This window comes from Streptomyces sp. NPDC104371 (genome assembly GCF_055583785.1).
This window is the reverse complement of sequence record NZ_JBVJNF010000018.1, coordinates 1-52,731: the sequence shown is the minus strand read 5'-3', so window position 1 is coordinate 52,731 and position 52,731 is coordinate 1. Positions and strand designations below refer to the sequence as shown.

66 protein-coding genes are annotated in these 52,731 nt (G+C 71.5%); 23 read left to right on the top strand and 43 right to left on the bottom strand.

Annotation, left to right across the window (positions count from 1 at the left end; all coding sequences use genetic code 11):
- Positions 1-699 precede the first annotated feature (699 nt).
- From ACZ60T_RS33080 to ACZ60T_RS33070, 3 genes are read left to right on the top strand one after another with little or no spacing between them, the layout of a single operon-like run.
- The gene (locus ACZ60T_RS33080; RefSeq protein WP_469669325.1) at positions 700-3,219 is read left to right on the top strand and encodes a helicase associated domain-containing protein; all 2,520 of its coding nucleotides are present in this window, start codon (positions 700-702) and stop codon (positions 3,217-3,219) included.
- Positions 3,219-3,515 (top strand): hypothetical protein, encoded by a 297-nt coding sequence (locus ACZ60T_RS33075; RefSeq protein ID WP_469669324.1) that lies wholly within the window; start codon positions 3,219-3,221, stop codon positions 3,513-3,515. Before ACZ60T_RS33080 ends, ACZ60T_RS33075 begins: the two co-directional genes overlap by 1 nt.
- Positions 3,512-4,321 carry a hypothetical protein gene (locus ACZ60T_RS33070; protein ID WP_469669323.1) on the top strand — a complete coding sequence of 270 codons (810 nt, stop codon included), beginning with the start codon at positions 3,512-3,514 and terminating at the stop codon, positions 4,319-4,321. The genes ACZ60T_RS33075 and ACZ60T_RS33070 overlap by 4 nt, the downstream gene beginning before the upstream one ends.
- A 122-nt stretch (positions 4,322-4,443) precedes the next feature.
- On the opposite strand, the gene ACZ60T_RS33065 is transcribed toward ACZ60T_RS33070, so the two are convergent.
- Entirely contained in the window at positions 4,444-6,072 is a 1,629-nt protein-coding gene (locus ACZ60T_RS33065; protein WP_469669322.1) for a replication-relaxation family protein, read from the bottom strand.
- 676 nt (positions 6,073-6,748) lie between these two features.
- On the opposite strand from ACZ60T_RS33065, the gene ACZ60T_RS33060 reads away from it, so the two are divergent.
- Positions 6,749-7,183, top strand: a complete 435-nt coding sequence (locus tag ACZ60T_RS33060) for a hypothetical protein (RefSeq protein WP_469669321.1) — start codon at positions 6,749-6,751, stop codon at positions 7,181-7,183.
- A 361-nt stretch (positions 7,184-7,544) separates the two neighbouring features.
- On the opposite strand, the gene mobF is transcribed toward ACZ60T_RS33060, so the two are convergent.
- On the bottom strand, positions 7,545-9,509 hold the full coding sequence (gene mobF, locus ACZ60T_RS33055; RefSeq protein ID WP_469669320.1) for a MobF family relaxase: 1,965 nt from the start codon (positions 9,507-9,509) through the stop codon (positions 7,545-7,547).
- Between the two features lie 281 nt (positions 9,510-9,790).
- Between mobF and ACZ60T_RS33050 the strand changes: the two genes are divergently transcribed.
- Complete coding sequence (locus tag ACZ60T_RS33050) at positions 9,791-10,132, top strand: hypothetical protein (RefSeq protein ID WP_469669319.1); 342 nt, start codon at positions 9,791-9,793, stop codon at positions 10,130-10,132.
- Positions 10,133-10,161: 29 nt separating this feature from the next.
- The gene (locus ACZ60T_RS33045; protein WP_469669318.1) at positions 10,162-10,383 is read left to right on the top strand and encodes a hypothetical protein; all 222 of its coding nucleotides are present in this window, start codon (positions 10,162-10,164) and stop codon (positions 10,381-10,383) included.
- A gap of 93 nt (positions 10,384-10,476) precedes the next feature.
- On the opposite strand, the gene ACZ60T_RS33040 is transcribed toward ACZ60T_RS33045, so the two are convergent.
- From ACZ60T_RS33040 to ACZ60T_RS32895, 30 genes are all read right to left on the bottom strand, one after another.
- Complete coding sequence (locus ACZ60T_RS33040) at positions 10,477-11,331, bottom strand: hypothetical protein (protein ID WP_469669317.1); 855 nt, start codon at positions 11,329-11,331, stop codon at positions 10,477-10,479.
- The gene (locus ACZ60T_RS33035) at positions 11,328-12,104 is read right to left on the bottom strand and encodes a ParA family protein (protein WP_469669316.1); all 777 of its coding nucleotides are present in this window, start codon (positions 12,102-12,104) and stop codon (positions 11,328-11,330) included. The genes ACZ60T_RS33040 and ACZ60T_RS33035 overlap by 4 nt, the downstream gene beginning before the upstream one ends.
- Positions 12,105-12,336: 232 nt before the next feature.
- Positions 12,337-12,705 (bottom strand): hypothetical protein, encoded by a 369-nt coding sequence (locus tag ACZ60T_RS33030; protein WP_469669315.1) that lies wholly within the window; start codon positions 12,703-12,705, stop codon positions 12,337-12,339.
- Positions 12,702-13,109: a hypothetical protein gene (locus ACZ60T_RS33025; RefSeq protein WP_469669314.1), complete on the bottom strand. Its 408-nt coding sequence runs from the start codon at positions 13,107-13,109 to the stop codon at positions 12,702-12,704. Before ACZ60T_RS33025 ends, ACZ60T_RS33030 begins: the two co-directional genes overlap by 4 nt.
- Complete coding sequence (locus tag ACZ60T_RS33020; protein WP_469669313.1) at positions 13,106-13,702, bottom strand: hypothetical protein; 597 nt, start codon at positions 13,700-13,702, stop codon at positions 13,106-13,108. The genes ACZ60T_RS33025 and ACZ60T_RS33020 overlap by 4 nt, the downstream gene beginning before the upstream one ends.
- 63 nt (positions 13,703-13,765) lie before the next feature.
- A complete protein-coding gene (locus ACZ60T_RS33015) occupies positions 13,766-14,482 on the bottom strand; it encodes a hypothetical protein (RefSeq protein WP_469669312.1) in 717 nt (238 codons plus the stop codon).
- Positions 14,483-14,492: 10 nt separating this feature from the next.
- Positions 14,493-14,987 (bottom strand): hypothetical protein, encoded by a 495-nt coding sequence (locus ACZ60T_RS33010; protein WP_469669311.1) that lies wholly within the window; start codon positions 14,985-14,987, stop codon positions 14,493-14,495.
- Positions 14,988-14,990: 3 nt separating this feature from the next.
- The gene (locus ACZ60T_RS33005; protein ID WP_469669310.1) at positions 14,991-15,839 is read right to left on the bottom strand and encodes an Lsr2 family DNA-binding protein; all 849 of its coding nucleotides are present in this window, start codon (positions 15,837-15,839) and stop codon (positions 14,991-14,993) included.
- Positions 15,839-16,399 (bottom strand): WhiB family transcriptional regulator, encoded by a 561-nt coding sequence (locus ACZ60T_RS33000; protein ID WP_469669309.1) that lies wholly within the window; start codon positions 16,397-16,399, stop codon positions 15,839-15,841. The genes ACZ60T_RS33005 and ACZ60T_RS33000 overlap by 1 nt, the downstream gene beginning before the upstream one ends.
- On the bottom strand, positions 16,396-16,851 hold the full coding sequence (locus ACZ60T_RS32995; protein ID WP_469669308.1) for an ASCH domain-containing protein: 456 nt from the start codon (positions 16,849-16,851) through the stop codon (positions 16,396-16,398). Before ACZ60T_RS32995 ends, ACZ60T_RS33000 begins: the two co-directional genes overlap by 4 nt.
- On the bottom strand, positions 16,848-17,528 hold the full coding sequence (locus ACZ60T_RS32990) for a GGDEF domain-containing protein (protein WP_469669307.1): 681 nt from the start codon (positions 17,526-17,528) through the stop codon (positions 16,848-16,850). Before ACZ60T_RS32990 ends, ACZ60T_RS32995 begins: the two co-directional genes overlap by 4 nt.
- 88 nt (positions 17,529-17,616) lie before the next feature.
- Complete coding sequence (locus ACZ60T_RS32985; RefSeq protein WP_469669306.1) at positions 17,617-17,916, bottom strand: hypothetical protein; 300 nt, start codon at positions 17,914-17,916, stop codon at positions 17,617-17,619.
- Between the two features lie 105 nt (positions 17,917-18,021).
- A complete protein-coding gene (locus ACZ60T_RS32980) occupies positions 18,022-18,438 on the bottom strand; it encodes an NUDIX domain-containing protein (protein ID WP_469669305.1) in 417 nt (138 codons plus the stop codon).
- 74 nt (positions 18,439-18,512) lie between these two features.
- Positions 18,513-19,316, bottom strand: coding sequence for a hypothetical protein (locus ACZ60T_RS32975; protein WP_469669304.1), 804 nt, complete (start codon positions 19,314-19,316; stop codon positions 18,513-18,515).
- A 92-nt stretch (positions 19,317-19,408) separates the two neighbouring features.
- The gene (locus ACZ60T_RS32970) at positions 19,409-19,978 is read right to left on the bottom strand and encodes a hypothetical protein (protein WP_469669303.1); all 570 of its coding nucleotides are present in this window, start codon (positions 19,976-19,978) and stop codon (positions 19,409-19,411) included.
- 97 nt (positions 19,979-20,075) lie between these two features.
- On the bottom strand, positions 20,076-20,777 hold the full coding sequence (locus ACZ60T_RS32965; protein WP_469669302.1) for a hypothetical protein: 702 nt from the start codon (positions 20,775-20,777) through the stop codon (positions 20,076-20,078).
- 95 nt (positions 20,778-20,872) lie between these two features.
- Positions 20,873-21,253 (bottom strand): hypothetical protein, encoded by a 381-nt coding sequence (locus tag ACZ60T_RS32960; RefSeq protein WP_469669301.1) that lies wholly within the window; start codon positions 21,251-21,253, stop codon positions 20,873-20,875.
- 109 nt (positions 21,254-21,362) lie between these two features.
- On the bottom strand, positions 21,363-21,935 hold the full coding sequence (locus ACZ60T_RS32955; protein WP_469669300.1) for a hypothetical protein: 573 nt from the start codon (positions 21,933-21,935) through the stop codon (positions 21,363-21,365).
- A gap of 3 nt (positions 21,936-21,938) precedes the next feature.
- Entirely contained in the window at positions 21,939-22,070 is a 132-nt protein-coding gene (locus ACZ60T_RS32950) for a hypothetical protein (protein WP_260421819.1), read from the bottom strand.
- Positions 22,067-22,537 carry a Pycsar system effector family protein gene (locus ACZ60T_RS32945; protein WP_469669299.1) on the bottom strand — a complete coding sequence of 157 codons (471 nt, stop codon included), beginning with the start codon at positions 22,535-22,537 and terminating at the stop codon, positions 22,067-22,069. Before ACZ60T_RS32945 ends, ACZ60T_RS32950 begins: the two co-directional genes overlap by 4 nt.
- A gap of 88 nt (positions 22,538-22,625) precedes the next feature.
- Positions 22,626-23,222, bottom strand: a complete 597-nt coding sequence (locus tag ACZ60T_RS32940; RefSeq protein WP_469669298.1) for a hypothetical protein — start codon at positions 23,220-23,222, stop codon at positions 22,626-22,628.
- A 132-nt stretch (positions 23,223-23,354) separates the two neighbouring features.
- Positions 23,355-23,795: an RRQRL motif-containing zinc-binding protein gene (locus tag ACZ60T_RS32935; RefSeq protein ID WP_469669297.1), complete on the bottom strand. Its 441-nt coding sequence runs from the start codon at positions 23,793-23,795 to the stop codon at positions 23,355-23,357.
- A complete protein-coding gene (locus ACZ60T_RS32930) occupies positions 23,779-24,273 on the bottom strand; it encodes a hypothetical protein (protein ID WP_469669296.1) in 495 nt (164 codons plus the stop codon). Before ACZ60T_RS32930 ends, ACZ60T_RS32935 begins: the two co-directional genes overlap by 17 nt.
- A gap of 149 nt (positions 24,274-24,422) precedes the next feature.
- On the bottom strand, positions 24,423-24,605 hold the full coding sequence (locus ACZ60T_RS32925; protein WP_331737956.1) for a hypothetical protein: 183 nt from the start codon (positions 24,603-24,605) through the stop codon (positions 24,423-24,425).
- The gene (locus ACZ60T_RS32920) at positions 24,602-26,104 is read right to left on the bottom strand and encodes a hypothetical protein (RefSeq protein ID WP_469669295.1); all 1,503 of its coding nucleotides are present in this window, start codon (positions 26,102-26,104) and stop codon (positions 24,602-24,604) included. Before ACZ60T_RS32920 ends, ACZ60T_RS32925 begins: the two co-directional genes overlap by 4 nt.
- Positions 26,105-26,272: 168 nt before the next feature.
- Entirely contained in the window at positions 26,273-28,414 is a 2,142-nt protein-coding gene (locus tag ACZ60T_RS32915; protein ID WP_469669294.1) for a hypothetical protein, read from the bottom strand.
- Positions 28,414-28,875 carry a hypothetical protein gene (locus ACZ60T_RS32910; protein ID WP_037663175.1) on the bottom strand — a complete coding sequence of 154 codons (462 nt, stop codon included), beginning with the start codon at positions 28,873-28,875 and terminating at the stop codon, positions 28,414-28,416. Before ACZ60T_RS32910 ends, ACZ60T_RS32915 begins: the two co-directional genes overlap by 1 nt.
- 109 nt (positions 28,876-28,984) lie before the next feature.
- Positions 28,985-29,323, bottom strand: coding sequence for a hypothetical protein (locus ACZ60T_RS32905; protein WP_469669293.1), 339 nt, complete (start codon positions 29,321-29,323; stop codon positions 28,985-28,987).
- A gap of 121 nt (positions 29,324-29,444) precedes the next feature.
- On the bottom strand, positions 29,445-29,699 hold the full coding sequence (locus ACZ60T_RS32900) for a WhiB family transcriptional regulator (RefSeq protein WP_469669292.1): 255 nt from the start codon (positions 29,697-29,699) through the stop codon (positions 29,445-29,447).
- 723 nt (positions 29,700-30,422) lie between these two features.
- Complete coding sequence (locus ACZ60T_RS32895; protein WP_469669291.1) at positions 30,423-30,803, bottom strand: hypothetical protein; 381 nt, start codon at positions 30,801-30,803, stop codon at positions 30,423-30,425.
- Between the two features lie 186 nt (positions 30,804-30,989).
- On the opposite strand from ACZ60T_RS32895, the gene ACZ60T_RS32890 reads away from it, so the two are divergent.
- The 8 genes from ACZ60T_RS32890 (at position 30,990) to ACZ60T_RS32855 (ending at position 38,360) form a co-directional block, all read left to right on the top strand.
- Positions 30,990-31,322: a GntR family transcriptional regulator gene (locus tag ACZ60T_RS32890; RefSeq protein ID WP_469669290.1), complete on the top strand. Its 333-nt coding sequence runs from the start codon at positions 30,990-30,992 to the stop codon at positions 31,320-31,322.
- Positions 31,323-31,475: 153 nt separating this feature from the next.
- Positions 31,476-32,903 carry a helix-turn-helix domain-containing protein gene (locus ACZ60T_RS32885; protein ID WP_469669289.1) on the top strand — a complete coding sequence of 476 codons (1,428 nt, stop codon included), beginning with the start codon at positions 31,476-31,478 and terminating at the stop codon, positions 32,901-32,903.
- 21 nt (positions 32,904-32,924) lie between these two features.
- A complete protein-coding gene (locus ACZ60T_RS32880) occupies positions 32,925-33,605 on the top strand; it encodes a RibD family protein (protein WP_469669288.1) in 681 nt (226 codons plus the stop codon).
- Positions 33,605-34,072 (top strand): dCMP deaminase, encoded by a 468-nt coding sequence (locus tag ACZ60T_RS32875; protein ID WP_469669287.1) that lies wholly within the window; start codon positions 33,605-33,607, stop codon positions 34,070-34,072. The genes ACZ60T_RS32880 and ACZ60T_RS32875 overlap by 1 nt, the downstream gene beginning before the upstream one ends.
- 80 nt (positions 34,073-34,152) lie before the next feature.
- Positions 34,153-34,461 (top strand): helix-turn-helix transcriptional regulator, encoded by a 309-nt coding sequence (locus ACZ60T_RS32870; protein WP_469669286.1) that lies wholly within the window; start codon positions 34,153-34,155, stop codon positions 34,459-34,461.
- A gap of 926 nt (positions 34,462-35,387) precedes the next feature.
- Positions 35,388-36,827, top strand: coding sequence for a helix-turn-helix domain-containing protein (locus tag ACZ60T_RS32865; protein WP_469669285.1), 1,440 nt, complete (start codon positions 35,388-35,390; stop codon positions 36,825-36,827).
- A gap of 9 nt (positions 36,828-36,836) precedes the next feature.
- Positions 36,837-37,706 (top strand): DciA family protein, encoded by an 870-nt coding sequence (locus ACZ60T_RS32860; protein ID WP_469669284.1) that lies wholly within the window; start codon positions 36,837-36,839, stop codon positions 37,704-37,706.
- 384 nt (positions 37,707-38,090) lie between these two features.
- Positions 38,091-38,360: a hypothetical protein gene (locus tag ACZ60T_RS32855; protein WP_469669283.1), complete on the top strand. Its 270-nt coding sequence runs from the start codon at positions 38,091-38,093 to the stop codon at positions 38,358-38,360.
- Positions 38,361-38,367: 7 nt separating this feature from the next.
- Here the strand turns inward: ACZ60T_RS32855 and ACZ60T_RS32850 are convergent, their stop codons facing one another.
- Both ACZ60T_RS32850 and ACZ60T_RS32845 read right to left on the bottom strand, forming a co-directional pair.
- Positions 38,368-39,273 (bottom strand): DUF4231 domain-containing protein, encoded by a 906-nt coding sequence (locus ACZ60T_RS32850; protein ID WP_469669282.1) that lies wholly within the window; start codon positions 39,271-39,273, stop codon positions 38,368-38,370.
- A 4-nt stretch (positions 39,274-39,277) separates the two neighbouring features.
- Positions 39,278-39,838 (bottom strand): hypothetical protein, encoded by a 561-nt coding sequence (locus tag ACZ60T_RS32845; protein WP_469669281.1) that lies wholly within the window; start codon positions 39,836-39,838, stop codon positions 39,278-39,280.
- A gap of 244 nt (positions 39,839-40,082) precedes the next feature.
- On the opposite strand from ACZ60T_RS32845, the gene ACZ60T_RS32840 reads away from it, so the two are divergent.
- Positions 40,083-40,292 (top strand): hypothetical protein, encoded by a 210-nt coding sequence (locus ACZ60T_RS32840; protein WP_469669280.1) that lies wholly within the window; start codon positions 40,083-40,085, stop codon positions 40,290-40,292.
- A gap of 76 nt (positions 40,293-40,368) precedes the next feature.
- Positions 40,369-41,058: a restriction endonuclease gene (locus tag ACZ60T_RS32835; RefSeq protein ID WP_469669279.1), complete on the top strand. Its 690-nt coding sequence runs from the start codon at positions 40,369-40,371 to the stop codon at positions 41,056-41,058.
- Between the two features lie 28 nt (positions 41,059-41,086).
- On the opposite strand, the gene ACZ60T_RS32830 is transcribed toward ACZ60T_RS32835, so the two are convergent.
- The gene (locus ACZ60T_RS32830; RefSeq protein WP_469669278.1) at positions 41,087-41,431 is read right to left on the bottom strand and encodes a hypothetical protein; all 345 of its coding nucleotides are present in this window, start codon (positions 41,429-41,431) and stop codon (positions 41,087-41,089) included.
- Between the two features lie 281 nt (positions 41,432-41,712).
- Here ACZ60T_RS32830 and tap point away from each other — a divergent pair, with 281 nt between their 5' ends.
- Entirely contained in the window at positions 41,713-43,923 is a 2,211-nt protein-coding gene (gene tap, locus ACZ60T_RS32825; RefSeq protein WP_469669277.1) for a telomere-associated protein Tap, read from the top strand.
- A 3-nt stretch (positions 43,924-43,926) separates the two neighbouring features.
- On the top strand, positions 43,927-44,484 hold the full coding sequence (gene tpg, locus ACZ60T_RS32820) for a telomere-protecting terminal protein Tpg (protein ID WP_107475080.1): 558 nt from the start codon (positions 43,927-43,929) through the stop codon (positions 44,482-44,484).
- 70 nt (positions 44,485-44,554) lie between these two features.
- On the opposite strand, the gene ACZ60T_RS32815 is transcribed toward tpg (ACZ60T_RS32820), so the two are convergent.
- Together ACZ60T_RS32815 and ACZ60T_RS32810 are read right to left on the bottom strand one after the other, a co-directional pair.
- Positions 44,555-45,049 (bottom strand): hypothetical protein, encoded by a 495-nt coding sequence (locus ACZ60T_RS32815; RefSeq protein WP_469669276.1) that lies wholly within the window; start codon positions 45,047-45,049, stop codon positions 44,555-44,557.
- A 72-nt stretch (positions 45,050-45,121) separates the two neighbouring features.
- Positions 45,122-45,607 (bottom strand): hypothetical protein, encoded by a 486-nt coding sequence (locus ACZ60T_RS32810; RefSeq protein ID WP_469669275.1) that lies wholly within the window; start codon positions 45,605-45,607, stop codon positions 45,122-45,124.
- Between the two features lie 154 nt (positions 45,608-45,761).
- On the opposite strand from ACZ60T_RS32810, the gene tpg (ACZ60T_RS32805) reads away from it, so the two are divergent.
- The 5 genes from tpg (ACZ60T_RS32805) to ACZ60T_RS32785 all read left to right on the top strand — a co-directional run bounded on the left by tpg (ACZ60T_RS32805) (position 45,762) and on the right by ACZ60T_RS32785 (position 48,327).
- Positions 45,762-46,349 (top strand): telomere-protecting terminal protein Tpg, encoded by a 588-nt coding sequence (gene tpg / locus ACZ60T_RS32805; RefSeq protein WP_469669274.1) that lies wholly within the window; start codon positions 45,762-45,764, stop codon positions 46,347-46,349.
- Positions 46,350-46,452: 103 nt separating this feature from the next.
- The gene (locus tag ACZ60T_RS32800) at positions 46,453-47,226 is read left to right on the top strand and encodes a hypothetical protein (protein ID WP_469669273.1); all 774 of its coding nucleotides are present in this window, start codon (positions 46,453-46,455) and stop codon (positions 47,224-47,226) included.
- Positions 47,223-47,492 (top strand): hypothetical protein, encoded by a 270-nt coding sequence (locus ACZ60T_RS32795; protein WP_469669272.1) that lies wholly within the window; start codon positions 47,223-47,225, stop codon positions 47,490-47,492. Before ACZ60T_RS32800 ends, ACZ60T_RS32795 begins: the two co-directional genes overlap by 4 nt.
- 357 nt (positions 47,493-47,849) lie before the next feature.
- A complete protein-coding gene (locus ACZ60T_RS32790) occupies positions 47,850-48,080 on the top strand; it encodes a hypothetical protein (RefSeq protein ID WP_469669271.1) in 231 nt (76 codons plus the stop codon).
- The gene (locus ACZ60T_RS32785) at positions 48,070-48,327 is read left to right on the top strand and encodes a hypothetical protein (RefSeq protein ID WP_469669270.1); all 258 of its coding nucleotides are present in this window, start codon (positions 48,070-48,072) and stop codon (positions 48,325-48,327) included. Before ACZ60T_RS32790 ends, ACZ60T_RS32785 begins: the two co-directional genes overlap by 11 nt.
- A 192-nt stretch (positions 48,328-48,519) precedes the next feature.
- On the opposite strand, the gene ACZ60T_RS32780 is transcribed toward ACZ60T_RS32785, so the two are convergent.
- From ACZ60T_RS32780 to ACZ60T_RS32755, 6 genes are all read right to left on the bottom strand, one after another.
- A complete protein-coding gene (locus tag ACZ60T_RS32780; RefSeq protein WP_469669269.1) occupies positions 48,520-48,906 on the bottom strand; it encodes a hypothetical protein in 387 nt (128 codons plus the stop codon).
- Between the two features lie 37 nt (positions 48,907-48,943).
- Positions 48,944-49,384, bottom strand: coding sequence for a RapZ C-terminal domain-containing protein (locus ACZ60T_RS32775; protein ID WP_469669268.1), 441 nt, complete (start codon positions 49,382-49,384; stop codon positions 48,944-48,946).
- 40 nt (positions 49,385-49,424) lie between these two features.
- Positions 49,425-49,772, bottom strand: a complete 348-nt coding sequence (locus ACZ60T_RS32770; protein ID WP_469669267.1) for a hypothetical protein — start codon at positions 49,770-49,772, stop codon at positions 49,425-49,427.
- Between the two features lie 117 nt (positions 49,773-49,889).
- Positions 49,890-50,372: a hypothetical protein gene (locus tag ACZ60T_RS32765; RefSeq protein ID WP_469669266.1), complete on the bottom strand. Its 483-nt coding sequence runs from the start codon at positions 50,370-50,372 to the stop codon at positions 49,890-49,892.
- A gap of 218 nt (positions 50,373-50,590) precedes the next feature.
- The gene (locus ACZ60T_RS32760; protein WP_401379573.1) at positions 50,591-50,986 is read right to left on the bottom strand and encodes a hypothetical protein; all 396 of its coding nucleotides are present in this window, start codon (positions 50,984-50,986) and stop codon (positions 50,591-50,593) included.
- The gene (locus tag ACZ60T_RS32755; RefSeq protein WP_161228428.1) at positions 50,980-51,597 is read right to left on the bottom strand and encodes a replication/maintenance protein RepL; all 618 of its coding nucleotides are present in this window, start codon (positions 51,595-51,597) and stop codon (positions 50,980-50,982) included. Before ACZ60T_RS32755 ends, ACZ60T_RS32760 begins: the two co-directional genes overlap by 7 nt.
- Positions 51,598-52,731: the final 1,134 nt, after the last annotated feature.

Genomic DNA, 52,731 nt, shown 5'->3' with positions numbered 1-52,731 from the left:
TCCGCACTCCCGCGGAGCGGGTCCCTCCGGGCTGCGCCCGTCACAGCGAGCCGGGTCGCTGCGCTCCCCGGCCGCTCCCGCTCCGCGTGAGCGGAGGCGGCACGCTCCGCTCACCGCCGGGCGGCACGCGCTCCGCGCCCGCCACCCAACCGCAGGGCAGGCGGCCCGCGTTGCGGGCCGGGGCCGGCCTCCGGCCGACCCGTGGCCTCCGCTGCGCTCCAGCCACCCCGGGCGCGCCCCCAACTCCCGTGCGGGCCAGGCGTGCCACGCTCCGCGCGGCCCACCCAACGGGGCTCACGCCACAAGCAGCAGCAACAGGGAGGGGAGGTGACGGGTGGTCGGGAAAGTGACGGGCCAGCCACTCGAAGAAGGGGAGCGGACTGAGGGGGCGTCAAGGCTCCGGATTGGGCTTGCGATAAGGCAAGGCTAACAGCTTTCGGCCACGTTAGAGGGAATCCCTGGATTCTTGGTGCTTCATTTTTGAGACCGAGATAAGCTATGGACTCAGAGCACGCCACCCCGGACCCCTCCGGAGGGATATCAAGATCCATCCCACGGCCTTGCCGGTGCTCCGGTGAGGCAGAGCAACCAGCCGATCGCGTCAGTCCAACCGTAGCCCTTGTGGCTCCCCTACGTGCAGGTTTCCCGTTTCCCGCCGCTCGAATCAACCGGACGGCACCCAGGATAAGGCAGGCGAATATGTCGAGCACAGACCGCGCTGACCAGCGCGAGGCAGCCCAGCGAGAAGCCATTGACGCGGTCGTGCGCGCCCTCGAATTGCCTGCAAGATCACTTGTGCCCGAACGAGGGCTTCGAACACAGGTGATCATGGCGACCGGGTCCGGGAAGACCCGGGTGGCGGTCCGCAGCGCGGAGGAGCTCCACGCGGGCCGTGTGCTGGTGCTCGTGCCCTCGCTGGACCTCCTGGCGCAGACCGAGGCCGCGTGGCGCGAGGGCGGCCGCCGGGGCCCGATGATCGGGGTCTCCTCCCTGCGGGGCGAGGAGGTGTCCTTCCCCAACACCACGGACGTGGACGAGCTGGTGGAGTGGACGCGGGGCCTGGACAAGGTGACCGTGTACGCCACGTACGCCAGCCTCGGCCTGGGCACGCTGGAGCGGGCACACGCTGCGGGTTTGGCGGCTTGGGACCTGATCGTCGTGGACGAGGCCCACCGCGTTTCGGGCCGGATCGGCAAGCCCTGGGCGGTCGTCCACGACAACCAGAAGATCCCCTCCCTGCGCCGCCTCTACATGACGGCCACGCCCCGGCTGTGGCAGCTCGGAGACGAGGACGAGGCCGGCGCACCCGGCGAGCTGGTCGCGAGCATGGAAGACGACCCCGACGGGCCCTTCGGCAGCAGGGCGTTCACCCTGACCCTCTCGGAAGCCATCGACCGGGGCATCTGTGCCCCCTACCAGGTCGTATGCGTGGACGTCACCGACACCGCGCTCCAGGCCGCGCAGCTCCTGGGCGCGGAGGGCCGCTCGGCAGAGGTGCGCGGGGCCCGGCTCGCCGCTCTGCAGACCGCGCTGGTGAAGGCGTCGGCCGAGGAGGGCTTCCGTCGCACGCTGGTCTTCCACCATCAGATCCGCGAGGCCGAAGCCTTCGCGGCCGGCCTCCCCGACGTCGCCGCGCAGCTGCACGCCGCCGACCCGGAGCTGTACCCCAAGGCGATCTGGGCGGACTGGCTCTGCGGCGACCACAAGCCGCTCCACCGGCGGCGTCTGCTGGGCGAGTTCGCCGACGGGATCGCCACGGACGGCACGGTCGTGGAGAAGTGCTTCCTGTGCTCGGTGAAGGTCCTGGGCGAGGGTGTCGACACCAAGCACTGCGACTCCGTCTATTGGGCGGATGTGCGCGGCTCGATGCCGGACCTGGTCCAGGCGGTGGGGCGGGCGCTGCGGATGCAGCCGGGCGAGGGCAAGGTGGCCTCGCTCGTGGTGCCCGTGCTGCTCGGGCCGGGCGAGACGGCGGACAACATGCTCACGTCCCGGGCGTTCGGCGGGTTGGCCAAGCTCTTGGAGGCGCTGCGGGCGCACGACGCGCGGATCGTGGAGACCCTCGCGGAGCAGCAGGCCCCGAGCCGCTACAAGCCCGTCCGCAAGGACGAGCGCGGGAAGGGCACTGGCGGGAGCGGTGAGGGCTCCGGGGGCGTCAGTGCCCCGGCCAAGGCCCTGTTGAAGTTCTCCACGCCGCGCGACCCGGCCGCCCTGGCGGCGTTCATCAACCTGCGCGTCCTCAACCCTGAGCATGAGCACTGGCGGCGGGGGGTGGAGGCCGCGGTCATCTTCGCCCGTGTGCACGGCGACCTGCGGGTGCCGTTCACGTACCGCGTGCCGGAGGGCGAGGAGGCCGAGGGGGTCGGGTGGCCGGCCTCGCTGGCGAATTTCCCGCTGGGGCAGTGGACCGCCGACGCGCGCCGGTTCTACGCCCGCGGCGACATGGACGAGGACCGCATCGCGCAGCTGGAGAAGTTGGGCATGGTCTGGAGCCATTTCGACGTCGCGTGGGAGGAGGGCCTGAGCGCCGCCCGCGGGTGGGCCGTCGAACACGGGCACCTCCTGGCCCCGCTGGACGCCGCCCACCAGGGCTACAAGGTCGGCATCTGGCTGAAGAACGCCCGCGCCGCCGCCCGGCGTGCCCAGGAGCTCGAACAGCGCCAGGCCGAAGGACTCCCCGTCGACTCGTGGGCCGGCGCCCTGTCGCCGGAACGGCGCGAGCAACTGGAGGACATCGACCCGTCCTGGTGCCCGACCTGGCCGGTGGAGTGGCAGCGGGCTTTCCACCTCACACGGCAGCACCTGGAAGAGATCGGCGGCGAACTGCCTACCGAACCCGGCGTCGTCATGCACCGCGGCGAAGACCTCGGGCGATGGGTCAAGGCGCAGCGGCTGGGCTGGGAGAAGCTGACGACGGTGCAGCAGTGGATGTGCGAACAGGTCCTCGGGATCACACCCGCGAGTGAGGACGAGAAGCCGAAGCCGCGCCCTACGCAGGCCGACAAGTGGACCGCCAACCTCGCGGCCGCCCGGCAGTTCTTCGAGCGCGAGGGCCATCTGAAGGTGCCTCGAAAGCATGTCGAGACCGTGCTCTCCGAGGACGGCTGGGAGCTCCAGTTCCGTCTGGGGGCATGGGTCAGCAACCAGCGGAGCAGGGCCGCCACGCTGTCCCCGGAGCGGGTGGAGCAGCTGTCCGAGGTCGGGATGCGGTGGGCGTGATGGGCATCGTCGTCACCGCGGCCGCCGCGCTCGCGGCCGGCTATCTCCTCGGGCGGCTGCGCCTCTGGCGGTGTGCGGGCGACTGGGCGGCCGATCAGGTCCGCTTCACCGGGCCGTGGGTCCGCGGCGGCTTCGGCCGCCAGGCCGTCGTCGTCCTGGTCCACGTCGTCACCGCGCCGTGCACCAGCTGGCGCATCATGCGCGCCCTGGCCACCGAGACGCGGGCTCCGGCGCCCGTACGCGATCCGGACTGGGTCGCCAACCGCACCCGCCACGACAAGGGAGGCACCGCGTGAGCACCGAGCAGCACGACGCCGACGCGTACGGCCAGGAGCTGGCCCGCATCAGCCACCACCAGCACGAGGCCACCGACGCGCGGTTCACGGTCTTCCAGGCCCTGGCCGCCGTCGGGATCGGGCACGAGCAGGCCGACGACATCGTCTCGAAGCTGGAGGCCGGGGCGGTGGCCGGCGCCCACACCTGGATCTCCGAGAGCAGCCCCCCGCACGGGTCCGAGCCGCGATTCGAGGACGGCTGGTTCGCCGGTGTCCGCGACGTCGCCAGCTATCTGCTGCGCATCGCCGACACCACCGCCACCGCCCAGCGGGGGCGCGCCGCCTCCAGCGCCATGTTGGTGGCCCACCTTCAGCAGCCCGCCTCCCCCGCCCCGCAGGAGACTCCGGTGGAGGACCCGGGCCCGGCTCCGGCGCTGGACGCGAAGGACGTCCTGGCGGCCGCGGAACGCTTCCCGTGGGCCTTGGCCGCACCGGGCGAGCGGCACTGGCCGGACGGGGAGTTTCTGGACGTCGCGCTGAGCGCGGTGCGCACCGAGGAACGCGAGGGGTACATCGAGCGCCTGGAGGTGTTCGTGGAGCAGCACCGCGCCCGCCTGGAGGAGCTGCTGCGGGCGTACGGGCCGGGCAGTCGGCCCGCCTCGCACGGCCGGTACGCGCTGATCGGGCAGCCCGAGACCCTGGTCATCCTGGAGCGGATGGAGACCAACCCGTTCGGTCTGCGCGGCCGGTGGGAGAAGGAGCTGGAGGACGTCTTCCTGGACGACCTCGAGTTCGCGTGGGGGCCGCGCATCCGTCTCAGCCGGTGAGCAGCCGGGAACGAGCGGCGGGGCCGGGCAGGTGATCCTGTCCGGCCCCGCTGTCGTCGGGCGAGGCGGGCTTGCCCAGGGTGGCCTTGGGCTTGCCCGTGCCCGCCGGCGGCTTGCCCGGTTCAGCGGCGCAGGCGCGAGAGCCAGCCGGTGGCCTTCTGCTCGGGCACGGCCTGGTCCTGCTCCGGCTCCTGGCGCATCGCGCCCGGCCAGGCTTGCTCCCAGTCGGTCTCGTGCCGCTGGTCGCAGTCCCCGCACAGAGACGGGCGGGGCTCTTGGGTCGTGCCCCAGCCGACGCGCTCGGTCGCCTGCCACCGTTCGTCGGTGAACGAGGAACCGCACTCGGTGCAGACAGGACGCTGAGGCGAACGCTGGAAACTCTGCTGCCCTGCCTCACGGCGCACCGGCTCCTGGTGCTCCTGCCCGGCAGCGGCGTGGCGTTCGGCGGCGATGGCCCGTTGCTTGCAGCCGTCGCACAGGCCGGGGTGGGAGTCCTTCGGCTTACCCCAGTCCGTGGCGTGGGCCGCCTCCCAGCGTTCGTCGGTGAACTTCGCCCCGCAGCCGGTGCAGACAGGGCGGCGGGCTTCGCGCTCGGCTGCCTGCTTCGCCGCCTGCTCCTGGGCTGCCCGCCGCACCTGTGCCTGGTACTCCTCCTGCCGGACCTTGGCCTCTTCCCGAGCACGGGCATCGGCCACCTCACGACGGGGATTGCCGATCGCCTCCCGCAGGGGCTGCATGTGGTCGCGTCCGAAGCGGAGGAACACCGGTCCCTCCGGGCCGTGCTCGCGCAGGTTCTTCAGGCCGGTCGCGATGATCGGGACCCTGCCGTCGTAGACGTGGAAGCCACCCTTCTGCCGCTGCCCCTGCCACAGGTGACGGGTCAGCTCTTGCAGGCGCGGGACGGTGCGGTTGGGGTTGCGCTCGCCGATGCGGTTGAACACCAGCAGGACGGGCGGGTACGTCCTGTCGCCGGACCAGACGTCCGGAGCGCTCCAGCGGGTGCGCCACATCGGGCGCTCCTTGCCGTCGGTGTCCTTCACCTTCCGCCGGAAGAACCGGGCGTACTTCTCCAGCTTGTCGGCGAGCTCCTCAGCGGTCTCGTGGCAGTTGTCGACCTCGATGAACAACAGCGGCACCTGGTCCTGCGGGGCGGTCAGGACGATGTCGGCCTGGGCGCCGCCCTTGCCGGGCGCGTTCCACGTGCCGGTGGCGGGCAGCGGCACCTCGGTCCAGTACGAGGCGATGGTGCCGATGCCGTCGGGTGCGTCGACGGCGGCCTGGGCGGCGGTCCGGACCTCGGGCGGATCCTCGGCGAGCTTGGCCATGTTCGGCTTCGGGCGCAGCATCGCGATCACGGTCTCGTTGACGGCCATCGGGTGGGAGGCCCCGGAGGAGCCCGCGCCGCGTGCGGTGGAGCCCATCTCCGTCACCGGGCGCCGCAGCTCGTAGGAGGCGGCCTCCAAGCCCTTGGTGGTCAGGTTCCGCAGCCTCTCCCCCGTCTCGGTGGAGCCACCGGTTTCGGCGAGGCCGTGCTTGCGCATGTCGGAGAGCGCGCCGGTATGCGAGGCGGTACGGGCGGTCTTCTGCTCGGACGGAGTCTTCTTGTCGGTGTGCCGGAAGGTCAGGTGCGGGGCACCGATCCGCTGGATCTGATCCGTTGTGGCGACCTTCAGCGCTCCGAGCACGCGCAGCACGTCACCGCGGAAATTGTTCGTCGACCCCGCCGGGTTCGTCTTCCGTTTCCCCGCCATCAGATCTGCTCCCTCGTTGCTCGCGACCTGCCACCGGCTGGGCGTCGGCCGCGCCTGGCCTGGAAGGGCGTCCGGGCCCCCCGGAACCCGATGATCTCCTCCACTACTGACATCAGGAGTAGAGAAGAGGGTTGTGACGGTGCGAATTTCGCGCCGCTTCCGGCCCTGACCAGGGGATTTTCCCAGGCCCCTGATGCCGGGCCCCAAAGGGGGTTCCCAAGTGCCCTCCGAAGTGGGCCCCGCAGGAGCCTGGTTCGGCTTGCCCTGTCCCGATCGGGCCCATGGCCGGGGCGGGCGCGCCGGGCGCGTGCCGGTAGGCGATGCGTGGTCATCGCGGTGCTCCTTCGCTTCGAGCCGCCCTTGGTAGGCGGCGATCGAGGGAGCAGCGTGCATAAGACCCCCTTGTCCGCGGTCTGACGGCCGCCGGTAGCGGGCGTTGACAAGGGGAAGCGCGGCGGTGGTCGGGCGGTAGCAGACCTGGACAAGGGGGTCATGGTCGGGCTCGTGGTCGGGCCGACCACGCTGGACAAGGGGGCCGGGTTTACCCCTTGCAGCCCCGATTCATCCCATCCGGGCGGAGGGGGAGAGTTCTCTGGCCTCTGTCCACAGGCTGGCGGGCCGACCCTGCTGGGACGTCGCCGTGATCGGCACGGCGACCGTACGTCAGGAGCTGCCCATGTCCCCGATCGTTCCCTCGCTGCCCCCGCACCTGGTCCAGCTCGGCTTCGACTACGTCCTGGCGGTGGAGGCCGGAGACGACGTCCAGACTGCGCGGCTCGCGCCCGAGGTGCAGCAGTTGCCGGGACTGCTGCCGGGCATCGCGGAACTGATCGTCTTCCCCGTGACCGCGCTGTCCGACGACACCGACCCCTGCGCCGACTCCTTCGTCCTGGACGAGGTCGGCGTCATCTACCTGATGGCGATCCGCGAGTGGGCCACGCACGCCCCCGCGGCTACCGCGCCGGGGATCGCCCGCACCATCGCGCACTTCGTCGGCCAGGTCCTCGCCGACGCACCGACGGACGCCGTCCGGGCGCTGCAGGCGCTGCGCGATGAGCAGGTGGCGCGGGCCCGTGCGGTGGTGGAGAACGTGGTGGCTCTGCACCGGTGACCGCGCCACCGTGCGGTCCGCACTGAGTCCATCCGGTGTGGCCGGCGCGCGGGAGTGGAGCGCGTCGGGTGGGGTCGATGCGGTGGAGTGGACCAGCTGAGGGCGGCGCATTTCTCCTTGACACGGGCCGAGGTCAAGGGGAAATGCGGCGGGTGCGTACCGGGTGGATGCACGGCATCGTCCCCGGCAATGTCGTCCACTCCCGCACGATGTCGTCCACTCCACCGAGTGGGCTCCACTCAGTGGAGTGGATGCCGAGCACGGTGTCGACCACTCCCGGCCGGTGGACTCCACTCGGTGGAGTGGATGCGCGGCATCGCCGGTTCGATGCACAGCATCGGATGCGCGGCATCGGATGCACTCAGTGGCCGGCCTCTCGGCCGCGGTGCGGTCCGGGCTCCTGCGGGCGGTGCGCCTGCTGGTCGTCCGGCCGCACCGGGCGCACCGCGTCGGCATCGTCCTGTCCGGCGTAGCGGTGCATGGTGGCGCGGGAGTGGTCGGCCGCCTTGGTGAACGCCTCCTGGAGGTGGCGCAGCCGGTCGGCCGTGAGGTCGAGGGCTTCCACGTCCGTGCGGGATTCCCGCAGGGCCCGCAGCGCCGTCATGTCGATCGCCTCTTGGCGGCCGGGCTTCTGCTCCTGGTCGTCGTGCTCGGGGTCGGCGGCTGGGAGCGCGAGCAGCTGCTCGGGCATCGCCGCCTGCTGGTGGGCGACGACGTCGTACGCCCGGCCCCGCACGGCTGTGGTGGTGCGCAGCTTCTCCCGCACCACCACACCGGCGAGGACGGCACGGTCGTACTGGAGCGGGATGCGGGGTATCTCCCACTCCCCCGCATCCTGGCCCGGGGGCCGGAGCGCAGCCGGAGTGCCGGGATCGGCCGGGGGCTGCCGGTCCGGGTCGGGCGCGGGAGTGGGTGGGCGGGGCCGGGCGGGGAGGTCGGCCAGGTCCCACCGGGCGGTGTAGAGGCGGTAGCCGGACTCCAGGCCGCGTACGGTCTTCGGCTCGCTGATGTCCAGGCAGTGGGTGGCGATGGCAGCGGCCACGATCTGGTCGTCCAGGCCGGGGTCGCGGCGGCGACCGCGCAGGACGAGGGCGAGGTGGCGGCGGGCTTCGGCGAGCAGGTGGCGGCGGTGGAAGCGGCCGCCGTCGTTCATCACGAACACGGTCGCGGTGACGTCGACGGCCGCCAGGGCGACGTCGACCACGGCGGCGACCCGGGCCCGGATCGCCGTAGCCGCGGCGCGGGCGTACTCGAGGAGGGAGTTGATGATGTCGACGGCCACCCCGGAGGTGAGGATCGCGCTGGTCTTCCACCACGCGCGCAGCTGGGCGAGCGGCTGGGTCTTCTGCTTGGGCGGGCGGGTCTTGCGGGCGGCGATCTGGTTCAGCTTGGCGCGGGCCCGCTCAGAGACCACGGGCAGGAACTTCAGCTCGCCGTCGTCGTCGACGGCGGTGACGTACTCGTGCTCCAGCTCTTCCAGGCAGGCTGCGATCTGGTCGCTGCGCCGGGAGGTCCAGCGGATCAGCTCGTGCGGCACCCCGGCAATCTCCATCACAGGCCGACGCCCCGGGGTGACGATGCGCGGCTCGGTCGCCAGCCCCAGCGCCTCGCAGACCTCAGCGGCCACGATCTCGTTGTAGAGCGCTGAGGCGGCCACGGTGTTCTCGTGCAGGGCCGTGGTGTGGATCGAGCCCCACTTCCCGTCCAGGCGCTGCCCCTTCACCGACAGCAGCAGATGGTCATGGAGCAAGGGCCGCCCTGAGCGCGCCTCGTAGTGGCGGAAGCGCGCGGCGACCAGACCGCCGGGCGGCCGCACCCGGTAGATGCCGTCCTTGCCGTACCGGATCACCGCGACCTCGTCCTCGATCCACTCCAGCACCCGCTCGATCGCCCGCTCGTGCGCGGCCTCGATCACCCGCCGGGTCTCCTCATCCCCCAGCGCCCACAACAGGTAGATCGTCGGCTGCGGCCGGAAGACGAAGTCGACCCCGGTCACCGTCACGCGGCGCCCGAGGGCGCCGGCCTTGAACGCCTTCTTCGGGGAGTCGCCCTTGGCGAGCCGGTCGGCCTCGATCCGGTCCGCGTACGGGTGCCGTCCCCGCTCGCCGAACAGGTTCCGCAGCTGCGCCTCGGTGACCTCCTCACCCGGCGTCAGCCCGAGCACGGCAAGGCCGCGGCCCATCCATCGCCCGACCGGGACACCGGCTTGCTCCTGGGCGGCGCGCAGCGGCGTGCGCGCCGGGCGGCGGCCGTCACCGACCACGGTCTGGCGCAGGTAGTAGCGGTACATCTGACCGGCCCGGACGACCCTGATATCCACTGTCATAGAGCCACGCCACACGGGCCTGACCTGCAAGAAAAGGCCGATCAGCCGTACGTCCCGCCGGGCGGGAGCAGCGGCCCGACTTTCTTCTCAGGTGCCCGTCAGACGGGAAGCGGCCCCGGGCCGGACGCGAATGTCATCGCTCTCCGGCAGCACGCACATCACGACCCGAACGACACCAACAAGCACCACTGAGCATCACCACACGCCAAGGAACGAGCACCGCCTACAGCAGCCCCCGGCATCCGTCGGGGGCTTCGTCGTGCTGCCCGGAGGAGACCACCGTGCCCACCTTCGAGACCCTCCCCCGCTTCACCGCCGACCTCCAGCACCTCAGCCCAGACCAGCGCCGGCGCTTCCGCCGCGTCGTCCTGGACACCTTCGTGCCCGACCTGCGCACCGGCCGCCAGTTCCGCCCCGGCTTACGGATCAAGGGCGTGCGCCGCTCCCCCGGCGTCTATGAGCTCACCTGGGCGCCGGACGGGCGCGCGACGTGGTCGTACGGCCGGGTGGTGGTCGCTGGGCTCCCCCACATCGTGTGGCACCGGATCGGGACCCACAGCATCCTGGACCACCCCCTGGCCGAAGGCCGTCTTGCGGGCCCGGGTCGCCAGTTGGTTGGCTGATCGTCCCGATCACCAGGAGGGGACCCCGCGTGGCAGCGAACGAGACCGTGACCGAGTCGGAGCACCTGAAGTCGTTGATCATCAGCACCGCGTCGGCGCTGTGGGAGGACAAGGAGGCGCTGGGCAAGTTCCTTGACGTCGTCCGGCGCAGCGAGACCTTCGCCCCGCTCGCCGACAGCATGGCGCAGTCCGAGGTCCGGCCCGCGAAGCCCACGTTCTACGGCGTGAAGAGCAAGGAGTTCCAAGACTGATCCAGAGGCGCGCGGCTCCTCAACCAGCCGTACCCTCAACGCAACGGCCCCGCATCCTTCCTCGATGCGGGGCCGTTGCGACTGAACAATTGTTTAGTCGCTTGGGGACTGCTGGGGGAACGCAGCAGCGGCGGCGGCCATGTGTCCCCGGATCTCCGCGAGCAGCTTCTCGGCTGCAGGCGCATCCTTCTTCACCGCGTCGGCGTACACGTCAGCGAGCCCTTGCACCTGCTGAGCGAAGGTCTCGACGTGGCCGACGTACCCGGCAAGCCGCTGGACAGGATCGACCGGCGCCGGCGCCTTCCTGCTGCGAGGCACCACCCGCTCAGCGTCGTCGACGGCGATCTTGATGTTGAGCTCATCGCGAGCGGCGGCCAGCGACTTCGCGGTGACCTTACCCTTGGACTCAGCCGCACGCCAGATCTTCTGGACCGTGGCGGCGTCGTGATCGCGGGCGACCGGCGCGAGCTCGCGGCACTGCCCCTCATTGATCTTCACGGTGGCGACACCCTTGAGGGCCGCTATCACCGGCACGGCCCTGATGAGCTGATAGGCCCGCTGCTCGGTGTACTTCCACTTCTTCTCGAAGTAGTCCTTGAAGCTGGTGTACCCGCCCGCCTGCCACAGATCGTCTTCCTTGATCTTGATGAGGGCGGGGCCGGCCTGCATGACGAACTCGTTGTGAGCGACGATCAGGCTGGTCTCGGCTGCTGACTGCGCTGCGGAGATGAGCGCTTCGAGCTTGGCCAGCCGCTCGGCCGGGGTGCCGTGGTCGTACTCAGGCGAGAGGAAGACGGGGTTCTGGTGGCTCTTGGGACGGCCGCCTGGGCGATGAGTGGCTACGGCCTTCTTCGCCGCGGCCTCGTCAGCCTTGTAGTCGGGTCGGCGTCGGCGGCTACCGCGCCGCGCGGCGGGCGCGGCGGGCGCGGCCGTGTCCTTCTCAGTCACGCGTTGTTCTCCCGCGCCTTCGTCAGGTACGACACCAGCTCGTCGTAGGTGTCGTCACGGGTCTGCCGGATGCCCAGTTCGACCAGGAGCTGGTCGTACTCGCCGCCTCCGGCTTCGATGGTCTTGCCCCAGGCGCCCTGGAACTCAGTGACCATGGGGATGGCGGTGTCGAAGACGTTCCACCCTCCGGAGACCAGGATGTTCCGGTAGAGCCGGTTGTGTCGCTTGGCCTGGGGGATGCAGCGGTTGAGCAGGACTCGGGCGCAGATGCCGTTGAGGGTCAGCGGTCCGAGGTCGTTGATCTCGTCACGGATGTCACCCATCCGCTCGGTCTCCATGGACGACGGAGCGACGGGGATGACGCTGAGGTCTGCGTACCGCATGGCAGAGCGCGCGATGCCGGGCTGGTTCTCCAGCGGCGGGGCGTCGATGACGATGCGGGTCTTGGGGTCGGCGAAGGTCTTCGGGATGTCCTGGTGCAGGGTGACCGACGGCATCTGGAAGACGCGGAACGGGAAGCCGCCGATCGCGTTGTGCCATCCCATGACGGACTTGCCGTTGACGTCGCCGTCGATGAGGACGACGTCCTGGCCGTCCTCGTGGAGGGCGAGCGCGGTGAGGACTGCAGAGGTGCTCTTCGCGGTGCCGGGCTTTTCGTTGACGAAGACGATGCTGCGCGGGCCGCCGTCGGGGTGGGTGTTGGGGATGGGCAGGTTACCCACGGGCTCGGCAGGCACCGGGGCGTCCTCTTCGGACGGGAATGGTTCGGTCATGACGGGCACGATAGCGCTGCTCTACCGACGCCAAGCCGTCCGTGCACGGTGTCGACAGGAGCAGCGCCGGGGGCCGTGGCACGGGACAACCCGAACGAGGGAGAGCAGGGATCAGAACTGTGGGACGCCCGTGCGGTGTTCGCCCCAAGGACTGGTTCTTCGCCGTAGAACGCAAAAAAGCGGCCCTCGCCGTCCGGATCGAGTCCGGGACGGCGGGGGCCGCTTCGTGTGCTCAGGTGCTCAGGTCGATGTCGACCGGGAGGCCACGCCCGGCGAAGGCGTGGGTGACAAGTCGGTAGGGCCCGGTCCACGCGCCGTGAATTCGCGCCCTGGCGCAGCGAAGGGTGCCGGTGAGGGCGGTCTCGGTGTCGGGGTGGATGAGGACCAGGGCGAGGGGGTCGATGTCGGGCTGCTGCTCGGGGAGAGGCCGGCCGCGCTCCAGGCCGCGCTCGCCGATCCGTACGGCGACGTCGCCGCGGCCGGTCCACGGGGTCGGCCTCTGGCGGGCGGCGAGCATGGCGGTGAACTCCGCGACGGCCTTCTGGTCGCCGGGGTGCATCGGCCCGCTGCCGTGTCCGCATCTGCGGAAGCGGGCGGTCATGAGCGCGCCTCCTGGTGGCACAGCCACGTCTGCCCATCCCTGCCCAGCGCGTGGTGCGGGAACGGCTCGTGTTCCACGACTTGGACGTCCGGGTCCCAGAACCACCGGAAGGGGAAGGAGCGCACCCCCAGTTCGAGGGCGATGACGGCCCGGTGATGCCCCTCGAAGACGAAGACGAGCCGGTCAGTTGCGCGGACACCCAGCAGGAGCGGCTCCCGGACCCCGTCCCTGGGGATCGAGGCCCGCAGCTTCTCCAGCACCTGGCGGTCCCGGCCGTGCCGCTCGTGGTACCGGCGAGCACCGGCCCACGTAGAGAACTCGGCAGGCCGGACCAGGCCCCGCCGGAGCGCCGCGGTGCGCATGCGCCCGGTCCAGGGCGTGCCGTCGACCGCGCGGGCCGTCACGAGCGCACCGTCCGGCGGTACAGCCGGGCCCGGATCCGGTAGCGGAGGGAGGCTCGCTCCTCGCGCTCCTCGATGGCGCCGGCGAGCAGTTCCTCGAGCTCGGTCATCTGCTCTTCGGCGAACCACTCGGGCTGGTAGTCGTCGCCGTGGCAGACCGGGCACACGTGATCGTGCCCAGCGAACTCCAACCACGGCGCGCAGCCGACTTCACCGCAGGTCGGCTGGGTGGGGTCCTCGCCGATGCCGGAGCAGTACGGGCAGCGGGTGAAGCGGAAGTCGACGGGCGCGCCGTGGTGGAGGTCGGATTGGAGCTGGGCGAGGCCGCGGACCCCGAGCTCGCGCAGCAGGGCGTCGGCGGCGAGGACCTGGCGGTCGATGCCGGTGTGGTGGTGGTCGGCGAGCATCGTCACGGCGGTGCACCAGGCGAGGCTGGAGCGGTCGACCGGGACGGCGTAGCTGCTGGCCCACGGGTCGGCCGGGTTGAGGTCGGCGGGCGGCGGGGCCGGCGCGGTGAGCGGGATGCCCAGGTTGGTGAGTTGGGCGGTGACGTCGGCGGTGCGGCGGGTGAACTGGTCGAAGACGGTGGTGGGCATCGGCCCTCACATTCGACGGGGCCGCCGGGACCGTGGTGGTCCCGGCGACCGGGCGGGTGGGGGTCAGCGGGCGGCCGGGGTGAGGGCGGCCTTGTGGCTGTCGCGGTGCGCGCTCTGCGCCGGCTCGGCGAGGACGCGCAGGCCGTGCGGCTCGCCGACCCGGCCGCAGGAGCTGCACACCACGGCGTAGTTGCGGCGGCCGGTGCAGCCGGAGTCGGCGTCGCGGGGCTTGCCGGAGGGCCGGACGGCGTGGGTGCATTCGGTGCCGTCCGGGTGGAGCGGGGTGATCTTCACGCTGATGCGGGCCATGTGCTTCGTCTCCTGGTCGGGCTCGGGGAAGGGCAGCTGGTGGAGCGCGGCCGCCGGGGTGCGGCCCCGGGTGGGGCGCGGCGGGGTGGGCGGCTCGGTGCGGGTGAGCGCGGTCTCGGGGAGGAGTCCGAGCTGGCCGGCGGCGGCCGCGCGGGCGGCGAGGGTGAGCGAGCGGGTGACCCGGTGGTGTCCGTGGTCGATCCGCAGGTGGCAGAGCTGGCAGGCGGCGAGCAGGTTGATCTCTCGCACGTCTTCGGGGGTGTGGTTGAGGTGGGCGGTGGTGAGGCCGACCACGGACCCGGTGTCCGGGTGGATCTCCTCATGGACGGCGGGGCAGCGGCCGCCGGGGTGCTCCAGGCCGCAGTGGCCCGTGCACTCGCAGCGGCCGCCGGCCCGCTCGAACCGGATCCGCGCGCTGATCTCGTTCCAGTCGCGCGGGTAGCGGTGCAGGTTCTCGGGACGGATGGGCACGGCGGCTTCGCTACTGCTCGCCGCCGGCGGCCTGGCGGTGCTCGAAGGCTTCGAGCAGTTCGCCCAGGTCGTTCGGCTCGGGCACGGTGCCGACCCATGTGCCGCCCTCGGTGAACACCTCCACGTCGGTGGTGTCGGCGTCGAACCAGCAGACGTACGGCCCGTAGCGCTCGATGAGCGCCGTGGCGACGGCGGCCGGGTCGGACAGCTCCGGTGCGGTCTCCAGCACGGCGAGGGTGGTGACGACCAGCCACATCGGCTCGTCCGGCGTGCGAGGCAGCCGGAGGTAGCCGGTGACGCGGAGCTTGTCGCCGGGGACCAGGTCGTGGATGACCGCGTGCGCGAGCTCCGAGTCGGCGACGCTGCAGGGCAGGATCATCTCGTCCGTGCGCTCGTCCGTGGGGGAGACGGTGAGGCGGAACCGCGCCGTGCTGCCGTGTACGTCGCCGGGCACGGTCTCTTCGTCCAGGAAGCCGTCCAGGGCTATCGCGTCGTCGGCGGCCATGGGTCAGCCGGCCTTCCGGACCGGCGCCTGGTGGGCGGCGTCGTACGCCTCGAGGACCGCCTTGCGCACCATGCCCGCGTCGGCGACCTGGTGGCCGTTGGCGCGCGCCCACGTCCTGATGGCGGCGAGCTCCTCCCGGGTGCGGCCGCTGCCCAGGCCCGCCCGGATCGGGGTGGGCGCGGTGGCGGCCGCCGTGGTGGCGGTGGTGCGGGTGCCGGCCTTGACGGTGCGCAGCTCCTCCTGCGCCTTCTCCAGTTCGGCCTTGGCCTTGGCGACCTTCTCCTCCGCCTCGCGCTGCGCGGCCTCCGAGTCGCGGCGCTCGGACAGCTCGGAGAGGTCAGCGGTGATGCGGGCGGCGCGGCTGCGGACCGAGGCGGCCGGGTGCGCGGCCGCCCAGTCGAGCAGTTCCTGGACGGCGTTGGTGACGGGCAGCGCGACGACCGGGACGTCGATGGTCGGGGCGTTGACGGCCTCGCTGGGCAGTCCGAGGACCTGGTTGGCGATGAGGTCGCTGAGCTCGGTCTCGCTCAGGCCGGTGGCCTCGCGGATCGCCTGCTCGGAGTCGCCGTTGTTGTGCATGGAGATCGCCATGGCCTCGAACGCGGACAGGGCCGGGGCGGCGGGGGTGTTCGTCATGGTGGGTGCGTCTCCGGTTTCCGGGATGAGGGGGAGCAGGGCGGTGAGGGTGTCGGTGTCGGTGGGCAGCCCGAGGACGTCCAGGAGCAACGCCATGTCGTCCTTGTCGCGGGAGCTGCGGGCGGTGACCCGGGCCGCGGCGGCGAGCTGCTGCGCCGGGTTCGGGTCCAGGGGCAGCGACTCGGCTTCGAGGGCCTCGGTCCAGTCGGTGAACATCACGCGGCCTTGCCGCTGGCGACCAGCGCCAGGACGCGCAGGTTGGACGCCGCCTGTGCGGGGGTGATCGGTTCCTTCCAGCGGTTGTACGGCGCGGGCCGGGTGGGGATGCCCTCCAGCTCCAGCCGGGCGAGGGCGAGTTCGCGGGCGGTCGGCGGCACGACGCGGGCCGCGCGCTGCCGCTCCCTGCGGAGGCGGTCCTGTTCGGCGACCACGCCGACCCAGTCCTCACCGAGCCGCGCCACGAGCTGCTTGCGCAGCTGCGTGCGGTCGCGCTTGGTGGTCGCCGCCCACACCCCGGTCTTCGTCAGGCCGGGGTTGGCCAGCGCCCACTTCAGGCAGTCCTTGACGATCGGGCAGCCGGAGCAGGCGTGCTTGGCCTGGGCGAGCGCCTTCTCGCGGGCGCGGGGCTCCTTGTCGGTGTTGTGGATGTCCTCGATCGCGAACAGGTCCGGGCTCGTACGGCAACGCAGGACCTGGTCGGTCTCGGGGAAGGGGATCCGGTCGTCGGCCGCGATGAACGTCGGCGGCTGCGGGACGCCGGTGCGGTTGCCGCTCATGAGGTGCCCTCCGGAGCGAGGTGGGGGAGCTGGAGGAGGACCTGGTCCACGAGGTCCTGGGTGGGGCGCCACGGCCCGAGCTGTCCGCGCAGCCACGGGATGGGCAGCGCGAGCTCCTGGACGTCGGCGAGGACCAGGTGGAACGCGTCGGCCTGCGCCCACTTCGAGCACGGGGCGGTGCCGGCGGCGTCCTGGTGGCAGTCGGTGAGGCGGGCGACGCCGATGACGGCCCGGGTGTGCAGGGCACGGCCGCGGATCGCGGTGGCGACCAGCGGGTCGCGCATCGGGGCCCGCTCGGTGGCCTGCCCGGCGTGCAGCAGCACCAGGCCGCGCCAGGACCAGGGGGCCGGACGGTTCTCCACGTCCTTTCCAGCGAGGATGCAGGTCGTCCAGGGCTGGCGGATCGTGATGCCCCGGATCCAGGTGCCGGGGTCGGCAGTGGTGTTGCTCATGCCGCCCGCCCCAGCGTGTGGGTGCCTGGCCGCCCGGCGCGGCGGCCGTTGATGGAGGGCACCGTGGCGTGCTGCGGCCCGGCGAGGACCGCCCGGCCGGTGTGCTTGCCCGCGTACATCGCGGCGTCGGCGGCCCGCTGGAGCACGGACAGGTCCGTCGTGCCGAGGACGTCGGGGGAGGCCGCGCCGATCGACGCGGCGACGTCGACCAGGACGCCGTCCTCGACCTCCACCGGCTGGGCGAGTAGCTGCGTGAGCTGGGCGAGACGGAGCTCGCGGCGGGCCGGACCGATCCGGACCGTGACGGCGAACTCGTCCCCTCCGAGCCTGCCGACCGCCCCGCGGCTGCCCGCCCAGGCGGTGAGCCGGGTCGCGGTCGCGGCCAGGACGCGGTCGCCGGCGGCGTGCCCGCCGGGCCCGTCGTTGATCTGCTTGAAGTGGTCCAGGTCCACCAGGACGACCAGGGCGGCGTCGCCGTACCGGTCGGTGATCTGTCGGGCCCGGGTGGTGTAGCCGTCGCGTCCGAGCAGCCCGGTGAGCGGGTCCTTCCGGGCGGCGGCGAGCTTGCGGTGCAGGCTGACCGCGTGCACGGTCCAGCCGGTCAGCGGCACGGCGAGCGTGGTGATGAACAGGGCGCGATTACCCGAAGGGGCCTGTACGCGCACGGTGGAGGCCATACTGGTCTCTCCCTCTCGTCTTGTACGGGATGGGTGGCCCGAGGCAGGCGACGGTTTCCACACCTGGTGCGCCTGCCTCGGGGCGTATCTACAGCTCGTAGGGCTTCTTGCGGGTCCAGTCGTTCGGGTTGGACCAGCGGCCGGCCTTCGCCGCCGCCCAGTCCAGCTCCCAGCCGTCGCGGACCCCGCGCGCTCCCCAGCCGCCGTCTTGCTGCCCGGGGATCTCAAGCCCGGCCTGCCGCGCGGCGAACGCCGCGTCGTAGACCTGGTGGGCGCGAGCCAGGGCCTCGGTGACCGAGGACGCCTTGCCGGTGAAGACGTGCACACCGTGCAGCGCCCGGGTGGTGTCGTGTATCGGGACGTCAACCTCGTAGAACTCCAGGTGCATGACGCCCTCTCCTTCCTCTCGCTGGTCGTGGCGGAACACCGCGACCGCCCCGGCCGGGAAGGGCCGGGGCGGCACGGAGGAACGCCGCGCTCGCGCGGAAGGGGATCAGCGGTTGGCGGCCGCCACCACGATCTCGGCGTGGTCGAACGCGAGGTCGGGGAGCGCGTCCAGGGGCCACCAGCGGGCGGCGGTGGCGTCGTCCCCGGCCGTCGGTTCGACCAGCTCGGGCAGGGTGGCCGAGTAAGCGACGCTGACGTACCGGCCGCGCGGGTCACGGCCGACGGCGTCGAAGGCACCCACCTGCCGGAGGCCGGCGGCCGGGACGGTGATGCCGGTCTCCTCCTCCAGCTCGCGCGCGGAGGCGTCCAGGCTGCTCTCCCCCTTGTCCACGTGTCCGCCGGGCAGCGCCCACCGGCCCTTGAACGGGTCCCAGCCCCGCTCGATCAGCAGGACGTGCCCGGCGGCGAACAGGACCACGTCGGCGGTGTAGCGGATCGTCTCGTCGGTGGTGTCGGTGATCACCAGATGTCTCCTGGTCTCGAAGAGGATGGAGCAGGCCGCCCCGCCCGGGGCGGCCTGGGAGATGTCGCGGGTGGTCAGGCCGGGACGGGGGCCGGGGTGTCGAGCCCGGCACCGAGCAGCAGGCCGCGGATCGACTGCTCGTACTCGCCGGTGCGGATCCGGTCGAACATGAGCTGACCGGCGACCAGGCAGCGGGCGCGCAGCTGGATCAGGGCGACGGCGTGCGGGTCGGCACCGGCGGCAATCGCAGCCTGCCCGGCGGCATCGGCGGCGAGCTCGTTGGCCGTCTGGAGGCCAGCCTCGCGGCGGGAGTACTGCGCCCGGCAGGACGCCCAGCCGGTCAGCGCCCGGGTGTGGTCCACGCGCTTCTCCCACGCCTTGTACGTGCGGCGCGTGCCCTCGGGGTCGGCGGCCCACTCTTCGGCCCACTGCCGGGCGAGGTCGGGCAGCTGCGCGAGGACCGCCAGGACCTGCATGCCGCGGTGCCCGAACGCACGCCACGCCTCGACCTCGCGGACGACGCGGATCTGGTGGGACATCAGCCAGTACGGGGCGAAGTCGTTGCCCCAGTTGCCGGTCTCACCGAGCGGTTCGACCTCCCACAGCCTCACCGGCCAGCGCTCCTCCACCTCCAGGCGCTCCAAGATCTCGCCGGGCCGGGTGTACATGTGGAAGTACGAGAACGGCTTGTCCGTGTACCACTTCTCGCCGGGGCTGGGGTGGTCGATGGTCTCGCCGATGTGGTCGGCGAGGTTGACGGTCGGGATCGTCTCGCCCAGGCCGCTGTAGTAGCGGGCGAGGTGGTTGCAGGTGGGCGGGACGGTGCCGTCGGGCCGGGTCGCCATGTAGTGGACGACGGGCCGGGCGCTGGGTGCCATGACTTCCTCCGTGTCGGTCAGGAAGGTGTGGGCTGACGTGCCCCCGCACCGTCCCGGCCGGGGTGGCCGGGGCGGCACGGCGGCGCGTCAGGTCACAGGCGCCGGGCGAGGTCCGTGGTGATGCGCTCGGCTTCGGCTCCGTCGGCGAGGATCTGCGCCTGGAGCTTGTTGGCCTGCCGCTTGCTGAGCGGTGCCACGTTCATCTCGTGGCGGACCCAGGCGACGCGGTTGTCGCGGGCGCCGGAGCGAATGAGCTGGTCGACCTCGACGAAGCCGCGCAGCAGGCTCAGCTTGAGCTGCTTGGGGTCGCGCATCTTCGGGGCGTTGATCAGCATCCACATCGCGCCCTTGGGGGCGATCACGGTGGCGACGCGGAAGTCCGTGGGCTTGCCGATGATGCTCTGCTGCACGCCGACGGACTTCCAGGTGTTCTCCGGGACGCCGGCGGCCTCGCCCTGCGCCTCGTTGGCGAGGGAGAGCAGCAGGCGCGGCTTGGTCAGGATGATCGTGACCGCGCCCAGCGGGCGGCGTCCGAAGTGGTCGTGGACCAGGTTGCGGACGGTCGGCGCGTAGGAGGTGACGCGCTGTTCGGTTGTGCGGGAGACGAACGCGCCGTAGCGCAGCACGCTGAGCTGGGAGGGCCTGTTCCTGGTCGCGGGCATGGTCGATGCGGTCCTCTCGGTGGGGGATCACGGGGGTGGGCTGATTGGCCACCGCACCGCCCCGGCCGGGAAGGGCCGGGACGGAACGGGTAGCCCGTCAGGCTTCGAGGGCCTTGAGGTGGTTGTCGAGCTCGGTGATTGCGAGCTTGTGCTCGTCGTCTCCGTCCTCGGTGGCGACGGTCGCCGGGCCGGCGGGGAGTCCGGCGGCGCGGGCGGCGAGGTGGTGGCGGATCTGCTCCATGCCGGTGATGGCCACCGGCTGCTCGCCGTCGCCGGTCAGCAGCGTGAAGTGGTGCTCGCGGCCGTACTTGCCGACCTCAGCGCGGTGGTGGAGGACCACGCCAGGGGCGAGGTAGAAGGACGCCTCGCCGTCCTCGTAGCCGCGCCACCGGTCCTCGTCCCGCAGGAAGTTGTCGCCCTGGTCGATGCGGAAGGCGGCACCGGCGGCGCGGTGGGCGGCGTCGGCCTCGGTGGCGGTGGCGACCTGGGCGAGGGCGTCGTCCAGGTTGTCGGCCGGAGCCGGGGCCGACGCCCGGGAGACGTTCAGCGGGCTGCGCGTCCGCATCAGCCGGCGCATCGGGGCGAGGACGAGTTCGGCGAGCCCGTCGATGGCGACGGCTCCGACGACGGCGACCGCCCCGGCGAACAGGATGCGGGTTCCGTCCGTCCAGCCGGTGGGGGCGAGCTGGTAGCCGAGGTAGGCACCGGCCGCGCCGCCGATCAGCGCGGACGCCATGCTGGCGCCTTCGATCATCGAGTTGGCGACGGTGGTGGCCGTCTGGCGCAGGGTTGCGGTCATGATGATGGAGCTCCTTCTTCTTCTCGATGCGCTCTGGGAGGGGGAGGGACTGCTCCGGGGCGGCCGGGCCCGACGCCTGCGGCCGCCCCGGGCGCTCAACTGGCCGCGTGGAGCGCGGCGGTGGTGCGGACGGTGTCCGCGAGCAGCACGGTCAGCTCGTGGCCGTGGTCGACGGCGTCCTCCAGGCGCTCGATGAGCTCCGGGGGCAGGCCGCGGTTGCGGGCGCCGGTCAGGACGCCCTCGAGGTAGAGGACGTCGGCGAGGACGCGGCCGCGGACGTCCAGGACGCCGGGCTGCACGGCGAGGACGTCGTCGTTCTTGGCGGTCGCCAGCTGCGCGTGGTCGGCGGCCTCGTTGTACGCGGTCTCGGTCTGCTCGGTGAGCAGCGCGTCGACCTGCGTGGTGGTGCCGTAGGCGCGGCGCCATCCGAAGCGGGCGGCGGCGACTTCCATGAGGGAGCGGCGGGCGAGGGACACGGTGGCCTCCGGGGGAGGGCCGGTCGTCCGGTCTCGGCTGACCGGGCGGACACCGCCCGGCCCCGGCCGCCGGTGTGCGGCGGGCGGGGCCGGTACGGAGAGCGTCCGGTCAGCGCTTCGGGCGGCGCAGGATCGTGAACTCGGTGCCGGTGCCGTAGGTGCGCGGCTTGGCGGTGAGGAACTCCGGCTGCTCGTCCGCGAGGCGCTGCAGCTCCTCCTCGATCCACTCGGTGGAGCGCTGGAGGGCGAGGCGGTCCAGGTGGAAGCTGGTGAGGTAGACCGTGGAGTCGTAGTCGGAGCGGCGCTCCGAGTTCAGCCGCCGGAGCACGATCTCGCGGGCGGTGTCGTCGTCGGGGCGGGCGGGCAGGTCGCGGGGCAGCGCCCGGCACTGGGCGGCGTGGGCGTTGGCGATCCTGCCGCCCGCCTGTTCGGAGGAGATGTAGTCGTCGCGGTCCGTCTTGGAGCGGGTGCGGTACGAGCAGCCCAGGCAGGCGACGGCGAAGTAGGTGCCGTTGACCCCGGCGTCGGCGGTGTAGACGAGGACGACGGCACCGGCCAGTCCGAGGAAGCGCTGGGAGACGATGACGCCCTCGGGCTTCCAGGTCTCGCCGATCTCCGGCCACGGCTCGGGGGTGAACTCCGGGTCGGCGGTGCGGGTGCGGGAGAAGAGGGTGAGTGCCATGGGTTACTGCTCCTTCTGGTCGGCCTGGGCGTGGATGCGGGCGGCGGTGCGGCGGGCGGCGGCGATCACGAACGGGATGGCGAGGGCGCCGGCGAGGCTGGCGTAGCTGATGACGAAGCTGGCGGCGGTGCTCACGCCAGCACCCCGATCGCGGCGACGGTCAGCAGGGCGAGCGCGGCGAGGATGACGTCGACCGCGAGGGCCAGGCGCTGGAACTTGCGGACCGCGAGGATCGACAGCGCCCTCACGCGGGCGGGGCGGTGGTCCTGGCCCATCGCCTCCTGGAGCTCGTTTTCCTCCAGGCGCGCCCACTGCGGGAAGGTGCCCGGCGCAGGGCGGCCGGGCACGCTCAGGCAGGGCCTGACGACCAGGAGGAGTAAGACCGCCGCGGCGGCGAGGGCGAGGACGGCCAGGGCGCCGACGACCTTCGTGAACACGGGCAGGTCCTTGTCGGCGACGCTGGCCAGACCCGCGAGGACCGCGCCGTCGAAGGCGAGCAGCAGGCTGGCCTTGCTGTCGGTGCGGGCGATCTCGCTGCTCACGGTGGCGCAGGCGGCGTCCAGATTCCGGTCGCCGCTGATGGTGAGGGGGGCGGTGGTCACGTGCGACTCCCATCCGGGCCGGGCTGTCCGGCTCCCCGTCACCACCCGGCCCGCGTGTGTGGGGCGGGTGGATCAGGCAGTCGTCAGATCAGCGAGCCGGGTGGTTGTGGTTGTGCAGGTGGATCAGCGGGCGAAGGGACAGGCCGCGCAGGGCGAAGAGGCTGCCGATCGTCCAGGCCAGGACCGCGAGGGCGGCGGCGACGGGGCGGCCGGCGGCGGGGGCGGCGTCCCACACCATGAAGACCGAGCAGGCGCCGTGTGCCGTCCAGGTCAGCCGGGCACCGACGGCGCCGGTGAACCAGGACAGCAGCAGGGAGGCGGCGCCAACGCCCTGCCAGATGACGAACCCGCTGGTCGCCGTCAGCGGCAGGCCGACCGTGTGCGCGCTCAGGTAGGCGTGGACGGGGTCGGCGACGGTGGCGGTCCACTGCGTGAACCACGCCCAGTCCTGGTGGTGGTACCAGTCGATGCCCTTGGGGATGCCCCACTTGAGGATGAGCAGCAGGGCGACCAGGCCGACGACGCCGAAGGCGGCGATGGCGCCGGGCGGGATGTCGTCGGCGGCCTTGATCGGGCGCGGCCGGGGCGGGGCCGGCCTCCGGGGCGGCGGGACGCGCTGGCTGTCGTCGATGGTGTCCAGCGGCGGGATGGCGGGGTCGGGCTCGTGCTTGTCGGGCTCGCTCACCGGGTTCTCCTTCACGGTGGTCGACGGCGTGGACGAGGTGGTGCTGAACGTGGACGGGCCGGGCTCACCGACTCCCCTTCACCACCCGCAAACGGCGGGTGGATCAGGCAACCGGCAGACGCGGGAGGGGGTTCAGGCCGCGGCGGCGAGGTGCTCGCCGGGCGGGCGCATGTAGCTGCCGGGCGCGGCCGGGGTGCCGTCGTAGCACTCCAGGCACGAGCCGAGGGTGCGCAACGGTAGGCAGTGGTAGTACCGCCTCGAACACGACGGGCAGGTCTGCCGTTTGGCCATGGCCTTGTCGAGGGCGACCTCTTTGGCGAAGGTCATCGGCCGTATCGGCTTGGCCTTGTCGATCTCGTACAGCCACGCCTTGCGCTTGCCGCCCCGGCATTCGATGACGGCGACCGGGTCCTGGCCGCCGGGCCGTAAGCGCCGCTCCCGCAGTTGCCGCCGGGTGGCGAGCCCTTTCGGTGCCTGCCTCCAGCGAAAAACGGGGAGGGCGCCGGTGGGGTCGGCGTAGAGGTCGACGTCCCGGACGGCCGGCGGGGACGCAAGTTCAGCGGCGGCGGCCACGGTTGTGTCCGCGGCCGGTGTGGACCTGCACCTTGGCGCGTCCCCGAGCGTTGACGTTGATCGACCGCCCGCTGCCGGGGCCGGTGACCAGCATCTTGATGAGGACGAATCCGCCCACGACGACGACGCCCAGGAGCACAAGCGCCTTGACGAGCTCCATCAACGCGGCGGCCAGGAAGTAGATGCCGACGCCGCCGATGCCGAGGATGAAGGCGACCAGCGCGGCCTTCACCAGGAGCGGGGAGACGTAGGGCTGCGGGGCCGGGGCGGGCGGCGCCGTGTAGTAGGCGACGTGCTGGCCGTTCGGGCCGGGCACCATGACGACGCCGTCGATGCCGGCGGTCGACGGGTAGACGACCGTGCCCTGGGGGAGCGGGACGACCTGCTGGCCGTACGCGGGGACGGGCGCCTGCCCGTACTGGGGCGGCAGCGGCGTCGGGTAGTAGGTGGGCTGGGGCTGCTCGCCGTAAGACGGCATGATGGGACCTCTCCTCGTTGGGGAGCTCGGGCGGTGTCATTTGGCGTGAGATTCGCCCGGGGAGGCTTCGGCCTCTTCACCGGCCTCCGGGGGTGCTTTCTTCATCCCCGGAGGCCAGTGGAGCCGTCGAAGCTCGGTGGGTGCGCCGCTCAGTCGGTGAGCTGGCGCCACCGCGTGGGCAGCAGCGCGTCCCGGCGCAGCAGGATCGTGGGCGGGTGCTCGGGGCCGGCCTTGGGGAGCAGGGCGACCGGCTCGGTGCCCAGGTGGGTGAAGTCGAACTCGAAGTCCGTGTCCACGGTGTCCTCTTCCTCTTCTTCGGGCCGGTGGGTCATGCCGCACCGGCGCTGTCGCTGTCGCTGTCGTCCTCGAAGACGTCCAGGGCGTCGGCGATGACCGACTCCTCGAATCCGTCCTCTTCCGCAAGGCGGCGCTTGGCCGCGCGGACGCGGTCTCCGACCCACGTCTCGCCCTTGCCGTACTGGTTCGCGAGGCGCTCCAGGTCCGGCGTGATGCCGGACAGCGAGCACTTCGCGATGTACCGCTCGGCTTCGTCACGCTGCTTCTCGCGCACTTCGCGAGGGATCCGGCCGCCGTTTTCCGAGGCGGTCAGGGCGGGCACCGCGCTGAGCGCGACCCCACTTTCCGAGGGGCGGCCGGAAGAAATCGAGGCGCGGGCGCCTGCACTTTCCGAGGTTCCGCGAGCCTTGGCGGCGGCCCGCTCCAGGACGCGCTGCCGCTTGAGCTTCTCGGCTTCCTCCAGGGCGCGGGCCTCAGCCTCCGCCTTGATCCGCTCAGCCTCAGCGGCGGCTTCGGCCTCCTTGCGCAGCGCCTCCGCCTGGGCGTCGGCTTCCTTGCGCAGCGCCTCTGCCTGCGCTTCTGCCTTAACGATCTCGGCCTGGCGGGCGGCCTCACGGTCCCGTTCGGCCTGGTCCCGCTCCCACTGCTCGCGGCGGCGGCGGTCCTCGATCTCGGCTTCGGCCTTGAGGCGGGTCGCCTCGATTTCTGCGGTGCGCTCGGCGAGTGCGAGTCGCTCGCGTTCTGCCTCGATTTCTTCGCGGCGGGTGCGGGAGGCGGCCTCGATTTCTGCCTGCCGCCGCTCGTTTTCGAGCCTCGCGTTTTCCTCGCGTTCGCGCCGGGCGGCCTCGCGTTCTGCCTCCTGACGTTTCGCGGCGGCCTCGCGTTCTGCCTCCTCGCGCTTGGCTGCGGCCTCGCGTTCTGCTTCCTCGCGGGCTCGCTTTTCGGCGGCCTCGCGTTCGGTGGCCTTCGCGGTCTCGAACTGGGCGATGATCGCGGTCAGTTCGCCGCGCCGCCGGGTCGCGTACTTGCGGTAGCCGGTGGCGGCTTCCGCGAGCAGGATCAGCAGCGCGGGGGCGACGGAGTGGAGCAGGATGCCGCCAGCGTCCGGCTTCTGGGGGATGAAGTGGAAGTGGCCGTCGGGGTAGAGCGACGTCCAGCAGTTCATCACCCAGGTGGAGAGGCCAGCGGTCCAGCGGAGCAGGAACGGCCAGCCGCCGGGCTTGTAGTCGCCGCCGTGTTCTGCGAGGACACCGTCGACGTACAGGACGGTGATCAGGGCGAGGCTGGCCAGCGGGTCCAGCATCCAGGCGATGTACCAGGGGATCTCATGGGAGACGCCGAACCGGGTCACATTCACACAAGTGAAGATCAAAGCGCCGCCCCCGAGGGTGAGCAGCGCCTTGGTGACCATGGCCAGGACCTCGTCCAGCTTGGCGATGGACTTCCGGGCCTTGCTGGCGTCGTCCGCACTGACGGGCGCGGCGGTTTTGGGCGGCCCGGCCTGCTTCGGCCGGGGAGCGGTCGGGGCGCTCATTGATTACCTTCCGTAGTGTGCGGGGCGAGTGTGCGGCGCACACTGCACAGGGTGCAAACCGGGATCAATCACCTGTGTGCGGGCCTGCACACTGGAAATTCCCTAAGGGAAGGGAGGGGCCGCACAGTGCGGTGTGCGCTGTGCGGCCCCTCCCAAGATTAGTGACTCTCAGTTGCCGTTTTCGAGCGGGGAGCGGATCAGGTCGTACGATCCGTAGCCCTCCTCGGACTCGTCCTTGGCGATGACCCCGTCGTCCAGGAGCTGCTTCTTCAGGCGGTTCCACCAGTCGCGGGCGCCCTTTTTGTTGACCCGCATCCACAGGTCGTTGAGCTCCTTGGGCTCGAAGTTGTCTTTACCTTCGCGCACCCAAGAATCCAGGCGAGCAAAGATGGCGACCTTGGTGTCCTCGGGGGAGAGCTTCTCCTCGTCGGCCACCGCGCCGGGCAGCTGGAAGACCGGGGCGTCGTCGGCCGGGGCCTCGATCTCGGTCTCGACGCTGAGGTGGTCGTACGCGCCGGGCTCGGGGTCGGCGGCCAGGATCTGCCGCAGTTCCTCGTCCAAGTCCTCGGTCTCCTTCGCGAGCAGGTCCGGGTCGATCTCCACGTCCTCGTCCTCCTCGTACTCGTCGTCGGCGTCGTACTCGGAGGCCAGGTCCGCCGCCGGGGCGGCAGGGGCGGCCGGCTGCTGGGGGAAGGCGCCGCTTCCGTCGGCGTCGCCCTCCAGGAGCGGGGTGGTGTAGAAGGTGCGGTTGGTCCACAGCGCCCCGAACGCCTCAGCGGTCGTGGCGTCCATGGGCGTGCGCACGTTCATGCCCGCGGTGACGGCGGCCGCCAGCGTCGGGCGGTCGGCGTTGTAGGTGCGGGCGGTGACCGCCCAGCGGTCTTCGGCGATGCCCATCCCGGCCGCGTACAGGTAGCCGGGCTTCCTGTTCGCCCAGCCGGGGAAGGCGCCGGCGTCGATCGCCTCGGGCGGCAGGACGTACTGGGCTTCCGCTCCGTCGGACAGTCCGTAGGCCATGCCGGCGGGGTGGTTGGAGCGCGCCGTGGTGTCCATCTGGTCGTGCGTGGCGCGCTGGATGGAGGAGAGGAACCAGCCGCCGGTGGAGCGCAGGGTGCGCAGCACCTTGCCGTAGGCGTCGCCGTCGGCGAAGTCGGCGGCCTCCTCACCGATGATCAGCAGGAAGTTCAGGCCGCAGCCGGGCCTCCACTTGGCCAGGCCCTTGGCCGCGAGGTACTCGCCGCGGGCCTTGATGACCGTGTGCATCTGCTTGAAGAACCGACGGGCGTCCTTCTCGTTGGTGATCACCATGTCGGCGGCGTGCCGGACGTGCCCGTAGTCCTGCATGAACTTCGAGCAGTTGATGACGATGACGGACACCTCGGTGCGGGTGGCGGCCTCGGTCACGATGATCGAGTTGCCGACCGTCTTGCCCGCACCGTTGACGCCCTGGGCGACGCAGTGCTCGACGTTCTCGCCGCCCTTGACCTCCTGCGGGTCGTTGAGGATGCCGGGCAGGTTGAGCTTGAGCGTCTCGCCGTCCTCGTACCGTCCGAGGTTGATCGGCATGTCGCCGAACCCGGCGCCGAAGGCCGACGGGCCGGGCCAGGCGAAGCCCTCCTTGAGGAGGTCGGCGACCTGGACCCGCATGGTGATCAGCGAGGCGTCGTCGTCGTCGACGGTGTGGGTGATGCGGCCCTGCCCGAGCTTGAGCGCGGAGGTCATGGCGGGGATACGGCGGGCGAACTCGTCCGCCGTGGCCCCGTCCTTCGCCTCGATCTTGGCGACGACCGTGCCCTTGCCGTTGGACTTGGCCTCCTGGAGCTCGTGCTTGGCCAGGCCGATCTCGGACTCCAGCTTGGCCCACTTGCCGTCGGCCTTCTCGCCCGAGCCCTTCTTGTACAGCGCCGACCAGAGGTGGTTGGCGATGCACAGGCCGGACCCGGCGAGCATCCAGGTGCCCAGCGTCGCGCCCTCGAGGCCCACCACGGTGCCGAGGGTGACCCCGGCCGTGGTGGCGATGGAGTTGACCTGGTGGAGGATGCGGACGTCCTTCTCGCGCTTGGCCTTGTGGTCCATGTGGTTGATCAGCTTGGACAGGGCCGCGCCGGTGCCGGCCAGACCGAGCGCGGCGAGCGCCAGGGAGGCCGGGGTGGTGGCGAGCATGATGTGGGCGGTCTCGGCGACGATGCAGCCGCCGATGTTGATGCCCCACGGCCCGCCGTAGGTGACCCATGCCTTCCTCGAGGACTCCTGCTCCTCTTCGGTACGGGTGTCGATCTTCTTCGCTCGTGCGGAGATACGGCGAGCCATCACGCTGCCCTTCCGGCCTCGCCCGGACGCCCGGCGGCGCCCTTGGGCTTGTCACCGATGGAGAATCCGGGCTTCTTCGAGCCCTTGCCCTCGCGCGCCTTCCGCTCAGCCTCGATCTCGGGCTGGATGAAGTGCTTGACGAAGGAGGCGTACATCTTCACGCCGCTCAGTCCGAGGACCTTCGCGGCGGAGGCGCCGCCCTTGAGGTGGGCGGACACGAGCTTCGCGCGGATCTTGGACTGGGCACCGAAGGTCCACCACTTGCCCTTGTACTGGGCGAGGATGGCGCCGACCATGTCCGCGTCCATGCCGATCCGCATGTGGAGCTCCAGGCCGATCGCCCGCAGGATCCGGGCGTACTGGTAGAGGTCGCGGTCGCTCGTGAACTCGATCTTCTCCAGCTGCTTGATGAGCTCCGAGAGGTTCGAGCCGAGCTTCTCGCCGCTGTCGCTGTCGCTCATGTCGGGGTGGGTTCCTTCCAGTTCGGGGGTTGTGCGGACGGGTCGGGGGCTGTCACCTCCCCGCGGGCCCGCACCTCGCGGTGCGGAGCCACGGGCAAGCGGCACAAGGTCACTTGCTGGCGGCGCTGTTGTCGTTGGCATTGGAGATCGCGGTACCGATGCCGTGGCCCATGCCGTTGATCGCCCCGGCGAGCGGGGACGTGGCGAGGGCGTAGCCACACACGAGCGCGGCGATCATGACGCCCGCTCGCATGTCGGAGCGCCAGAACAGCCAGAGGGCGCCACCGGCGAGCAGGAACAGGGGCAGTGCAATCACGAGGTCCTCCAGGGACAGGGAGTCGGGGAAGTGCTCTCCAGCCGCGAGGGCCGAACCGAGCTGAGGGGCGGGTGCTCCTTCGCTCTCCACCGCCACCGGACCGCGCGGGGCGGGCCGGTGGCGACTGGGCAACGCAGGAAGCGGAGCGGGGTCAGCGGGCCAGGAGGACCGCGGCGAGGACGATGAACGGCCCGGCCATGCCGAGCAGGTAGAGGAACCGCATGTCGCCTTCTTCCAGGGGTAGTTGGCGGGGTCAGGCAGCGGAGCGGGCCCGGTTGCGGGCGGCGCGGCGCTTCATGGAGCGGCGCTCGTCCTCGGACAGGCCGCCCCAGACGCCGTCGTCCTGGCCGGCCTCCAGCGCCCACTGCAGGCACTGCTCCATGACCGGGCAGCGGCGGCAGACGGCCTTGGCCTCCTCGATCTGCAGGAGCGCCGGGCCGGTGTTGCCGATGGGGAAGAACAGCTCGGGGTCCTCTTCGCGGCAGACCGCGTTGTGTCGCCAGTCCATCGCGGTCACTTCCCGGCGCGGGCCCGGCGCAAGGCCTCTTCGATGATCGGGTCGGTGGTGTCGTCGTTCTGTGCGACGCTGAGGGAGTTCAACAGGGCCTCCATGCAGGTCCTCGACAGCCCCGGGGGTCCGATCCCTGGGGTTGTCGTCGTTTCGGACGCGGGGCGGATGCCCGGCTCCGAGCGGCACGTGGGCCGCAGTGCCCCGGACCGGACTCGAACCGGTCGTGGTACTTCCAGCGGGGCCCGCGATCTTCGCCCTTGTGTCACCGCGCGGTCGGATCACTTGTACGCCCGTGAGGGCGGCATGGGAAAAGGTGCTGCGGAAGCTGATCGCAGTCGACGCTGCGCACGCGGCAGGGCTGGCTTGTCGCTGTTGCCTGTCCCGCATCTCGCCTGCGGGCTGGCGGTCCGCATCCCCTGCGGACTGGGCCGGTTCAACCAGAGGACTCACCTGGTGGCACCCCTCCGCAGATCTCTTGCTCGGGAGTGCCGGCTAGTCGTAGCGCCGGATGTTCGCTGATTCAGTTGAGAAGGAACAGCCACTCCTAGGCCCCCCACCGAGGTGGAGGGGAACCCCACCCCCCACCGAGGTGGAGGGCTTCGCCCAGGGCGTCTCGTGCTGGCGGGGACCGTGTCCGGCTCCCTCATCCGGCGCCGCCCGCGGGGGCGGTTCCGGGTGGGGGAGCCGGGTCCGAAGACCCGGCGGGTGGTGCGGGGAGGATCAGGCCGCGATCGGCAGGGGCGCCGCGGAGGCCGGCCGCGTGATGCGCAGCTGCGCGGCGTAGGGAAGGAGCACGTCGACCAGGCGCTCGCGCACCAGCTCGGTGGCGGTCGGGTCGGTGGCGACGATGTCGCGGGCGGCGAGCATGCGGCTCTCGCGGGCCTCGATCGCGGCGACGGCGGCGGTGATGTCCAGGCCGTCCAGCCGCTCGTGGGGGAGGGTGCCAGCCTCGAACATCTCCAGCGGCGTACCGAAGGCGACGTCCAGGTCCAGGTCGCCGAAGTCGGGGAGCGGCACCTCCACCGCCTCCAGGAGCGCGAGCGTCTCAGCGTCGAAGTTCTCGGTGGCGAGGCCGGCGGTGGGGCGGCTGGTGGTGTTCATGGGGTGGTGCTCCCTTCGAGTTCGGGCTCTACGTGATCCCAGGAAGTGGCAGGTGGGGGCCTTGCCGCCCCGCTCACCTTGTCGGCATACCTAACTTAGCTGATACAGTCGGGGGCGTGTCAAGTGCTTGATTGAGGAAGCTATGGAAGCTAGCTAAGGCGAGGGGGTCGACCTACGATGTCGCTCATGAGCAACGAGGCCGTGCAGCCGTACCAGCGAATCGTTCAGGATGTCCGCGACAAGATCCGCTCCGGTCGCCTGACCGCGGGGACGAAACTGCCGAGCACTCGGGAGCTGGCGGAGGAGTACGGCGTCGCGGCCGGCACCGTCCAGCGAGCCCTGACCGAGCTGCGCACGGCTGGGCTCATCTACTCGCACCAAGGGCGCGGCTCCTTCGTCACGGAGACCGCCTCCGAGTCCAGCGAGGACTCGACTGCCCGCGCTCTCAGGGCACTTGAGGAGCAGGTCGCCGACCTCGCCGACCGCCTCGAACGGATCGAGAAGGGCCGAAGCGACTGACGTCCTTCCTCGCGTCCCGTTGCGCATGTTCGTCCCTCCCTGGCCGGTCCAACTTCGTTAGCAAAGTTGTAGGCCCGACCACGGAGCTGGTTCTAGGTCTGACATGTGTCCAGCCGCTGGACACACCGATAGGAGACATGGAGGGGGATCAGCGTGGGGCAGAAGCCGAACGTTCTGACCCCGGAGGCATCGCCCCTGGACCGCTTCGGCTACACGGTGCGCGACCTCCGCGAGCGGCGTGGCCTCAGCTTGCGCGGCCTTGCGGAAGCCACCTTCTGCTCGTACTCCAAGCTGTGGAAATGGGAGAACGCGAAGCGCGCCCCGAAGTACCGCTCCGAGGTTGAGGAGTTGGACCGTGTGCTCAACGCCCACGGCCTGCTGATCGAGCTGTGGGAGCGCATCGGCTCGGATGATTCCCCTCGGGGCCATGTGTCCGTTTCAGGGCTCCATGTGTCCGAATCATCGGTGGACCTGGCCATGGCCGCGTCCCAGCGGGCAACGTCGGACGATGAGGGGATCTTTGTCCCCGCTCGTCTACGGGATGGATCGGTGGTATTCGTGGCGCTGGATCGACGCGCGATGCTGCGTGGCGGAATGGGACTCGGCGCAGCTGCTGCGCTGGGCACCGGAACGCCAGCGGCTGCCAGCTCCCTGCCGGGCCTGACGCGGCCTGCACGGTCGGCTGCCGCCTACAGCGGCACGCCGGTGGAACACTTCCAGCGTGCACGTCGACTGCTGATCGACAACGACAACCTCCTCGGCCCCGGCCGGGCCATCGCTGCCGCCCGCCAGCACATCGAGGACATCAAGCAGCTTCGGCAGGACGCGAAGGGCACGGACCGCCACGCCCTCATGGAGCTCCAGACGCAGTACGCGGAATTCGCCTCCTGGCTCTACCAGGACTTGGGCGATTTCGACAGCGCGCAGTTCTGGCTGGACCGCGCGTTCCAGTGGAGCCACACCGTCGGGGACGGCGACCTGACCTCGTACGTGATGGCCCGCAAAGCACAGCTCGCTGGCGAGATGCGCGACCTGGTCGACGTCGTCGACCTCGCCGAAGCCGCGCAACGCATGGCCCGTCCCCGCAGCCGACTGGCTGCCGTCGCCCGGACCTACGAGTCGTACGGGCACGCGCTGCGGGGCGAATCGACCGACAGCGAGCGCGCGATCGACGACGTTCGCAACGCTCTCGATCGCGTCTCCGGCGACACGACCCCCTGGGGCGTGTGGCTGAACGAGCAGTACGTGGAGGTCCACCGGGCGCAGGGCTTGGAGGTGCTGGGCAAGCATGCGGAGGCCGCGGAGGTCTTCACCAGCGCCATTAGGGCATTGCCCGAGGGGTACCACCGCGACCGAGGCGTCTACCTGGCTCGGGCTGCTGTGGCCCACGCTGGTGCTGGCGCCCCCGATGAGGCGGCCGCGGTCGGCCTCCAGGCCCTGACCGTAGCCAACGACACGGGCTCAGGCCGGATCGTCCGAGAACTCACGCGTCTCGACAAGGCGCTGGTCCCCTGGCAGCGCCAGCCCGAGGTCGCGGAGTTCCGTGCGCACTTCGACGGCCTACTCGCCCACGAATCCTGAGAAGAACGGATCCCACCACTCATGACCACGCGTCCGTACGTCATCCTCTCCGCCGCTATGTCGGTCGACGGCTACCTGGACGACGCCAGCCCCGAGCGGCTGCGCCTGTCCAATGCTGCCGACTTCGACCGCGTCGACCAGGTCCGCGCGGAGTCCGACGCCATCCTGATCGGCGCGACGACCATGCGGAAGGACAACCCGCGCCTCCTGGTCAACAGCGATGAGCGCCGTGCTCAGCGCGTCGCCGACGGCAAGCCGGCCTACCCGCTCAAGGTCACGGTGACCCGGACCGGGGACCTGTCCGCCGACCTGAACTTCTGGCACCACGGCGGCGAGAAGCTGGTCGTCACCGTCGACGATGCGGTGGAGAAGGTGCGCGCCACGCTGGGGGACCTCGCCGACGTCGTCAGCGTCGGGCCGGACCTCGACTGGGGCCTGGTCCTCGATGAGCTCGGGCGCCGTGGCGTCGGCCGGCTCATGGTGGAGGGCGGCGGCACGATCCACACCCAGCTGATGGCCGCGAACCTCGCCGACGAAGTGCACCTGGCCATCGCGCCGCTGCTGGTGGGTCAGCCGGAGGCGGCCCGCTTCCTGGGCGCCGCCGATTACCCCGGCGGATCGACGGCCCGGATGAAGGTGCTGGAAGTCAGGGCGATCGACGACGTCGTCTTCGTCCGCTACGCCCCGAAGGAGCGCGGCTGATGTACGCGCCCGACCGAGACCAGGACCTCCGCTGGATACAGCGCGCGATCGACCTCGCCGCTCTGTGCCCTCCGGCTACGGGGGCCTACTCGGTCGGCGCGGTCATCGTCGGCGAGGACGGCACCGAGCTGGCGTCCGGCTACTCCCGTGCGACCGGCCCCCGCGATCACGCCGAAGAGGTCGCCCTCGCTCAACTCCCCGAGGGTGACCCGCGGCTCGCTGGCGCGACGATCTACAGCACGCTGGAGCCCTGCTCCCAGCGCAGAGCGTCCCGCACACCGTGCACGCAGCGGATCCTCGCCGCCGGCATTCCGCGCGTTGTCATCGCCTGGCGCGAACCGAGCCTGTTCGTCGACGACTGCGTCGGCTACGAGCAGCTGGTGGAAGCCGGGGTGACCGTGGTGGAACTGTCGGAGCTGATGGCGGCCGCGAAGGCCGTTAACGCGCATCTGGGGAAGCTGGCGTGACGACGCAGCAGGTATCAGAACCCCGCCAGAGATCAAATGGTGTATGTTTCAGGGATCGATCGATCTTGAGAGGCTGCGCTATGTCCGACCCGGACCGCTTGAAGCAGGTCGATGCCCTGCTGGACGGCCTGGACGACGTCCTCCCGCCGCCGCACGTGCGCGCTCAACTGCGCCTCGCCGCGAACCTCACGCAGCAGGACATCGCGGACGCGGTGGGCGTGAATCGCCTTGCCGTGGTGCGTTGGGAGCTGGGCAAGAGTCACCCCCGGCGCCCGCAGCGCGACGCCTACATCCACCTGCTCAAGCGCCTCGCGGAGCGCTTCCCCGCAGCCGCGAAGGCGGATTCGGGCATGCCGACGCCGGCCTCTGAATCCAGGGGGTCGGGATGACCTAGTGGCCATCGGCCGCGCGTGCCAAGAAGCGGACTAACCTCCCGCTGGCCTCGCGCGGCCCGTCTACCGACCGGAATAACCACCCGCGTCGGCTGCTCAGGTCCCAGTTCGTAGCTGGTCCTGAGCTGCGGCTCACCGAGCCGCTCGTTTCACCTCGGCCCCTAACCAGGGCCACTGCACCACCGGCCACTAACCACGGCCACCACAGCCAGATCAGTACCGCCCCGCATCACCCGCGGGTGCCCCCACCACAGGGGCCACGCGGTTCAGCAGGACCGGGAGGGACGGAGAAATCTCCCCCCGCCCGATCGGTGTCCGCCCTCTTCTCACGAAGGGGGCGGCCCCTGACACATCCGCACAGATGGAGGTCGGTCCAGCCCCGAGGGGCTCGGTCGGTCCAGCTATATGGAAGGCAGGTCGTTTCTCATAGTGCCCGAAGTGGTGTCCCCCTGTCAGCTTGACCTTGTCCGTTTCACCCCGGTTCAGGCGCGGCGGTCTTCCCGTGTGACGGGATCGGCGTACCGTTCGCCCCTCTTTTTCCGTTCCGTACCGGAAGTTGAATTTCCGGTAGGAAGCTACAAGCGCGGTGCTTTCGGAGCGGTCCCGCCGGGCTCGGTCGCGGCGCCGGCCGTCCGGCTCGTGCACCCGCTCGCGGACGTCGTCCGCAACTCCGTCGACGGAAGCGTCCTCGAGGACGGCTTCCCGTGTGGCGGGACGCGATCTGAAGTTGTAGCCCGCCGTGCGGGAGCGCGGGGGGTGATCCGGGCTGAGCGGGCTCTGTCCACAGGCTGCCTGGTGCAGGGTCGGCGGATGGATCACGAAGCACGCGTTTTGCCTGCTGAGGGGGGTGTCCGCTTTGGCGTGTACACCGGCCCGATGACGACACAGGCGATCTTCACCGCCCCGGCCGGGGCGGTGGGCCGATGAGCGGCGCGGCGGCACCGGTCGCCGTGCTGATTCCTGCCCCGCGTTCGTCGGTCGACGGTGACGCGGTCTCGGTGCTGCCCGCGCTGTACGTGCCGGAGGCGAGCCAGTGGCTGTCGACGTCGACGGGCCGGATCGCGCTGGACGGCTACTCCTGGATGCAGGCGGTCCACTGGGTCGCCGGGTCCGGGCTGTACGAGCCGCGCCGCTACCGGTCGCACGGGCCGCGCAGCTTCGGGCCGACGACGGTGCGCGTCGCCCAGGAGCTCGCGGAGCTGTTCCCGTGCCGTCCGGGGATCGAGTACCTGGTGCGGCGCACCGGGCTGTCGGAGCGGTCGGTGGAGTACCACCTGGGGATGCTGCGGGAGGCCGGGCTGCTCGCGTACGTCGTACGGGGCACCCGGATCCGCGGTGCGGCCGCGCAGGCGTCGGAGTTCGCGCGGATGGTGCCGGTGGAGTTCGACGTGGCGCTGGGCGTCCGTACGGCCGGTGAGGGCACCGGGCGGCGGATGACGGGGATCGCGGAGGCCGGCCGGGAGCTGATGGCGGCGCTGTCGAAGAAGGCGGCCCGCAAGGTCCGCAAGCGGCGGGCGAAGTCGTCCTCGAAGGCCCCGGCGAAGGGTGCCCGGAAGGGTGCTGACCAGGGTGCTGTGACGGCTGTTTCGGATGAGGTCCGTTGCACCCCAATGGGGGGTAGTTCCCGCAGTGTTTCTTCTGCGGGAACTACTTCCTTCCCCCCTGAGAGCAAGCTCGCAAGCGGGCAGAGCGATTCCCCCACCCCGAAGAACGTCAAGCGCGGCCGCCGGAAGCTCAACAGCGTCGGGCGTCGTTTCCAGCTGGCCTCGGAGCTGATCCGCCAGGTGCCGTGGATGGGCCGCGCTGCGGTGCCCCGGATCGCCTGGATCCTCAAGGACGTTGCGGACGCGGGCTGGACCGCCGACCAGGTGATCGCGTTCCTGGACTGCGGCGACGCCCCAGGCATCGTCCACCGCCCGTCGGGGTTCCTCGCCGGGCGGCTGAAGGGGGCGGTGGCGCTGTGGCCGACCGAGGAGGGCCGGGAGCGCGCCGTCCAGGCGTACCGGGACTCCCGGCGCGCGGAGCAGGCCCGCCACCAGGAGTGGGAGGGCGCCTGGCAGGCGCCGCGCAGCATGGCGGTCCGTCGCATGGTCGCTGAGGCGTTCGCCCCGCAGGCGCAGCCCTACGCCCCGGGCGAGGCGCTGCCCGAGCTGGGCGGTGTCGAGGACCTGAGCGAGCAGGACCGGGCGGACATGCAGGCCACGGGGTGGGGCGAGTTCATGGCGGGCGACACCACGCTCGTCATGACCACGTACGACGCCCTCGGACCGGCCGCCGCCGTGCACATCTTCGGCGCTGACCTGGTGCAGCGCGCTCGCAAGCTGGCGAGCAGCAGCTCGCTGATGAACGTCGGACGCCGGTAGGAGGCCGTGATGACCGAGACCCCGAACACCACCACCAGCTCCAGCAGCGAGCAGCCGGCCCCGGAACTGTCGGGCGTCGACCTGGCCCGGGTCGCGCTGCACCAGGCCCGCGAGGCCGCCAAGGCCCGCGGCGAGGGCGGCACCCGCAAGGCGAAGCGCCGGACCGGTACGACGGTGCGGCGGGATGGCCGGGAGCCGACCGGGTTCGCCGCCGTGCTCCAGGGCCTGATGGCCGACCGGGCCTGGGACGTCCCGGCCGCCGGCGGAAGCATCCTGGACCAGTGGCCGGACATCGCGGCCACGCTCTCCCCGAAGCTGGCCGCGCACGTCCAGGCGGTCGCCTTCCACGCGGAGACCGGACAGCTGGACCTGCGCCCGGACTCGCCCGCGTACGCGACGCAGCTGCGCCTGATCAGCTCCCGGATCGTCGCCGCGGCGAACGACGCGGTCGGCACCCAGGCCGTCCGCACCGTCCGGGTCCTGGCCGTGGGCGCGGCGGCCCCAGCACCCCGCGAGGCGGTCACGGCTCCGGCGTCGGCCGCGCCCGAGGCGCCGGTGAAGACCCGCGACATGGCCCCGCCCGGCTTTCACCGCGCGCTCACCGCCCACCAGGCCGTCCCGCGCGTCCAGCACGTCAGCTCGGGCGTCACCGAGGCGATCGAGCGGCAGAACCAGGCGATGCGCGAACTCAGCCGCCGCGCCTTCCCGGATCCCGAGCCGGCCCCGGACGGCGGCCCGGCTCCCCTCGAGGACGCGCGTGCCGAGCGGCGGCGGGTGGCCGACGCCTCCCATGCCGCTGCCCTGCGCCGGGCGCGAGCCGAGCGGGCAGGTACAGCGTCCGGCACGACGGTGCCCCAGACCTTCGCGAAGACCGCGTAGGATGGCGCCCTGCACCACGGCAGAGGTTTCAGAGGCTCCCCAAACTCCCTCACCGCCAGCACCAAACCGCTTCGTCGTGCATTCGGCGCGGGACCCGTGACCACCCGGTTTGACCGGACGTCACCGACGCTGCAACGATGCCGCCCCACAATCGCATACAGAGGTACCGGCGGATCGAGGTGGAGCCCGAGCTCCCTCACGACGGTGCAAGCACCAAGGCGAGGTTGATGGATCGACCAAATCCCTCGCTGGCTCCACCGCTTGAAGGCACACCCGCGCCCGGCTTCTCCGGGCGCGGGTCTCTTTGTTTGCCCACCCACCTGCTTGTCCCGTGTCCGAACGCCCCGGCAGCCGCCGGGGCTTTCCCTATGTCCGGAGGTCCCCGTGACGGAACTCGCTTCTGCCGTACCCGCCTACGTTCTGCTCGCCGCGCTCGCGGTCATCGTCGTGCTGCTCACCGTGGTCGCCATCGTCGCGCGGGCGGTGGTGGCGAAGGCGCGGCCCGAGGACTTACAGCACATCCTTCCCGGCCTGGGTCAGGTCCTGGCCGCGCTGGCCCTCTTCCTCCCCTGGGGGCGCGGGACGCGGGGCCCGACCGGCGCGCCGCCGGTGCCCGTGCGGTCCGAGCGCAGAGGAGGGCGGCGCCGGGGGTGAGGCCGGGTCAGGCCGCCGGCGGCTGGCTGGAGGGCGTGGCCTGGTCGGCGGGCTGGTCCAGCTGCTGCTGGCGGCGCCGCTGCTCGTTGCGGTGCTCTTCGACGCGCTGAGTGAACTTCTTCAGCGCCTCGCCTTCCTGATTGCGCCCGTACTCGCTGTACGGGCCGATGCCGAGCCGGACGGCGTTGGCTTCCTCCTCGATGGCGTCGGCGGTCTGCTGGAGGAAGTAGCTGCGCTCGCGGAACTTGTAGTAGCCGGTGAACATCGCGGCGACCGTGATCGCGAAGCTGATGGCGGTCAGGGTGACGCTCTGCCAGGTCAGCTCCTTGCCGGTGTCCAGGGCCGCGATCGTGGTCGTGGAGGCTGAGCCGATCATGATGAGGGTCTGCAGGCTGTTGTGGATGCGCCGGTACTTGCGGCTGTCGGCCTGGTACTGCTCGATCGCGGTGGTGACTTCCTCGCGGTAGAGCTTGCGCCGGGCGTCCAGGTCCGGGTTGTTCTTGACCTTCTGCTTCCACAGCGACTCCTGCGCGGAGGCGAGCTGTGCCTCCAGGCGTTGGAGGGTGGGCACGTCCCGCCCGGCGAAGTGGACGCCGACCAGCGCCAGCAGGGACATCAGGAGCAGGCTTCCGCAGATCAGGTCACCCAGGACGAACCGCGCCGGGTCGCCCGTGGTCAGCGCAGTGATGCCGGTGCCGGTGATGGCGGTGAGTAAGGACAGCCAGCTGATGGCCGCCCCGGCGCGCCAGATGCGGTCCAGCCGCCGGCGCCGGGCGAGCTTCTCCTGGGCGTCGATGACGAGGTTGGTGGTCACCACGTAGATCCGTTCGTCGGCGTCCCGCTGGCGGGCGAGGACCAGTTCGTCCGCGTCCCCGATCCGGCGGGGCGCGTCGTCGTCGAAATCGCGGGCCATGGGATCAGCGGGCGAACGCTTCGGTCAGGCTGATGCGGTAGCCGTCCTCTTCCATCAGCACGACGGTGACGCCGAACGGATCGGGGTGGTCCAGCTCGATCGGGGTGAAGGAGAAGTTCACCGCGGCCTGGATCGGCGGCGCCAGTTCGCCGCCGGGCTGCGGCGCGGGGGCCGGCCTCCAGTCCGGGGCGACCGACGCCCAGCCCTCGGGGCTGCGGGACAGGAGCTGCTCGCTGTAGGGGAACTGGTGCAGGACGTGCCCGTCGCGGGTGGCGAGCACCATGTTCAGGCACGGCGCCGGGCCGACGATCGGCAGTTCGCAGGCGGTGGCGACGTCGTGGGTCTCCCAGGCGAGCACGACCTCGTCCGCGCCGGCCGCCGCGGCGATGTTCGCGAGTTCGGCGATCCCGGCGAGCGCGTCCTGGCCGACCTTGAGCGGGCGGACCCAGATCAGCCCGACCAGCTCGCCGCGCACCAGCGGCATCATCAGCGGGCGCGGCACGACTCCCTCGCCCAGCGAGGCGGTGTACGTCTCCTTCGCGACGCCGATCAGTCCGTTCCACATCCGTGCTTCCACGGGAGCCCCCTGCCGTCCGGTGATCCGATCACCGCACCCTGTCACGGGGGCTGAGGCCATGTCAGCGGGATGATCAGCCAGCGTGCGGTATTCGGCCAGGTCCGATGGCTTCGTGCCATTCGTCGGCAACCTGGCCCCAACATCACTGAGGCCCGGCTACATAAGGAGGCTGGGGTGACAGGCTGCCGTCCCTGCGTGGTGATGGCCGGTCGTGTGGGGGAGGTCGGAACGGTTGCTGACCATCAACGTGACGCTGCTGCTCGCAGTCATCGTCGTCTGGCGGCTGCGGCGGCGCACGGAGGCCCGTAGCCGCTTCGACGAGAAGCTGACCGTCGTCATCGTCCTGACGCTGGGCGTCCTGATCGCACCCACCCCGGCGGGCCAGGGGATCTTGAACATCTTGGGACAGCTTGCGAGCGGCGTCACCCAGGCCGGCCGATGAACTCCCGCACACGCGAGGGATGGACGGCGCCCGTCGGTGCGTACGGCGGGAAACGGGCTGGGGGAGTGGGGAAGTGATGGCGGCACGTCGACGACGCCGGCGCTTGAAGAAGAAGACACGCAGGCAGTTGCAGGGCTGGGGCGCGGTGGTCGCACTGGCCGCCATGGTGTGGGTAGCCGGGCACTGGTCGGTGGTGTGGCCCGTCCTGGTGGCCCTGCTCGCCGCGGCCGTGGTCGGCGGGGCCAGCTGGGCGCTGCTGAGAGCGCACCGTCGCGCGGTCGGCCAGGACCGCGCGTGGCGGGCCCAGGAGGAGGCCAGGGCGCGGGAATTGTCGATGGCCGAGGTCGACGCGCTGTCGTGGCAGGAGTTCGAAACGTACGTTGCGGAGCTGTGCCGACGGGACGGCTGCACGAAGGTCGTCGTCAGCGGCAAGAGCGGCGACCTGGGCGCGGATGTCGTCGGCTACCTGGCCGACGGCCGCAAGCTGGTCGTCCAGTGTAAGAAGTACGCGCCGCACCGCAGTGTCTCCTCGCAGGACATGCAGAAGTTCGTCGGCACCGCCCGCCTCGAGCATGGCGCGGATGTCGCCCTGTTCGTCACCACCTGCCGCGCGTTCACGAGGGACGCGCTGGGCTTGGCCCTGCGCCAGGACATCGTGGCCCTGCACCGCGACCTGCTGGGCTCCTGGGTCAAAGGCGCTCATCTGGAGACCCTGATCCCGCTGAACGGCAGCGGCGGCGGCACCAAGCGACGCCCCTCTGCCTGACTGGGCAGGCAGCTGTGCGGGGCTGGTATCAGGACGGCCAGGACAGCGCCGTCAGCAGGACAACGCCGGTCACGAGGATGATCGCGGTCAGCGCCGGCCGACGGGTGCGGCCCGGTCCGGCACCGACCGCGATCAGCGCGACGGTGAACACGGAGACCAGGAGCCACACGGCAAGCCACGCGGTCAGGGTCGGGGACGCGCCCGCGGCCCGGGATGCCCAGGTGGCTGCGCGGCCCAGCACCAGGCAAGTTGCCCCGGTCAGCAGGGCCCAGATGGCGCGGGCGGTCCGTTTCGCGCTGGGGTCAGTGCCGTCGAAGTCGCGGTGCAGACGGGACCAGAGCCCGAACCAGCGGCGGTGCAGCCAGGAAGTCACCGGGCCAGTGTGCCGACCCCCCATCTCGGATGGGGCGGAGTTCCCCTAACCACCAGGCCAGCCGCCTGCCCATTGATGTGGGCTCACGCCGTCCTGACGCGACGGCATGCGTGCAACAGAAGGGCTGCGCCGAACTCGTGTTGCAGCCCTGACCTGCACGGATAGCTGTTGCGCGGCTTACCCGCCCGCGTGTTGTACTCCAATCCTGTGCGCGATTCGTGCGCGATTGAGTGCGCGAATCAATGCGCGATCGGGTATGCTGTCTATTGGAGGTGACCTCTGTGTCCACTGAGAACGAGCTGTTCAGCGCCGTCGATGCGCTGCTGGAGCAAGTCGCGCAGGACGACCTGCCGACCCCTGCGGAGCGCAAGCGTCTGCGGGAGGCGGCGGGCCTGAGCCAGGCGCAGATCGCCACGGCACTGGACGCCCGCCGGGAGGCGGTGGGGAACTGGGAGACCGGCAAGACCGAGCCGCGGCCGCCGAAGCGCGCCGCGTACGCCCGTCTCCTGGAGGGCCTCGCCGCCCGCTTCCCCGCCCCGGCCCCCGACGCGCCCACCGCGCCCCCGGCGCCGGTGGTCCCGGAGGCGTTCACCGGCCCCGCGCCCGTTCCCGCCCCGGCGGCCGAAGCGCCGGCCACCCCGGCCCCGGCTGCTGCCGTACGCCCGGCGCCCGCCGCGAAGCCCGCCGCGTCGTCGCGGCGCCCGGGTGCGAAGAAGGCGGTGGCGAAGAAGACCACGGCGTCGGCGGCCGCCGTCGACCCGCGCTTCGAGAACGGGCCGCTCGCGGTCATCGACGCCGACGCCGACGGGCAGGTGTCGGCGTACTGCATCGGCGGCCTGGTCCTGGACGTGCCCGCCAAGAGCATCCCGGCCCTGGTCGACTGGACGCTGACCGAAGCCCGGCTCGGGCAGGCCCGCCTGCACCGCAACGGGCGCGACGCCGACCCGATCCTCGTCCTCACCGCGTCCGCGCTGGAGCGCTACGGCCTGCCCGCCGCTCTCTCGGAGGAGGAGCGGCACGCGGGCCGACTCCCGGCCGGCCACAAGGTGGTCAAGCAGATCGAGCGCGCGGGCCTCCAGATGACCCAGCGCGGCTTCGGCCCGTGGGCCCGCCTCTACCGGGATCCCGAAGGCTCCCGGCGGCGCTGCGTCCAGCTGTGCGTCCTGCCCTGGAACGCCCTGGATACCCGGGAGTGGGGCCGCAAGGACGACCCGGAGCTGCTGCTGACGATGCACCCGGCCGACCTGGTCCAGTACCTCGGGCTGTACGCGGCCCGGGTGATGACGCCGCGCGGCTCCACCGCGACGACCGGCCTGGAACTGATGACCGCGCTGCGCCCGCCGACCCGCGCGGAGAAGAACCCGGCGACCGGCGAGTTCGAGCGGGCGTACAACGAGGACGCGCTCACCCAGCTCTACCCGGTGGTGCCGTGCGAGGTCCCCGACGAACACCCGATCCTCAAGGGCCAGTTCGCCCGGCACCACATGCGCACCCCGGCAGAGATGCTGATGGAGGAGCCCTACGACTGGTGCCGGCCGCTGACCGATGAGGAGTGCGCCAACCCGTACCTGGTCGTCGTCGACCTCAACATGTCCTTCGCCGCGGCCGCGAACGGCCTCGCGGTCGGGCTGAGCGGGCCGACCCACCTGGAGAACAACCCGGCCTTCGACCCGGCGCTGCCCGGCTCCTGGCTGGTCGACCTCTCCCACGTCGACCTGTCCCGCGTACGGGTCAACGGCCGCACGGTCGACGGCTCCCGGCTCCCGAGCCCGTTCACACCGAAGGGCGACCGGCCCGAGGGCCCGGCCTGGTACGCCACGCCCACCGTCGCCTACGCGGTGGAGCTCGGCTTCGACGTCGCGCCGATCGAGGCGTACGTGCGCACGCAGAACGGCCGCTACCTGGACTCCTGGTACAAGCGGCTGCGCGACGCGTACGTCGACACGATGGCCGACATGGGCGTCACCACCGGTCTCACCGAGAGCGAGTTCCTCGAGGCGATGGCGCGGCGCAAGGAGGTCGACCCGACGATGGCGCTGCTGGAGACCGCGATCAAGGCGACCGCGAAGGGCGCGATCGGCAAGCTGCGCCAGCGCTCGCGGGGCCAGGTGCCGTATTACGAGCCCTACCCGGCGCTGGAGCGGGTGAACTGGCGCCCGGACATCCGGGCCGCCGTGCTCGCCAACCAGCGGGTGGGCCTGCACCGCAAGCTGATGAAGACGGCGGCCGCCGCCGACCTCTACCCGGTCGCGATCGGCACCGACGCCATCGTCTACCCCTCGCCCGGCCCGTCCCCGCTGGACGTCCTGCCGCACACGCCCGAGGGCAAGCCCGCGCCGGGCACGTTCCGGCTCGGGGTCTCGCCGGGGATGGTCAAGCACCAGGGCACGCAGACCGTCCTGTGGGCAGAGCAGCAGTTCGAGGAGCGCGGCGGCGTCTTCAACATCTCCAACCTCATCAAGACCGACCAGAGCGCCGGAGAAGGGGAGTAGGCCGTGGTGGACTCGCTCGGGGACAGCCTGGACCGCGCGCTGGAGGGGGCGTTCACCCGCCGCATCCCGCAGAGCGCCCAGGCGCAGATGAAGTACCTGGTCAAGCAGCTCAAGGGCACCAAGGCCGCCGCCCAGGCGCTCGGGATCTCCCAGCGCACCGTGGAGCGGTACGTCTCGGGCAAGCTCAAGCGGCCCCGGCAGGACCTGCGGGGCCGCCTGGAGCGCGAGGTGAAGAAGAGGTGGCAGCCGCAGATCCGCGCGAAGGCGCGGAAGAAGGCGGCGTCCACGGGCGGGCTGGTCGTCTCCACCCGGGCCCGCTTCGGCTTCGAGGCCGCCGGCGGTACGACCGACGACGCCCGGATCCGGGACATCACCCAGGCCCTGCCGCCTCAGTACGCCGACCAGCTGTTCAGCGCACGCGAGCAGGGAGCCACCGAGGACCAGCTCCGGCAGATCGCCGCCGACGGCCTCGCCCGGATGTACTTCCGCGCCAACAACAGCCGGGCCCACGGCCTGGGCGTGGAGTTCACCGACGTGGAGCGGCTCGACATCGAGCTGTGATCACCCGCCCACGACAAGGGGCCCCGAACCGTGCGCCGGTTCGGGGCCCCTGTCACATGCCGACGCCGGGTCAGCCGGCGGCGGCCTTCTCTTCGGCGAGCTTCTTCCTGGCCTGCTGGTAGTCCTCGTACGTCACGGCGTTCAGCGCCTCGATCCGGGCGAGGGTCTCCACCGTGTCGTCCTTCTTCATCGCGGTGTCCATGAACTTCAGCAGCAACTCCACCATCGCCTGGCTCTTCCAGTGCCGCAGTTCCGCCTCGTTCAGGAGCTCCGGGCCGCTGGCCATCATCATGTCGACCAGCCGCTCCCGGGCCCGCCACTCCCGGCGCCGACGCCACCAGCCACCGCCCGGCCGATTCAGATCTCGCAGCTTGCGGATCTGCTCCACCATGGCCCTGATCTGCGTCTCCTGCTCGGGCGTCCAGGCTCTCCCAGAGCCGTCAGCAAGCGCCTGGACGGCCTCTTGGGCGGCCTCGCTGCCGTCGCCCGACCCGTCGCCGCACAGCTGCTCCACGGCCTTCCTGAGCGACGCTTCCGCCGCCGTGGTGTCGTCGTCTTCGGACACGCTCTCCCCTTCTCCTCGCAGAACGCGCAGCATGCCCGCCGCACGGCGCCCCGGGCAATCCGACGGCCGGACCTACTGGGGGTCCGGGTCCGCCTCGCCGGGCGCTCCCGCCGTACGACGGGAGCGCCGGCGGATGACGTCGGGCAGCTCGCGGGAGGCGGCGGCCGGGATGAAGAACAGCCCGGTCATGCCAAGCCCGGTCACGGCGGCGCTCAGCAGGCCCACCGACACCGACGGGTCGTCGACCGAGGCCACCCCGCAGAACACCGAGAAGGCGGCGACGAACACCAGCGAGGCGACGATCCACCGCTCCCGCAGCGCCGACCGGGTGCCGGCCACCACGCTCAGCCACCAGGTCCAGCCCGCCATCACGCAGAACAGCACGGCCGCCGGCGGCAGCAGTACCGGCGGCGCCCACCGCGCGACGTCGCCGCGGGGCAGCTCCTGCCCGGTCAGGTAGCCGACCTGGACCAGCCACACCAGGTACACCGGCACCTCGATCGCGATGACCACCCACATCAAGACCCGCAGCTCCCGTAACGCGCGGCGCTCGCTCATCCCTTGGCCCTCCCCCTCGATCATCAAGTCCAGGGGAACGTAGCGGCCCGGCGTCGGCGCCCACCAGGGCGCGTCACCCGTAGGGGTGGAGACCGGCCGCGGAGCGCCCCGCCGTCGGCCTCTGTCCACAGGCCCGGCCGGGCGGAATGATCACATGACTGATGACGACGTGAAGCGCGCTCGGACCCGAGCCAGGATCCTGGAGGGCTTCACCCGCGCGGAGCGGGCCCTGTTCACCCGGCCCGCACCGAAATCCGCGCGAGCGCAGATGAAATTCCTTCGCACGCGGGAGAAGGGCTCCACCAAGTCCCTGGCGGCGAGGCTGGGCGTCTCCCGCAAGACGGTGCAGCGCTACCTCTCGGGCGCCTCCACCAAGCCGAACAAGCGCCTCCAGGCCGCGCTGGTGGAAGAGACCGAGTCGGAGTGGCAACCGCAGGTCAGGGCGCAGGCTAGGCAGCGCGCGGCGTCCTCGGGCGGGCTGGTCATCTCCTGCCGGGCGTACTTCGGACTCGGTCCGGAGGGCACCTCAGACGCGGGCCGCGTACGGGACATCACGGTCGCCGTCAGCCCCTCCCACGCGGCCGTCATCATCGCCGCGCAGGAGGAGGGTGCGACGGAGGACGATCTGCACGACGCGGTCGCGGAGGCCATCGCGGACGCCTATTTCCGTCAAGGCGGTGGCGGCCGCGCGGGCCTGGAGGTGAAATTCGCGGACGTGGAATGGTTGAACATCACGTTCTAGCAGCGCGTAATTCGAGCGTGCGGTAGACCTGTGGGAAGGGCCCACCCCATCCGCATTACCGGCCGGGCCCTCATTTCCGTTTCCGACCTGAAAGCGAGTCCCGATGACCACGTACGACGGGTGGCGGCCGCGCCGTGTCCCCGAGGCCCGCGGCCGCGCCGGCGCCCCGCGCACGCCGATCGACTACGCGAAGATCGGCCGGTCCTCGGTACGCCGCCGCGCGCGGGGCATGACGCACAGCGAGGCGGTGGCGGCGCTCGAAGGTGCGGAGCAGCAGGCGCACCTGGACCGCCGCGACGAATCCGCCTTCGACGACGGCGGCCGCCGTGCTGCGGAGCTCGCTGAGTGGCAGCGCGTCGTGCAGCTGCTCGCCGCGACCGGCGGCCCGTACGACCCGGACGCCGACGTCGTCGTCCAGGGGGAGCTCGCCGAAGACCGCCGCCGCGAGGAAGCCGAGCAGCAGCGCCGCCAGGAGCAGCAGCAGCTCGCCGACCGGGCCGAAGAACTCGCCCGGCTCGGCGGGGCCGGCCGACTCGATCGCAGCGTGCCGAGCCGGGCCGGGGACGAAGCGGCCCGCGACCTCCTGGACGAGAACCACGACTACCGCGCCCCGAAGGTCGACGCCTGGCTCGCCCGCTCCCTCGCCGACCAGTCCGGCCACTACGCCGACCCGGCCGCCCGCGCGGCCGCCGTCGGCTCCCTGCCCGTTCCGGTGCGCGCCCGCGCCGCGCTGCTCGCCGCCCTCGCCCGCACCGGCGCCCCGGTCGACGACGGCCTCGAGTTCGTCGGCCGTCTCGCCCAGGCCGACCCGGCCGCCACGAACGCGCTCGCCGCGTGGCTGGAGAACGCGGCCGCGGTGAAGGGCGGCACGGCGTGAGCGCGGCGGACGAGGTGGTGGTGGCCACCTGGAGCGAGCACAGCGAGATCGGCCACCACTACGAGGACCTGCTCGCCGACGGCTCGGTCATCGCCTGGACCGAGCCGCCCTTCGGCGAGACGCTCTACCCCGGCGACGACGACCCCGACTACAACCCGATCTGCTCGTGCCCGCGCCTCCCGCGCCAGTTCTGCCTGGAGTGCGCCGGCTGCGCCGCCTGCGGGCAGTGCACCGGCCCGCATGTCTGGCCCCCGCTCCAGACCTGACAATCAGTTGTCACGCTCACCGAGAGTTATAGCCAGTTGTCACGCCGCCCTGTCACGCCCCCTGTCACGTCGCCGGAGGACCGCGTGACAGCCCCCACCCGAAAGCCCATCAATTCGGGCATTACGGCGCGGAAACGGCCTGGAAACCCCCTCCGGGCCGTTTCCGCGTGACAGGCGCGACAGCGTGACACCCCACCGGCCCGTGATCACGTTCCGTGTCGGGCGGCATCGAGCCGGAAGGGCCGGCCCCGCGCCCTGCAGAGCCCTCACCGGTCCGGTTCGTCCGTACCGGGGTCCGGTGTCCCGCCCCGGCGATACCGTGGTGACACACGCCAGAGAGAAGCCCAGGAGCCCCGGATGAGCCAGCAGCCGGCCCCCGCGCCCGCCCGCCAGCCCCTCGATGAGCACGCCGCCGAATCGGTCCTCGCGTACGCGGCCGCGGAGCGCGCCAAGACGGACGTCCTCGCCTCGGTCCTGGAGGACATCGCCGCCAACGGCTACCCCGCGCCCGAGTCCGGCGTGGCGTGGGAGACCGCCCGCGACGCCCACCTCGCCCGCCTCGCGGACGAGCAGCCCCGTGTCGCCTGAGCACGGAGCGCGCCGCTCCCAGGTCGTCATGGTGGAGCCCGCGCTCACCCAGCTCGGGAAGCTGACCGCGCACGAGACGCACCGCCTGGACCGCGCGATCGTCGCCATCAGCGTCAACCCGGAGCTCGGCACCGAGGTGCCCGGCACCCTGCTGCGCGACTACGCGGACGAGGTCGACGGCGTCCGGGTGATCTACTACGTCACCGCCCTGCGGACCATCACGATCGTCGCGTACGTCGAAGCCTGAGCAGCACGTGCAGCAGCGCCCCGGACCACGACGGTCCGGGGCGCTGCTGTGTCTGCTGCACGGCGGTCGGCGGGTGCTGCACGGCGAGGCCGGCGGCCAGGCGGCACACGGGTGCTGCTCGTGCAGCAGGCCGGGTGCTGCACGAGCAGCGGGGCCGTGCTGCCACCGGGCCGCTCGCCTGCTGCGCGGCGGTCAGTCGCCGTCGGTGGCCCACCGCTCCATCTCGCTCGGGTCCTTCCTCAGCAGGGTGTCGCGGCGGGACTGCGCGGTGGCCCGGGTGACGTCCATGGAGGTCGCCAGCGCGCCGTAGGAGCCGCCCCGGGCGGCGTGCTGACGTACGGCGGCGTCCCGGATGCCCTCCAGCCGGGTGATCAGCCCGTTGGACATCAGCACGGTGGTCGCGAGGTCGTCGGTGCTCGCCCCGCCGTCGCGCAGCTGCGCGAGGCCGTGCAGGACGGCACCGAGCCGCATGGCCATCTGCCCGACGTCGTCGCCCAGCGCTCGGGCGTCGGCGGCGGACAGCGGGATCGTGAGGTCGGGGGCGGGGACGGGGTCGGTGTGCTCGGGCTCGGTGGTCACCGGGCTCTCCTCCTGGTGGTGCGGGACGGGGCGGGGTTCAGCGGTGCACGACGTCCTTGGCGAGGTCGCGGTGGTGGACGTCGACGGCCAGGCCGCGGTCCTTGTACCGGTCGGCCAGGTCGGCGACCCGGTACGCGGCGGCGGTCTCGGTGTCGCCGGACAGGACGGCGGCGAGCGCGTCGGCCACCGTCGCAGAACGATGACGGCCGCCGGCGCACCCGAGCCCGATGGTCAGCGGCTCGTCCTGGCGGGGCCCGGCGAGGTAGGCGTCCACGGTGGCGGCGATGGCGTGCACGAGCGCCAGGACGCCGTCGGTGGCCATCACCGCCTCGCGCACGGGGGCGTCCCGGGCGGTGAGGTAGCGCAGCTCCGGGCGCAGGTGGGGGTCGCGGAACTGGTGGCGCAGGTCGTAGCAGGCGCGGGCGTCCGGCTGCGGGCCGTGCAGGTAGCCGAACGAGGTGATGGCCACGGCGGGCATCGAGGGTCCTCTCAGAGGCGGTGACGGGTGCGGGCGGGGGTCAGAGCCACTGGAAGGCGCGCCGGACGTCGCCCGCGGCCCCGGCGAGGTTGTCGGCGTGGAGCCGCACGTCGAAGTCGTACGGGTCGTCGGCCGCGTCCATCACGCGCTCGGAGGCAGCGTCGAAGACCCCGGCGAACGCCTCGTGGACACCGGCGGCCTTGAGGGCCTGGACGATGTCGTCGTGGTCGGCGCCGCCGCGCCGGACGGCGTCGGAGAGCAGGTTGAGCGCGGCGGCCGCGGCCGGGGCGAGCACGGCCAGGTCCTCGCCGCCGGCGGTGGTGGCGGTCCGTTCGACCCCCGTCTCGATGTGGCCGATCCGGGCGACGGCCTTGGACTGCTGCTCCATGAGGACTCCGATCGGGTGCGCGGTGGGCGGGGGAGGGTGGCGGTGGTGAGGGAGGAGTGCGTGCCGGAGAGCGATGACATTCGGGGCCGGCGCCCGGCGAGCACGGCGGTGCAGCGGTCAGGCGTGCTGGGCGAGGTAGCGGGCGGCGACGTCCACGAACTGGTCGTGGGCGACCATCGCGGCCTCGCGCGCGGCGGTGAGCTCCTCGGTGCTGCCGAAGTGGTCCCGGATCGCGTACGTCAGCGTGATCATGTGATCGGCGGCGGTGCGCACGGCCGGGTCCGTGATCAGCACGCGCATCGCGACCAGCGGGCGGGTGACCTGGGAGCGGGTCTGGTGGCTCTCCCGGCGCAGCGACTGGATCAGCTCGGCACCGGAGCCCTTGAGGATGGCGTCGCCGCGCGCCCACATGGTGCGGCGGTGGTCGCTGGCGGCGCAGGCCAGCGCGGTGACGGCCTCCAGGCGGTCCCGCCTGATCGTCTCGCCGTGGTTCACGCGGACGGACCGTTCGGCGGCCCGCTCCTGGAAGCGGCCGCTGATGAGCGAGCCGAGCAGCGTGCCGACGACGGCGATGGCGGCGGTGACGAGGGCAAGTAACACGGCCGGATCCTCCCGTAGGTGTATGACTTTCAATACACTGTATGGAAAGTCATACACCTAGGGAAGGGGGCCGCTCATGATTCTTTTCGCGGGGCTGCGACCTGCACGTTTCCCGCCTGCGGGAACCGTGTGCACCGATCTGACACACCCGGCCCACGACGCGAAGCGGCGCCGCACCCCTCGGGAGGATGCGGCGCCGCTGGCTTCGGGCTGCTCGACTACGCGGTCCGGCGCGCCGGCACTGCGGACAGGTGTCGCTGCGGGGCGGGGACCGCGGGCTCGGGCAGTTCGCCGGCGCGGATCGCCTCGACCGCGTCGCGCAGCGCCTCCTCCATCTCCTCGACGGTGGCGTACCCGGCGAAGTACGGGTGGATGAAGTAGCTGCGGTAGCGGCCCTCGGGCCGCAGGACGATGTTCCGCTCCACCAGCTGGTTCATGGCGATGGACGTGCGGTTCTTGCTGAGGCCCACCCGCGCCCGCAGTTCGGCCTGTGAGGCGTTCACCTCGCCGCCGGGGCGCTGGACCTCCGACATCGCGCTGAGGAGGTCGTAGTTGGCCTTGGAGAGCTCCAGACTGTGCAGCTGCGCGTACCCGAGGGTGGCCTGGATCAGCATGCCTGCTCCTCCACATCGTTGTCGCCGAACGCCAGCTGCCGCGTACGCGGGGCCGGCGCGGCCGGGGCCGTGAACTCCGGGAAGCGCTCGCTCGCCGCCTTCTCCAGCGCCATCACATCTTCCCGCATCTCCGGGAAGTGCTTCCGGAGCGCGGCCCTGGCGTCCTGGCGCAGCTGCTCCAGGGCCTCCTGCTGGAGGTCGCCGTTGCCCTTGAAGCAGATCAGCGGGTTGACCACGATCACCGAGTTGGTCCGGCGCTGGAGCATGTGCCAGTTCTCCAGGCTGCCCAGCGCCCGGGTGACGTTCGCGCGCTCGACTCCGAGGTGCTTGGCGACCTTGATGTGCGTGATCTTCAGGCGGCCCTCGACCTGGCGGCCCATGCAGAACAGCAGGACCGCCGACTGCACGGGCGACATCCCGTACCGGGCGATCAGCACGGCCAGGACGTCGGAGAGGAACGCGTTGCTGACCATGCTGTAGCCGCTGCGGCCCCAGGCGTCATGCGGCGCCCGGTAGGTGTAGTCGACCCTGGCCGACCGCACCGGCCGACCGGCCTTCGGCGGCGTACGGTCCAGGGCCTTGGCAAAGCTGTCCGCCAGCGGCGACGTCACGGGCTCACCGCGGTCCACCGACCGCCGGCCTCTGCTGGTGGAGCGACTCGCGTCCCCGGGCACCCTGGCTCCTGCTGCTCGATCTCGTGTGGTCCCCGCGACCCTAGCCGAGATTGTCCCCGCCCAGAGGGACCTTTGTCCCTGTCGGCGTGGCCCCCTGGTGTCGACGCCGACACACCGCCTCCGAGGCGCTGACGATCGAATGCAGCCCTGAGCAGGCGGAACGGAATTTGTCCCTCTCTGCGGGACCAAATCCTGTGATGCTGTGTCGCAGGAGGCACAAAACCGCAGGTCGATGTGTCAGGGCCAACACATCGCCTCCCGCAAAACCCCAGGTCAGAGGCCGTTTCCGCGTGGGCCCCTTTTATCAGTAAGACGCACACGCGCGCGCGAGGCGAGCCACCGAGGGCCTCCGCGTCCCGACGGCCACCCGCACCGGGGGTCGGCCACCCGGCACCGACGGCACGCCCTACCGGCAACCCTCCGCGCGCATTCCTCATTGCCCCACGCACTCGAACGCCACTCGGACCATTTCGACCAATCACCTACGCACGCACCCATTCACGATTTCCGGCATTTCACCGGCCGTCATTACGCCCGCTATTCGGTAATCCCTCGCGTGAATTCTCTCTAATCACCTGATGTACAATCGAAGCATTCCGCGAACCCTCTTTCTCCAGGTCAGGGGTGGCGTAGCGTTATTCCAGTCTTAAGCTAGCCGCTATCTTTGAAGCACGCGCCCCCAGGGCTCGATCCACTGCCCCCGATCTGCGTTCGACGCCTCACCCGTCCCGACCGCCCGTCACCACCCCGTCCTGTTGCTGCTGCTTGTGGCCCGAGTCTCGTTGGGTGGGCCGCGCGGAGCGTGGCACGCCTGGCCCGCACGGGAGTTGGGGGCGCGCCCGGGGGTGGCTGGAGCGCAGCGGAGGCCACGGGTCGGCCGGAGGCCGGCCCCGGCCCGCAACGCGGGCCGCCTGCCCTGCGTTTGGGTGGCGGGCGCGGAGCGCGTGCCGCCCGGCGGTGAGCGGAGCGAGCCGCATCCGCTCACGCGGAGCGGGAGCGGCCGGGGAGCGCAGCGACCCGGCTCGCTGTGACGGGCGCAGCCCGGAGGGACCCGCTCCGCGGGAGTGCGGA

Bases quoted from the DNA above. Each gene is read 5' to 3' on its own strand.
- ACZ60T_RS33080 (WP_469669325.1), top strand. From the start codon at position 700: ATGTCGAGCACAGACCGCGCTGACCAGCGCGAGGCAGCCCAGCGAGAA.
- ACZ60T_RS33075 (WP_469669324.1), top strand. From the start codon at position 3,219: ATGGGCATCGTCGTCACCGCGGCCGCCGCGCTCGCGGCCGGCTATCTC.
- ACZ60T_RS33065 (WP_469669322.1), bottom strand. From the start codon at position 6,072: ATGGCGGGGAAACGGAAGACGAACCCGGCGGGGTCGACGAACAATTTC.
- ACZ60T_RS33060 (WP_469669321.1), top strand. From the start codon at position 6,749: ATGTCCCCGATCGTTCCCTCGCTGCCCCCGCACCTGGTCCAGCTCGGC.
- mobF (WP_469669320.1), bottom strand. From the start codon at position 9,509: ATGACAGTGGATATCAGGGTCGTCCGGGCCGGTCAGATGTACCGCTAC.
- ACZ60T_RS33035 (WP_469669316.1), bottom strand. From the start codon at position 12,104: ATGACCGAACCATTCCCGTCCGAAGAGGACGCCCCGGTGCCTGCCGAG.
- ACZ60T_RS33030 (WP_469669315.1), bottom strand. From the start codon at position 12,705: ATGACCGCCCGCTTCCGCAGATGCGGACACGGCAGCGGGCCGATGCAC.
- ACZ60T_RS33020 (WP_469669313.1), bottom strand. From the start codon at position 13,702: ATGCCCACCACCGTCTTCGACCAGTTCACCCGCCGCACCGCCGACGTC.
- ACZ60T_RS33010 (WP_469669311.1), bottom strand. From the start codon at position 14,987: ATGGCCGCCGACGACGCGATAGCCCTGGACGGCTTCCTGGACGAAGAG.
- ACZ60T_RS33005 (WP_469669310.1), bottom strand. From the start codon at position 15,839: ATGTTCACCGACTGGACCGAGGCCCTCGAAGCCGAGTCGCTGCCCCTG.
- ACZ60T_RS33000 (WP_469669309.1), bottom strand. From the start codon at position 16,399: ATGAGCGGCAACCGCACCGGCGTCCCGCAGCCGCCGACGTTCATCGCG.
- ACZ60T_RS32995 (WP_469669308.1), bottom strand. From the start codon at position 16,851: ATGAGCAACACCACTGCCGACCCCGGCACCTGGATCCGGGGCATCACG.
- ACZ60T_RS32990 (WP_469669307.1), bottom strand. From the start codon at position 17,528: ATGGCCTCCACCGTGCGCGTACAGGCCCCTTCGGGTAATCGCGCCCTG.
- ACZ60T_RS32985 (WP_469669306.1), bottom strand. From the start codon at position 17,916: ATGCACCTGGAGTTCTACGAGGTTGACGTCCCGATACACGACACCACC.
- ACZ60T_RS32975 (WP_469669304.1), bottom strand. From the start codon at position 19,316: ATGGCACCCAGCGCCCGGCCCGTCGTCCACTACATGGCGACCCGGCCC.
- ACZ60T_RS32970 (WP_469669303.1), bottom strand. From the start codon at position 19,978: ATGCCCGCGACCAGGAACAGGCCCTCCCAGCTCAGCGTGCTGCGCTAC.
- ACZ60T_RS32965 (WP_469669302.1), bottom strand. From the start codon at position 20,777: ATGACCGCAACCCTGCGCCAGACGGCCACCACCGTCGCCAACTCGATG.
- ACZ60T_RS32955 (WP_469669300.1), bottom strand. From the start codon at position 21,935: ATGGCACTCACCCTCTTCTCCCGCACCCGCACCGCCGACCCGGAGTTC.
- ACZ60T_RS32930 (WP_469669296.1), bottom strand. From the start codon at position 24,273: ATGCCGTCTTACGGCGAGCAGCCCCAGCCCACCTACTACCCGACGCCG.
- ACZ60T_RS32925 (WP_331737956.1), bottom strand. From the start codon at position 24,605: ATGACCCACCGGCCCGAAGAAGAGGAAGAGGACACCGTGGACACGGAC.
- ACZ60T_RS32920 (WP_469669295.1), bottom strand. From the start codon at position 26,104: ATGAGCGCCCCGACCGCTCCCCGGCCGAAGCAGGCCGGGCCGCCCAAA.
- ACZ60T_RS32915 (WP_469669294.1), bottom strand. From the start codon at position 28,414: ATGGCTCGCCGTATCTCCGCACGAGCGAAGAAGATCGACACCCGTACC.
- ACZ60T_RS32910 (WP_037663175.1), bottom strand. From the start codon at position 28,875: ATGAGCGACAGCGACAGCGGCGAGAAGCTCGGCTCGAACCTCTCGGAG.
- ACZ60T_RS32900 (WP_469669292.1), bottom strand. From the start codon at position 29,699: ATGGACTGGCGACACAACGCGGTCTGCCGCGAAGAGGACCCCGAGCTG.
- ACZ60T_RS32895 (WP_469669291.1), bottom strand. From the start codon at position 30,803: ATGAACACCACCAGCCGCCCCACCGCCGGCCTCGCCACCGAGAACTTC.
- ACZ60T_RS32890 (WP_469669290.1), top strand. From the start codon at position 30,990: ATGAGCAACGAGGCCGTGCAGCCGTACCAGCGAATCGTTCAGGATGTC.
- ACZ60T_RS32880 (WP_469669288.1), top strand. From the start codon at position 32,925: ATGACCACGCGTCCGTACGTCATCCTCTCCGCCGCTATGTCGGTCGAC.
- ACZ60T_RS32875 (WP_469669287.1), top strand. From the start codon at position 33,605: ATGTACGCGCCCGACCGAGACCAGGACCTCCGCTGGATACAGCGCGCG.
- ACZ60T_RS32870 (WP_469669286.1), top strand. From the start codon at position 34,153: ATGTCCGACCCGGACCGCTTGAAGCAGGTCGATGCCCTGCTGGACGGC.
- ACZ60T_RS32865 (WP_469669285.1), top strand. From the start codon at position 35,388: ATGAGCGGCGCGGCGGCACCGGTCGCCGTGCTGATTCCTGCCCCGCGT.
- ACZ60T_RS32860 (WP_469669284.1), top strand. From the start codon at position 36,837: ATGACCGAGACCCCGAACACCACCACCAGCTCCAGCAGCGAGCAGCCG.
- ACZ60T_RS32850 (WP_469669282.1), bottom strand. From the start codon at position 39,273: ATGGCCCGCGATTTCGACGACGACGCGCCCCGCCGGATCGGGGACGCG.
- ACZ60T_RS32845 (WP_469669281.1), bottom strand. From the start codon at position 39,838: ATGTGGAACGGACTGATCGGCGTCGCGAAGGAGACGTACACCGCCTCG.
- ACZ60T_RS32835 (WP_469669279.1), top strand. From the start codon at position 40,369: ATGGCGGCACGTCGACGACGCCGGCGCTTGAAGAAGAAGACACGCAGG.
- ACZ60T_RS32810 (WP_469669275.1), bottom strand. From the start codon at position 45,607: ATGAGCGAGCGCCGCGCGTTACGGGAGCTGCGGGTCTTGATGTGGGTG.
- tpg (WP_469669274.1), top strand. From the start codon at position 45,762: ATGACTGATGACGACGTGAAGCGCGCTCGGACCCGAGCCAGGATCCTG.
- ACZ60T_RS32800 (WP_469669273.1), top strand. From the start codon at position 46,453: ATGACCACGTACGACGGGTGGCGGCCGCGCCGTGTCCCCGAGGCCCGC.
- ACZ60T_RS32790 (WP_469669271.1), top strand. From the start codon at position 47,850: ATGAGCCAGCAGCCGGCCCCCGCGCCCGCCCGCCAGCCCCTCGATGAG.
- ACZ60T_RS32775 (WP_469669268.1), bottom strand. From the start codon at position 49,384: ATGCCCGCCGTGGCCATCACCTCGTTCGGCTACCTGCACGGCCCGCAG.
- ACZ60T_RS32770 (WP_469669267.1), bottom strand. From the start codon at position 49,772: ATGGAGCAGCAGTCCAAGGCCGTCGCCCGGATCGGCCACATCGAGACG.
- ACZ60T_RS32760 (WP_401379573.1), bottom strand. From the start codon at position 50,986: ATGCTGATCCAGGCCACCCTCGGGTACGCGCAGCTGCACAGTCTGGAG.